Origin of the sequence: Aliiruegeria lutimaris, assembly GCF_900099935.1 — a bacterium.
Lineage (GTDB): Bacteria > Pseudomonadota > Alphaproteobacteria > Rhodobacterales > Rhodobacteraceae > Tropicimonas > Tropicimonas lutimaris.
This window is the reverse complement of record NZ_FNEK01000043.1, coordinates 1-41,652: the sequence shown is the minus strand read 5'-3', so window position 1 is coordinate 41,652 and position 41,652 is coordinate 1. Positions and strand designations below refer to the sequence as shown.

Annotated in this window: 42 protein-coding genes and 1 tRNA gene; 22 read left to right on the top strand and 21 right to left on the bottom strand. The window is 63.2% G+C overall.

The annotated features are described in order from the left end of the window. Window positions 1–279: transposase (locus BLR85_RS18105; RefSeq protein WP_170844626.1), on the top strand; the 279-nt coding region annotated here is incomplete at its 5' end. A 536-nt stretch (window positions 280–815) separates the two neighbouring features. Beyond that, window positions 816–891 (top strand) — tRNA-Val (locus tag BLR85_RS18100). Window positions 892–1,143: 252 nt separating this feature from the next. Here BLR85_RS18100 and BLR85_RS18095 read toward each other — a convergent pair. Next, window positions 1,144–1,659 carry a transglutaminase-like cysteine peptidase gene (locus BLR85_RS18095; protein WP_170844625.1) on the bottom strand — a complete coding sequence of 172 codons (516 nt, stop codon included), beginning with the start codon at window positions 1,657–1,659 and terminating at the stop codon, window positions 1,144–1,146. Window positions 1,660–1,672: 13 nt separating this feature from the next. Here BLR85_RS18095 and BLR85_RS29220 point away from each other — a divergent pair, with 13 nt between their 5' ends. From BLR85_RS29220 to BLR85_RS18060, 8 genes are all read left to right on the top strand, one after another. Beyond that, window positions 1,673–2,011 carry a hypothetical protein gene (locus BLR85_RS29220; protein WP_170844624.1) on the top strand — a complete coding sequence of 113 codons (339 nt, stop codon included), beginning with the start codon at window positions 1,673–1,675 and terminating at the stop codon, window positions 2,009–2,011. Window positions 2,012–2,249: 238 nt separating this feature from the next. Next, complete coding sequence (locus tag BLR85_RS29580; RefSeq protein ID WP_212635106.1) at window positions 2,250–3,065, top strand: hypothetical protein; 816 nt, start codon at window positions 2,250–2,252, stop codon at window positions 3,063–3,065. A gap of 1,042 nt (window positions 3,066–4,107) precedes the next feature. Then, a complete protein-coding gene (locus BLR85_RS30275) occupies window positions 4,108–4,239 on the top strand; it encodes a hypothetical protein (RefSeq protein WP_280138490.1) in 132 nt (43 codons plus the stop codon). A 494-nt stretch (window positions 4,240–4,733) separates the two neighbouring features. Next, window positions 4,734–6,287, top strand: coding sequence for an acyl-CoA carboxylase subunit beta (locus tag BLR85_RS18080; protein ID WP_093159885.1), 1,554 nt, complete (start codon window positions 4,734–4,736; stop codon window positions 6,285–6,287). A 15-nt stretch (window positions 6,288–6,302) separates the two neighbouring features. Then, window positions 6,303–6,704 (top strand): OadG family protein, encoded by a 402-nt coding sequence (locus tag BLR85_RS18075; protein WP_093159881.1) that lies wholly within the window; start codon window positions 6,303–6,305, stop codon window positions 6,702–6,704. Next, window positions 6,701–7,099: an acyl-CoA carboxylase biotin carboxyl carrier protein subunit gene (locus BLR85_RS18070; protein ID WP_093159877.1), complete on the top strand. Its 399-nt coding sequence runs from the start codon at window positions 6,701–6,703 to the stop codon at window positions 7,097–7,099. The genes BLR85_RS18075 and BLR85_RS18070 overlap by 4 nt, the downstream gene beginning before the upstream one ends. Window positions 7,100–7,114: 15 nt before the next feature. Then, window positions 7,115–8,263, top strand: a complete 1,149-nt coding sequence (locus tag BLR85_RS18065) for a sodium ion-translocating decarboxylase subunit beta (protein ID WP_093159874.1) — start codon at window positions 7,115–7,117, stop codon at window positions 8,261–8,263. Window positions 8,264–8,477: 214 nt separating this feature from the next. Further along, entirely contained in the window at window positions 8,478–8,843 is a 366-nt protein-coding gene (locus BLR85_RS18060) for a cupin domain-containing protein (protein ID WP_093159869.1), read from the top strand. Window positions 8,844–8,891: 48 nt separating this feature from the next. Here BLR85_RS18060 and BLR85_RS18055 read toward each other — a convergent pair whose 3' ends face one another. The 9 genes from BLR85_RS18055 to BLR85_RS18015 form a co-directional block, all read right to left on the bottom strand. Then, complete coding sequence (locus BLR85_RS18055) at window positions 8,892–10,253, bottom strand: ArsB/NhaD family transporter (RefSeq protein ID WP_212635105.1); 1,362 nt, start codon at window positions 10,251–10,253, stop codon at window positions 8,892–8,894. After that, entirely contained in the window at window positions 10,246–10,761 is a 516-nt protein-coding gene (locus tag BLR85_RS18050) for a CBS domain-containing protein (RefSeq protein WP_093159864.1), read from the bottom strand. Before BLR85_RS18050 ends, BLR85_RS18055 begins: the two co-directional genes overlap by 8 nt. A gap of 327 nt (window positions 10,762–11,088) precedes the next feature. Further along, a complete protein-coding gene (locus tag BLR85_RS18045) occupies window positions 11,089–11,787 on the bottom strand; it encodes a M48 family metallopeptidase (protein WP_093159859.1) in 699 nt (232 codons plus the stop codon). A gap of 41 nt (window positions 11,788–11,828) precedes the next feature. Further along, window positions 11,829–12,668: a DUF302 domain-containing protein gene (locus BLR85_RS18040; protein WP_244520776.1), complete on the bottom strand. Its 840-nt coding sequence runs from the start codon at window positions 12,666–12,668 to the stop codon at window positions 11,829–11,831. A gap of 44 nt (window positions 12,669–12,712) precedes the next feature. Beyond that, window positions 12,713–13,894: a vWA domain-containing protein gene (locus BLR85_RS18035; RefSeq protein ID WP_093159849.1), complete on the bottom strand. Its 1,182-nt coding sequence runs from the start codon at window positions 13,892–13,894 to the stop codon at window positions 12,713–12,715. 266 nt (window positions 13,895–14,160) lie between these two features. Continuing rightward, entirely contained in the window at window positions 14,161–15,123 is a 963-nt protein-coding gene (locus BLR85_RS18030) for an NAD-dependent epimerase/dehydratase family protein (protein ID WP_093159844.1), read from the bottom strand. A 177-nt stretch (window positions 15,124–15,300) separates the two neighbouring features. Then, window positions 15,301–15,465 carry an apolipoprotein acyltransferase gene (locus tag BLR85_RS18025; protein ID WP_093159838.1) on the bottom strand — a complete coding sequence of 55 codons (165 nt, stop codon included), beginning with the start codon at window positions 15,463–15,465 and terminating at the stop codon, window positions 15,301–15,303. 30 nt (window positions 15,466–15,495) lie between these two features. Then, window positions 15,496–16,863, bottom strand: coding sequence for a DUF2927 domain-containing protein (locus BLR85_RS18020; RefSeq protein WP_093159904.1), 1,368 nt, complete (start codon window positions 16,861–16,863; stop codon window positions 15,496–15,498). 2 nt (window positions 16,864–16,865) lie between these two features. After that, entirely contained in the window at window positions 16,866–17,147 is a 282-nt protein-coding gene (locus BLR85_RS18015) for a hypothetical protein (RefSeq protein WP_093159834.1), read from the bottom strand. 175 nt (window positions 17,148–17,322) lie between these two features. Here BLR85_RS18015 and BLR85_RS18010 point away from each other — a divergent pair, with 175 nt between their 5' ends. After that, on the top strand, window positions 17,323–18,234 hold the full coding sequence (locus BLR85_RS18010; protein WP_093159829.1) for a DMT family transporter: 912 nt from the start codon (window positions 17,323–17,325) through the stop codon (window positions 18,232–18,234). On the opposite strand, the gene BLR85_RS18005 is transcribed toward BLR85_RS18010, so the two are convergent. The 4 genes from BLR85_RS18005 to BLR85_RS29215 form a co-directional block, all read right to left on the bottom strand. Continuing rightward, window positions 18,210–19,652, bottom strand: coding sequence for a protein adenylyltransferase SelO (locus BLR85_RS18005; RefSeq protein WP_093159824.1), 1,443 nt, complete (start codon window positions 19,650–19,652; stop codon window positions 18,210–18,212). The two genes, BLR85_RS18010 and BLR85_RS18005, sit on opposite strands and share 25 nt — an antisense overlap. Before the next feature lie 75 nt (window positions 19,653–19,727). Beyond that, window positions 19,728–20,273, bottom strand: a complete 546-nt coding sequence (locus BLR85_RS18000; protein ID WP_093159819.1) for an RSP_2648 family PIN domain-containing protein — start codon at window positions 20,271–20,273, stop codon at window positions 19,728–19,730. Continuing rightward, window positions 20,273–21,478, bottom strand: a complete 1,206-nt coding sequence (locus tag BLR85_RS17995; protein WP_093159815.1) for an RSP_2647 family RNA methyltransferase — start codon at window positions 21,476–21,478, stop codon at window positions 20,273–20,275. The genes BLR85_RS18000 and BLR85_RS17995 overlap by 1 nt, the downstream gene beginning before the upstream one ends. Window positions 21,479–21,551: 73 nt before the next feature. Beyond that, entirely contained in the window at window positions 21,552–21,692 is a 141-nt protein-coding gene (locus BLR85_RS29215) for a hypothetical protein (RefSeq protein WP_170844623.1), read from the bottom strand. A gap of 234 nt (window positions 21,693–21,926) precedes the next feature. Here BLR85_RS29215 and edd point away from each other — a divergent pair, with 234 nt between their 5' ends. Next, the gene (gene edd / locus BLR85_RS17990; protein ID WP_093159810.1) at window positions 21,927–23,732 is read left to right on the top strand and encodes a phosphogluconate dehydratase; all 1,806 of its coding nucleotides are present in this window, start codon (window positions 21,927–21,929) and stop codon (window positions 23,730–23,732) included. Window positions 23,733–23,844: 112 nt separating this feature from the next. Then, complete coding sequence (eda, locus tag BLR85_RS17985; RefSeq protein WP_093159805.1) at window positions 23,845–24,483, top strand: bifunctional 4-hydroxy-2-oxoglutarate aldolase/2-dehydro-3-deoxy-phosphogluconate aldolase; 639 nt, start codon at window positions 23,845–23,847, stop codon at window positions 24,481–24,483. 299 nt (window positions 24,484–24,782) lie between these two features. Here the strand turns inward: eda and BLR85_RS17980 are convergent, their stop codons facing one another. Continuing rightward, on the bottom strand, window positions 24,783–25,052 hold the full coding sequence (locus BLR85_RS17980) for a hypothetical protein (RefSeq protein ID WP_093159800.1): 270 nt from the start codon (window positions 25,050–25,052) through the stop codon (window positions 24,783–24,785). Further along, window positions 25,049–27,850: a [protein-PII] uridylyltransferase family protein gene (locus tag BLR85_RS17975; protein WP_093159795.1), complete on the bottom strand. Its 2,802-nt coding sequence runs from the start codon at window positions 27,848–27,850 to the stop codon at window positions 25,049–25,051. Before BLR85_RS17975 ends, BLR85_RS17980 begins: the two co-directional genes overlap by 4 nt. A 100-nt stretch (window positions 27,851–27,950) precedes the next feature. On the opposite strand from BLR85_RS17975, the gene BLR85_RS17970 reads away from it, so the two are divergent. The 4 genes from BLR85_RS17970 (at window position 27,951) to BLR85_RS17955 (ending at window position 30,609) form a co-directional block, all read left to right on the top strand. Next, window positions 27,951–28,424, top strand: coding sequence for a YbaK/EbsC family protein (locus BLR85_RS17970; RefSeq protein WP_093159791.1), 474 nt, complete (start codon window positions 27,951–27,953; stop codon window positions 28,422–28,424). 170 nt (window positions 28,425–28,594) lie between these two features. After that, window positions 28,595–29,029, top strand: coding sequence for a DUF2852 domain-containing protein (locus tag BLR85_RS17965; RefSeq protein WP_093159786.1), 435 nt, complete (start codon window positions 28,595–28,597; stop codon window positions 29,027–29,029). Between the two features lie 97 nt (window positions 29,030–29,126). After that, the gene (locus BLR85_RS17960) at window positions 29,127–29,582 is read left to right on the top strand and encodes an RDD family protein (RefSeq protein WP_093159899.1); all 456 of its coding nucleotides are present in this window, start codon (window positions 29,127–29,129) and stop codon (window positions 29,580–29,582) included. Window positions 29,583–29,766: 184 nt separating this feature from the next. Beyond that, window positions 29,767–30,609 carry an arginyltransferase gene (locus tag BLR85_RS17955; protein WP_093159781.1) on the top strand — a complete coding sequence of 281 codons (843 nt, stop codon included), beginning with the start codon at window positions 29,767–29,769 and terminating at the stop codon, window positions 30,607–30,609. Window positions 30,610–30,737: 128 nt separating this feature from the next. On the opposite strand, the gene BLR85_RS30370 is transcribed toward BLR85_RS17955, so the two are convergent. Then, window positions 30,738–30,920 (bottom strand): hypothetical protein, encoded by a 183-nt coding sequence (locus tag BLR85_RS30370; protein WP_342028795.1) that lies wholly within the window; start codon window positions 30,918–30,920, stop codon window positions 30,738–30,740. Between the two features lie 952 nt (window positions 30,921–31,872). Here BLR85_RS30370 and BLR85_RS17940 point away from each other — a divergent pair. Continuing rightward, window positions 31,873–32,571 (top strand): DUF6639 family protein, encoded by a 699-nt coding sequence (locus tag BLR85_RS17940; RefSeq protein WP_139188442.1) that lies wholly within the window; start codon window positions 31,873–31,875, stop codon window positions 32,569–32,571. A gap of 93 nt (window positions 32,572–32,664) precedes the next feature. Here BLR85_RS17940 and BLR85_RS17935 read toward each other — a convergent pair whose 3' ends face one another. The 3 genes from BLR85_RS17935 to BLR85_RS17925 all read right to left on the bottom strand — a co-directional run bounded on the left by BLR85_RS17935 (window position 32,665) and on the right by BLR85_RS17925 (window position 37,130). Continuing rightward, window positions 32,665–35,019: a TRAP transporter large permease gene (locus tag BLR85_RS17935; RefSeq protein ID WP_093159766.1), complete on the bottom strand. Its 2,355-nt coding sequence runs from the start codon at window positions 35,017–35,019 to the stop codon at window positions 32,665–32,667. 12 nt (window positions 35,020–35,031) lie between these two features. Next, the gene (locus tag BLR85_RS17930) at window positions 35,032–35,946 is read right to left on the bottom strand and encodes a TRAP transporter small permease subunit (RefSeq protein ID WP_093159761.1); all 915 of its coding nucleotides are present in this window, start codon (window positions 35,944–35,946) and stop codon (window positions 35,032–35,034) included. A 101-nt stretch (window positions 35,947–36,047) separates the two neighbouring features. Then, the gene (locus BLR85_RS17925; protein ID WP_093159756.1) at window positions 36,048–37,130 is read right to left on the bottom strand and encodes a TRAP transporter substrate-binding protein; all 1,083 of its coding nucleotides are present in this window, start codon (window positions 37,128–37,130) and stop codon (window positions 36,048–36,050) included. A 339-nt stretch (window positions 37,131–37,469) separates the two neighbouring features. Between BLR85_RS17925 and BLR85_RS17920 the strand changes: the two genes are divergently transcribed. From BLR85_RS17920 to BLR85_RS17910, 3 genes are all read left to right on the top strand, one after another. Beyond that, the gene (locus BLR85_RS17920) at window positions 37,470–38,951 is read left to right on the top strand and encodes a cache domain-containing protein (RefSeq protein WP_093159752.1); all 1,482 of its coding nucleotides are present in this window, start codon (window positions 37,470–37,472) and stop codon (window positions 38,949–38,951) included. Then, window positions 38,948–39,589 carry a response regulator transcription factor gene (locus tag BLR85_RS17915; protein WP_093159747.1) on the top strand — a complete coding sequence of 214 codons (642 nt, stop codon included), beginning with the start codon at window positions 38,948–38,950 and terminating at the stop codon, window positions 39,587–39,589. Before BLR85_RS17920 ends, BLR85_RS17915 begins: the two co-directional genes overlap by 4 nt. Window positions 39,590–39,659: 70 nt before the next feature. After that, entirely contained in the window at window positions 39,660–40,940 is a 1,281-nt protein-coding gene (locus BLR85_RS17910) for a cache domain-containing protein (RefSeq protein WP_093159743.1), read from the top strand. Here the strand turns inward: BLR85_RS17910 and BLR85_RS17905 are convergent, their stop codons facing one another. Then, complete coding sequence (locus BLR85_RS17905; RefSeq protein WP_093159739.1) at window positions 40,941–41,147, bottom strand: hypothetical protein; 207 nt, start codon at window positions 41,145–41,147, stop codon at window positions 40,941–40,943. It lies immediately after the preceding gene. A gap of 261 nt (window positions 41,148–41,408) precedes the next feature. On the opposite strand from BLR85_RS17905, the gene BLR85_RS29575 reads away from it, so the two are divergent. Next, on the top strand, window positions 41,409–41,652 hold a 244-nt coding region (locus BLR85_RS29575; protein ID WP_212635104.1), incomplete at its 3' end, for a helix-turn-helix domain-containing protein.

Sequence of the window (41,652 nt, the reverse complement as noted above, 5' to 3'; positions counted from 1 at the left end):
GAAGGCGACGTTGTCATACTCGACAACCTGTCGAGCCACAAAGCCCCGGCCGCAGCGGCGTCCCTACGCGCGATTGGTGCATGGTTCCTGTTCCTGCCACCCTACAGCCCAGATCTGAATCCCATCGAGATGGCCTTCTCGAAACTCAAGACACTGATCAGGAAGGCCGCCGCGCGAACCTATGACCAACTCTGGGCCGCCGTCGGACAGGTCTGCAACCTCTTCTCGGACGAAGAATGCTACAACTACTTCAAAGCCGCAGGCTATGAGGCCGATTAAACGCGACACGCTCTAGAAAAAAAGGCCCCGTCACGCAGCTGCGTGACTGAAGCGCCCCCTGCCCGCTCCCTATATCGGGGTCACAGAAGCGGTGGTGGTCGCGAGAGACCGGACACAAGGGCCCACAGGAGGCAACCGACGGTGAATACACCGTAAGGAAACTGCCCGCGAAGCCCAAAGGTCCGGAACCGCTCTTCTTCTGTGTCTCGTGTCTTTACTCGTTTCACACGGGCAACGAACGTGGCCGACCAATCCTCCGGTTCGACCACCCAAATGCACCACTTACGTGCAACTTGCGTGTTGGACGCGCATGGGGCGGCAGGTTCATGGGGATGGCCTGTCGCCCAAATTTTTTATTGCAATTCAAACTGTTGGAAGTTGGCTTCGATCAGGGGGGCAGCGGGCAGTCCGATTTTCGGCGCAACGCATTCACCACAACGCGCTGCTTGTCCCCGCGCCACCGTTTTGCACTGTGTTTTCCATGGACAACCGCTCTTGCAATCGCCCACCCGAGCAGGCTATCACCGCCTAGCGGCGGGTGATTAGCTCAGTTGGTAGAGCGCTTCGTTTACACCGAAGATGTCGGGAGTTCGAGTCTCTCATCACCCACCACCTTAAGTCCTAGATTTTGACAAGCGTTTGACCTTACAGGGGAATGCGCCGCTTCAACTGGTTCGCAGGTGCGGCACACATGGGCCTGATTATGACGAAGCCAACGAAGATCGGGGACCTGTACTACTGTCGTGATGCTCCACGGTTGACACTTCGCCATTCACTGAGAGGCGGAAAAACCTTGAAACCGGACCAAACAATACATCCGACCAGTACATTCAATCTCCCTAGATTGGACAACAGCTTGAATGGTTATCCCTTGACGTTCAGACTGACCCAGCGATGCGGAGCTGAAGGATCCTGCATGCGCAGAAAGGTGTAGCCGGTCTTGTTCCACGGCTTGATCGTGTCCCTGAGATTGTCCACCACGAAGTCACCATTCTCCGTCCGGGCAACGAGAACCGCGTGGGGGCGTCCCGCCCTGTCCAGAACGGTTGTAAGGAGAAGACGGTCGGGAGCGTATCCCATGCCGATCAATTCCCGCTTCTTGAGCAGCGCGAAGTCTTCGCAGTCCCCTCCGCGACGTGATGGCAATGCCCAGTGGTCCTCTCGACGATACTGCGCGTCGTCCGATATTTCGCGCGTGGACCGATTGATCTTGCGGTTGACAGCGCTGATTTTTCCAAGCTCAGGAGATCTAGCTCTGTTCGACTTCGCACAAGCCCAGCGGTAGGTCGCGCACAGTGTCGCCGCTGCTTTCGGTGCCGCAATTCTGCCTTGATTCGGAATGAAGGCCCCTGCCTGCGACACTTCGACCGAAATGGTCATTGACATTCCCGCGATGAGCGACGTCGAAATTCTGCCAACCCATCCCGACCGGGAAATGGCTCCCGCCATGTTCGCCAGAGTTTTCATCTGGTGTGTCCGCCTGTCTCGTTTTTTTTTCTTTGCTCTTGGGGCTTTCGATACCACATCTCGAACATTTCTCGCAAACTCCCTGCCTGTGGAGTGGCAGAATCCCGCCACCATGAGTCTCGACCGCAACACCCCGAGCGCGAAACAATGGCGTTACGCAGGAGTTACTGTTTTTCTCTGGTATTACAGACTCGTGGCATTTTTTTGTTTGAAATTAAGTGGTTTCTGGACACCAAGAACCACGACCGCCAGAAAGACGGCTTGAGTTTTCCTCGAAAAAGTCTAAATATTTCCTTAATGGTTTCCGAGATGGCGTGGGGCTTATATTTTCTGACCCAGCCGCCAACATGGTGATGGCGGCCCGCGGTATATTTGTTCCCTACTGCTGCCAGCGCCCGTCTCTTTTTCGAGCAGCAAGGCGGACGGTTCCCGAGAACTCATTTTTTTAGGCGAGCGCAAGCCTGCGTTCGTTGGTTTTGGTTAATGATATGATGGACGGGAAAATGAAAAAAATTAAACGGGTGATGTATCCGATTGCCAGCGCGATAGCAGTACTTTCGATCGGATTTCCGGATGGCGCCCATGCTCAAAGGGTTCCAGACAAGTGCACAGTCGGCATTGCCAAGGCTGCGCTTTCGAGCGGTCAGGAAGACGCGCTGTGCGATTGCGCCCAGATAACGCGTGGTTTTGTCAAATACCTGCAACGCAGGCCGGATTTTGTTGACTTGCTGTCAGGCTACCAGGCCTCTTGTTCCGGACTTGCGTCGGTGTTGGGGGACGTTCCGACGGCTTCGACCAGGCCGGGAGATGATGTCGATCGCTCCGACGGTGATCACGACATCTTCAATGGCGGACGCAACAACCCAAGCAATGAAGATGGAGATGGCCAACCGGGATCTGCCCAGAACACTCCAGCCGGCACTCCCAACAACGGCGGCGGTCAGGACGACAACGGCGGCGGTCAGGACGACAACGGCGGCGGCGGTGACGGCGGCGGCGACGGCGGCGGCGGCGGTGACGGCGGCGGCGGCGGCGGCGGCGGCGGCGGCGACGGCGGCGGTGACGGCGGCGGCGGCGGTGACGGCGGCGACGGCGGCGGTGACGGCGGCGGCGGCGGCGGTGACGGCGGCGGCGGCGGCGGTGACGGCGGCGGCGGCGGTGACGGCGGCGGCGGCGGTGACGGCGGCGGCGGCGGCGGTGACGGCGGCAAGCCGAAGGACGACAACTCTGACGCCAACGGTAAGGGCGGTAACAAGCACGACCGTGACGACAAAGACAAGCCGTCTCAAGAAAATGCCGAGAACAAGAAGGGTGTCTGATCAGACCTTCTGGCAAGCTGCCTGATCTAGCCAGCGTTTTATGCACCCGGCGATCAGGAATCGCATTGCTCAAAAGGGCTGATGTAAGCCTTATCGACTGAAGACGACATATGTGAATGAGAGAGGGAACGGGTTCGTAAAAGATCCCGTTTCTTCCGTTTTTGTAACAGACCCTAGCTGCATTTCTTTGATAGATGATCTTTTGTCACTTCCCATAGGCTCTACTTCGTAGCCTGCGGCGACACCGAGTCGGTTCAGTTTTCTGTGGTCTCTCTTTTCGTGGTCGGGGAGGTCGTGGTCGCCCGGGTGACACGACACCCCGGCGCCAGCCTTCACCGATAAAGACGTGTTCAAGGATGGTCGTGCGCCTCGTCAAACAATCAATCGGAGATTACCGACGAAACACAACACTGGTACGCGAATCGAAAGGGCGCGCTCAAAAAACGGCGTAAAATCAAAGGATATCGTCGGAGAAGCGAGACTTCGAGTCTCTCATCACCCACCAATTCCAGTTAAAAAATCCGAAAACGGTTATGGCGCGCGCGCCACTCAATCGAGCGCAGATGGCCGGCATTCCTTCCCGCTGCCGGCGGCTGGCTCCATCGGCTCCCACATCGGCAACGTCGGCTGAACGGGTAAATTTCCCGCCTGCGCGAAGACATCCGGCAGGCCCCGGTCAGACAGGCCAGAGCAGCATCGGCACGACCGGCACCGATCCTTTTCCTGCGTCGCCCCCCCTTCCTCAAGCATATTCCAGGGTCCGAATTTGGTCGGAATCGACATTTCTCGCTTCGAAATGGCAAATCCGCTCGCTTTGACCGGGATTTTCGGCCCCTTGGCCTTGTCTCTGCTGCATTTCGGGATTGCGCCATTCAACGTGGCGACACGGCACCGGCTATCTTATCAAACTTCCGTGGGGGGAAGCCCCCCGAACCCTGAGGAAAAGACCATGACATATCTTCCTGGCGCCTGCCCCGACCGGGACGCCGCGCGACTTCGCGCGGTCAGATACTTCGCCGACATCTGCTCGGGACGGGCTCCAATGTCCGAAAAACAAGGCCTGATCGACAAGGTGCGTGAGCTGGAAGCCAAGTCCGACGAGGAACTGTCGTCGCTCGGCATTCTGCGGGAAGATATCGTGGATCACGTTTTCAGGGACGCTCACTTCGTGTGAGCATCAAGCGCGCGAGGCGCCGGATCGTCCCACCGATCCGGCCTTCGCGCGGTCCAGTCGTCATCGAGGGAGCGGCGTTGTGTCCGGGTTGTGCTATAACGATACACATGATGTTGTCGCGCGCGATCCGGCCCGCAGCCCAAGTGAGCCAGACGAACTCAGCCAAGGTTGTTGCCACGGAATGCAAAAAGCTTCGTTCTTCATCGTTCAAAGCAAAGACGCCGGCGCCCCACGCCGGCTTCCGTTTCCTAACGACCGGCAGATCCGCCTGGAGACAGTTCCACTTAGGAAGGGACGTGACGACGATCCCGAGACTTCCGGATGGGGCCCCTCGTGGCACTCTGTCCGTTCGGAAGCATCGGTCAATATGTCGAGAGAAATCCGGCTTTCGGCGGCCTCGCATCGCCGCCCGGTAGCCCGCGGGGGCTCCCCTCGCCTTTCGTCAAGAAACGCAACGCCCGCGATGGGCGGGGCCTTGGGAGAATAGTCCAGACATGGCAATATCCAAGAAACTAGCAGACGAGCTGGAGCAGCGGCGCGCCATAGCGCTGGCTGGCGGCGGCCAGAAAAAGGCCGACGAACGGCACGCGAAAGGGCGCCTGACTGCCCGAGAGCGCCTCGACGCGCTGTTTTCCAAGGGAACGTTCCAGGAATTCGGCCTTCATGCCAAGCACCGCACCCGGCACTTCGGAATGGACAAGAAGGACATCCCGACCGATGGCGTCGTCGTCGGCACGGGCTTCGTCGACGGCCGTCCCGTCGCCGCCTTCAGCCAGGATTTCGGCGTGGTCGGCGGCTCGCTCGGCGAAATCCACTCCAAGAAGATCTGCCACACGCTCGACCACGCGGTGAAAGCCGGCATACCGGTCATCGGCTTCAATGACTCGGGCGGGGCCCGGATCCAGGAAGGCGTGGGTTCGCTCGCCGGCTATGGCCAGGTCTTCTACCGCAACGTGCAGCTCTCGGGTGTCGTGCCCCAGATCTCCATCATCGCCGGCCCCTGCGCCGGTGGCGCGGCCTACTCCCCGGCCCTGACCGACTTCATCATCATGACCCGCGAGAACGCCCAGATGTTCATCTGCGGCCCCGAGGTGATCCGCTCGGTCACCGGCGAAGTCACGACGATGGACGAGATCGGCTCGGCCAAGGCCCATGCCTCCATCTCGGGCAATATCCACTTCATCGCCGAGAGCGACGAGCACGCAATCGCGCTGGCCCACCGGCTGCTGTCCTTCCTGCCGTCCAACAACATGCAGGACCCGCCGCACAAGGTGGAACCGGACCTCTCCGTGGTCGATATCCCGGCGCTGGACGAAATCGTGCCCGAGGATCCCAAGGCCCCCTTCGACGTGCGCGAAGTCATCAAGCTTCTCGCTGACGACGCGGACTTCCTCGAGGTTCAGGAGCTCTTCGCCCAGAATATCGTCATCGGCTTCGGCCGCATCGGCGGGATCGTGGTGGGCTTCGTCGGCAACCAGCCGACGGTCAAGGCCGGCACGCTCGATATCGACGCCTCCGACAAGGCCGCGCGCTTCGTGCGTTTCTGCAACGTCTACAACATCCCGATCGTCACCCTGGTGGACGTCCCCGGCTTCCTGCCCGGCGTCAAGCAGGAGCAGCAGGGCATCATCCGCCACGGCGCCAAGATGCTCTTTGCCTATGCTTCCGCCACGGTGCCGAAGATCACGGTCATCATGCGCAAGGCCTATGGCGGCGCGTACCTGGCCATGTGCTCCGAGGACATGGGTGCAGACCGGGTGATCGCCTGGCCGACAGCTGAAATCGCCGTGATGGGCGCGGAAGGGGCTGCCAACATCCTCTACCGCAAGGAGATCAAGGAGGCCGAAGATCCGGTCGCGAAGTCCAAGGAACTCATCGCCGAGTACCGTGAGGAATTCGCCACGCCCTATCTCGCTGCCGGTGAACTCATGGCGCATGACGTCATCCAGCCGCGCGAAACCCGCTCGGCGGTTGCGCTCTCCCTGCGCGGCCTGATGTCCAAGCGCGAAACCCGTCCGCCGAAGAAACACGGCAACATCCCACTGTAATGAAAGGTCTTCCAGATGCTTGAAGCCTTGGGAATCATCGGCACCGGCTTTGCCGTCGTGATGTCGGTTCTCGCGTCACTCTGGGGTGCCTGTGCTTTGGTCGGCTTCTTCTTCACTCGTGAGAAGAAGGAACAACAAGCGACCAAGGCTGCTCCTGTGCCGCCGCGTGCCGCCGTCGCCTCCCGCGCCGGCGTGCCGCCCCACCACCTTGCCGCGATCTCCGCGGCGGTGTCTGAAATCTTCGGGCCCGGCTACGTGGTTACCCGCGTCGCCGCTCCCTCCCACGTGGTCACCGACTGGCCCATCGAAGGTCGCAAGGACACCTTCGCCGGCCGGCGCATCCGAACAGCCTGGGGTCCCACCCGGCTCACCCTCGGTGGTGAAACCCCCAATATTCTGAGAGGACAGAACAAATGAAACGCCTTCGGATTACCGTTCAGGGCATTGCCTACGAAGTGACCGTCGAAGACCTCGATCTGGATACCCCGGCAAAGGCAGCCCCCGCCCGGGCTGCAACTCCCGCCGCTGCCCCGGCTCCTGCCGCTACCCCTGCCCCGGCTCCCGCTGCTGCTCCGGCCCCGGCCGCTGCTCCGGCAGGCGACGGCGCCGTGCCCAGCCCGCTGGCTGGCACCGTGATCAGTGTCGAAGTGTCGGTCGGTCAGAAAGTCTCGCAAGGTGACACGCTTCTGGTTCTCGAAGCCATGAAGATGAACACCAACATCGGCGCCCCCTCCGACGGCACCGTCACCGCCGTCAACGTGGCCGCCGGTGCAACCGTGACCGAGGGTCAGGTCCTCGTCACCTTGTCCTAAGGAGGCGCTCCTCCCATGGATGCCACCACAACTGAAATGTCCAAGCTCGCAGAGCTATGGTCGCTGACCGCGTTCCCGGATCTCACCATTCAGATGGTGGTGATGTGGGTGGTCATCGCCGTGCTGTTCTACCTCGCGGTCTGGAAGCAATATGAACCGCTCCTGCTCATCCCGATCGCCTTTGGCGCGTTGCTCGCGAACCTGCCCACGCAGGGTATGATCAACCTGCCGGTAGGCGATCACCCGGGCGGGCTCTACTACTACATCAAGCTCGGCATCGATTACGAGATCTTCCCACCGCTCATCTTCCTGGGCGTCGGGGCTCTGACCGACTTCGGTCCGCTCATCGCCAACCCGCGCACGCTGCTGCTCGGCGCGGCGGCCCAGTTCGGGGTCTTCGCGACCTTCCTGGGCGCCACGGCCATTGGATTCTCGCCCCAAGAGGCGGGTGCCATCGGCATCATCGGCGGCGCAGACGGTCCGACCTCGATCTTCCTGGCAAACAAGCTCGCGCCGCATCTGCTCGCGCCGATCGCGGTGGCGGCCTACAGCTACATGGCCCTTGTGCCGATGCTGCAGCCGCCGGTCATGCGGGCTCTGACGACGGAAGCAGAGCGCAAGATCCGCATGAAGTCCCTGCGCCAGGTGTCCCGCCTCGAGAAGCTCATCTTCGCCGGCATGGTCACCATCGTCGTCATCCTGCTGGTTCCGGCCGCCTCGGCCCTGATCGGCATGCTGATGCTGGGCAACTTCCTGCGCGAAAGCCTCGTGACCGAGCGCCTTGTGAAAGCCGCCCAGAACGAGCTGATCAACGTCGTGACGATCTTCCTCGGGACGTCGGTCGGCATCACCATGACCGGTGAAGCCTTCCTCAACGCCTCGACGCTGAAGATCCTGGGCCTCGGCGTGATCGCCTTCGGCATCGCGACGGCCTGCGGTGTGCTCATGGCCAAGCTGATGAACCTATTCAGCAAGAACAAGATCAACCCGTTGATCGGTTCTGCGGGTGTCTCGGCCGTGCCAATGGCGGCACGTGTGAGCCAGGTGGAAGGCCAGCGGGCAGACCCCGGCAACTTCCTGCTGATGCACGCGATGGGCCCGAACGTGGCTGGCGTGATCGGTACGGCGGTTGTCGCCGGCTACTTCATCGCCTCCTACGGCTGACCTTCAGCCCCCAAGGCAGTTGACATCGCCCCCGCCCGGGAAACCGGGCGGGGGCTTTTCTTTGGCACGGCCGGGAAGCGCGAGGGCCCGCAGTTGCACCGAGGTTGCGGAAGACAGAGGCGTCGGCACGACTGTCCGGCCCGGTTTTCTCCATGAACTGCAAGAATCGGCCTAGGATGACCGGATCGGGTCACGCAACCTATTGGAGGCTTGAATGCATTATTCCATCCTGCTCGAAGACGCCGAGGGCGTATCCTATTTCGAGGACCGTACCGTGGATGTCCCTTTCCGGGATTTCGTCCCGCCCGCGGCGCCGCTTCAGATCTCGGATGTGTATCGGGCGACGGGATTCGTCTTCCTGACGCTTCCGGTCGGCTGGAAAGGTGTGCAACACCGCTCGCCGCGCCGACAGATCGCCGCGATCCTGTCAGGTCGGTTCCGGGTCGAGGCGGGTTCGGGCGAGGTGCGGGATTTCACCGCCGGAGACCTGTTCTGGATGGAAGACACCACCGGTGCGGGTCATGTCTCCTCGGCAGAGGACGGCGTAGCTGCGACAATGGTCATTACCCAGCTCGGCTGAAGGCGCGCCCTGGCGCGCGCCCCGGCAGGTGCGTCCCGCTGCTCTCCCTCAGAAGTAGCGAAGCCAGATATACAGGTTGGCGATGATCAGCGTGAGGATCATGATCGGGAAGGCGACCTTGGTGAAGGCGATGAACCCGATCGGCTGCTTGGCCTTTTCGGCGAAAGCGGCGACGGTAAGGTTCGCCGAGGCGCCCAGAAGCGTGCCGTTGCCGCCCAGGCAGGCGCCAAGCGCCAGCGACCACCAGAGCGGCTCGATCTTGTCCGGTCCGAACGTGTGGGCGGTGGATTCGATCATCGGGATCATCGTCGCCACGAAGGGGATATTGTCGAGGATCGCCGAGAGGATGCCCGAGGCCCAGAAGATCAGGAAGGCCGTCCACATCAGGTCGCCCTCGGTGAAATCGAGCACAGCTTCGGCAAACATCTCCAGCAGGCCGACATGTTCGACCCCGGCCACGATCACGAAGAGCCCCCCGAAGAAGAAGATCGTCACCCATTCCACCTCGCCGAAGACATGGTGGAGCGTCTCGGACTGCGCGTCAGGCTTCTGGTGGCCATAGGCCAGCAGCATCAGCAGCGCCGCCCCTGCGAGCGCGGAGGTGCCCGGCTGGATGCCATAGGCGTGGCCCATGGTGAAACCGGCCAGCACCAGCGCCAGCACGAAGAGCGACTTGTACATCAGCACCCGGTCCCGGATCGCGCCGGAGGCGTCGAAGCCCATGATCCGCTCGCTGGCGGATTTCGGGATCCGGCGCAGTTCCTTGCGGTTCATCAGGTAGATGATGGAGGTCAGTACCACGAGGCAGACAGCCGCGATGGGAGCGAGGTTGGACAGGAAGTCGTTGAAGCTGAGACCGGCCGCGGAGCCGATGATGATGTTGGGCGGGTCACCGATCAGCGTCGCCGTACCACCGACATTGGAGGCCAGGATCTCGGCCACGAAGAACGGAAACACCTTGGTTTCCAGCGCTTCCGTGATCAGAAGCGTGATCGGCGCGATCAGCAGAACGGTGGTCACGTTGTCCAGCAGCGCCGAGAAGATCGCCGTGATCACCGTCAGCATGATCAGGATCCCGGTCGGGTCCGCCTTGACCGTCTTGGCCGCCTTGATTGCAACGAACTGGAACAACCCGCAACGACTGGTGATGGCGACAATGACCATCATGCCGATCAGCAGCGCAAGCGTGTTGGCATCCACCCCGGCCACGGCCTGCGCCTGGTTGATGATCCCAAAGAGGACCATCAACGAGGCGCCGAGCATGGCGAGCACCGCGCGGTTCACCTTCTCGGTAATCAGGACGGCATAGACGAGGACGAGAATGCCGGTGGCGATCCAGAGCGGCTCGACACCGAGCATGTCCGGAACGGAAATGGCGGTTGCGCCATGTGATGCGGCTTGTTCACTCACTGTTTGCGTTCTCTGTTTCTTCGGGTTGGGCCAGCACGTGGTCCAGGAGCGAGTTGGCGCTCAACGTGCCGACAAAGCGGTTCGTCTTGGGGTCCACCAGGATCACGTGGCGTTTGTATTGGTGTATCAGGAAGATGCCTTCCATGATCGGTGTCTCGGGCGCAGTCACGGGAATGTTGTCGGGATTGGACAGGTTGTCCCCGACCTTCTCGTATTTGAGCTGTTCCAGGCGCGCGTTGAAGTCCGCTTCCGAAAGGCTCATGAAGCCAAGGCTGCTCAGCGGCACGCGCGTATGCTCCAGCCCGATCAGCGCCGCCTTGGGCAGGATCAGCTTGAGCAGGGTCGGGGCCGTGAACACGCCGACATATTTGCCGTCGTGATCGACCACGGGCAGGAAACGCGCCCGGCTGCGCTTGATGATGTTGAAGGCTTTCGCAACGCTCTCCTCCGGATGGATCGTATTCTGAACCTCCGGCGAAACCATCACATCAAAGCATGTCAAACCCATATCTGACCTCGAGAATTCCACAGTGGGACCGCCTGCTTGGCATCGGAGCCAATGACCGGCGACATCGCCATTGGCCTGGTCCCGCACAGTAAACCGTCGCTACGTCACTGCAATGGCCGCTTGATTCCACTGTTTCCGGATCAATGCCAGTCTCCCTATTGCATAGCCGCTTTAACTTGGCCGCCGAAACGGGGGAAAAAAGGCAAAAAGGTACAGGATTCGGTTGAATTGCGACTTGTCGGTCAACGCGCCGCAGGAGCCGCCCGCGTGGTCAGTATGCCAGGCAGCGGCGAAGAGAAGCAGCCAACGCCGTCTCCTGATTAGCTCCTACTTGTCGATCCTGGGAGTATTCCAACGCGCTTCCCGCGCCTCGATCGCCGCGATGCGGACATCGCTCTTGGGGTGGCTCATCAACCAGGCGGGCGTTCCCGCCCCCAATCCACCCGTCAGTTTCTCCAGCTTTGCAAACAGGCTCTTCTGCGGTCCGGTCCCGATCCCCGATTTGACAAGGAGGGCGGAGGCATAGGCATCGGCCTCGAACTCGTCCTGCCGGCTCAGCCGCGCCGCCAGCAGCGAGGTCAGCGCTCCGGCGATCAGCGGGCCAATGCCCGGCAGGAAGCGGTTGATCATGCCCGCCAACGCCACGCGCATGGCATTCTGGCCAGAGAAATCGATCATCCGTCGCCGGGAATGGCCGAGCGCGACATGGCCCATCTCGTGGGCGATCACGCTGGCGATCTCCTCGTCGCTCACCTCGCCGGCCCGGTACCGTTCATAGAAGCCGCGGGTAATGAAGATCCGTCCGTCTGGCGCCGCCAACCCGTTGATCGGCGCGACCTCGTAGATGAAGACGCGGATCCGCTCCAGGTCGAGCGCAGCCGCCATCCGGTCCAGAAGCCGGCGCAGCCGCGGATCGGCCAGTTCGGAGGAGCGCGCATCGAGGTCGCGCGCCGTCTTCCAGGCCGAGAAGCGATACATCGCCAGCCCGTAGAGCAGCATCAGGAGGAGTGGTGTTAACTTTATCATCCCTCAAGATATGGGCGCGACTAGCCTGTTCGGCAAGCGGATCATTGACGGGTCAGCGCTTCGGAGAATGTCTGCGCCAGCCGCGCGTCCAGCGCCGCATGCGGTTTGTCCGAACGTCCGTAATGCAGCTCGGAAAGCGCAGCGATCCCGTTGAAGAGGACGAAGACGGAGCCGTCTTCGCGCTCGTAGACGAAGAGTTTCTGGCAAAACGCGTCGAGGCCGATCGAGAGGAACTCCGCCATAGCCACGCCACCCGGGGCGGGCCCGCCAAAGAGCAACAGGGTTGCGCCGGGAAGCGTGATGCCCCGGGCCTCGGCGCGGGCACGAAAATCATGCTCCCCGAACCAGATCGTGTCGCCTTGCGCCAGAATGGCGTCCTTCAAACGCTGAATGGACTCGGCGAGACCGTAAGGGGAGGCGAGTTCGATGATGCCATAATCCCTGGACAGAGTTCCAACCGGCGCGGTCGTTGCGCTTTCATTAACGGGGGTGAGAACGGCATCCAGCCGCGCGTCCCAACCTTCGAGCGCGTCGCTCGAAGCAAGGCCATGCCGCGCCATGAGGAAGGCGGCGTCCGTGGTCATGACAGCGAGAGCGCCCGCGCCGTCGTAGGAAAGCACGCGAAAGGGCAAGTCGAGACCAGATCGGATTTCGGCTGACAGGATCGCACTGTCCAGGTCGGGATCTGAAAAGATCTGAACACGGGAGGCAGGCATCTCAATGCCCGCCGCGCTGGCAAGCCGGGCATGGTCGATCGAGATCACCGGGTCGAGCCCGGCTTCGGCGACAGCCGTCGCAACCGCCTCGAAGGCTGCGTCCACCTGTTGCTGCATCTCCTCCGCATGAAGCGGCGCGGTCGCCAGAGCGACAGCCAGTGTCAAAGAAAATCGCCCAAACATAACGTCCTCCCTTGTTCGGGATCCTCTCAGTTCAACTCCCGCATCCCCCGATCGATCCCCTCCAGCGTCATCGGCACCATGCGGTCTTCGAAGATCTGCCGGATCATGGCGATCGACTGGGTATATTGCCAGTGCCGTTCGGGCGTCGGGTTGATCCAGAGGTTGTCCGGCCATTGTTCGCGCGCGCGGCGCAGCCAGAGCTCGCCCGATTCCGCGTTCCAATGCTCGTTCGCACCGCCGGGTTGCAGGATTTCGTAGGGGCTCATAGAGGCGTCGCCCACGAAAATGCATTTATAATCAGGCCCATAGGTGTTGAACACCTCCCAGGTCGGCGTCTGCGCGTCCCAGCGGCGCCGGTTGTCCCGCCAGACGCCTTCGTAGAGGCAATTGTGGAAGTAATAATACTCGAGATGTTTGAACTCGGCGCGGGCGGCCGAGAACAGCTCCTCCACCACCTTGATGAACGGGTCCATCGAGCCGCCAACATCGAGGAACATCACTACCTTGACCGCGTTATGCCGCTCCGGGCGCATCTTCACGTCGAGATAGCCGTGATCGGCGGTAGCGCGGATCGTCTCGTCGAGATCCAGCTCTTCATGCGCGCCGTGCCGCGCCCATTGGCGCAGCCGCTTGAGCGCGACCTTGATGTTGCGGGTGCCGAGTTCCACCGAGTCGTCGAGATTGCGAAACTCGCGCTTGTCCCAGACCTTGACCGCGCGCTTGTGGCGGCTCTCGTCCTGGCCGATGCGCACACCTTCGGTGTTGTAGCCATAGGCGCCGAAGGGCGAGGTGCCGGCGGTGCCGATCCACTTGCTGCCGCCCTGGTGGCGGCCTTGCTGCTCCTTGAGCCGCTCCTTGAGCGTCTCCATCAGCCTGTCGAAGCCGCCAAGCGCCTCGATCTCGGCCATCTCCTCGGGCGTGAGAAGTTTCTCGGCCATCTTGCGCAGCCAGTCCTCGGGCAGCTCCAACGCCTCCATGACCTGCTCGACACTGATCGCCTCGACCCCGTCGAAACTGGCGGCAAAGGCGCGGTCGAAACGGTCGAGATGCCGCTCGTCCTTCACCATGGAGGCGCGGGCGAGGTAGTAGAAGCCTTCGAGATCATAAGTCACCAGCCCCGCCGACATCCCCTCCAGGAAGGAAAGGTATTCGCGCAGGCTCACCGGCACACCGCCGTCGCGCAGGTTCTGGAAGAAGGGCAGAAACATCGGGGCTCCTCGGTTGCGTCACCAGCCACACTCCCGTGGCCGCGCGCCGAGGTCAACACCCGGCCCGCGCCCGAAAGGCGCTCAGCGACCGCCCGTCGTCGTCGCATCGCAGATGCGCGCAAGTCAAAAGGTACCGCATCGAAGATGCGCTCCTCCCGTTGGCTCGGGCGCGCCTTCAGCGCGTGAAAAACACGAGGGCCACCGTTTTTGCGAGTATCTGCGCGCCAGCCAAGGGCCTCTGCACCACGATTTCCGTTTGCACGGCCTCAGGTGAGCTTGCCGTCCGCCAGCAGCTTGCCGAAGGCGTCGAAGGTGGTGCGGATCCCCTCCTCCGGCGTGATCGACGGATAGGCGCCGAGATGTGCCCGGATCGGTGCGTCGCTGAGATCCGGCGGGATCGGCAGCGGCTTGCCCGCTGTTCGGACCGCATGGCCGGGGGCCAATCGTGACAGGATCTCCAGCCCTTCTTCTATTTCCATGCAGGTGCCGTTCAGATCGAACACTGGCGCGCCCTCCCCCTCCCGGGCAACGGCAGCGATAAAGGCTGAGGCGGCCTCGCCCGCGTAAAGCCAGCTCACCGGACCACCAAAGGAGACCTCGAAGGCCTCGCCCCGCGCGGCGTGCAGCAGCGCCACGCTGAATTCGGATGTCATGCCCAGGTCCCGCCCGACGCCATAGACCACGTTGGGACGAATGCCGACCGACGGCACCTGCCAGTCGAGCCAATAGACCTGCGCGGTATATTCGTTGGCCAGCTTGTAGGCGCCATAAAGCGTGGCGATGGTCGGCCCGCCGGGTGGCATGCCGTGGATAGCCGTGGAACTGGCATAGGCGAGGCGCTTCAACCCCTTGTTGCGTGCAAGTTCGAGCACGTTGATCGTGCCCTCGACATTCACCCGCGCCCCGGCGGCAGGATCTGCCTTGCAGAAGGGCACCATCAGCCCCGCAAGGTGGATGATGGCACGAATGCCATACTTCTCGCAGATCTCGGCGAGGCGGGCGCTGTCGGTGATGTCGCCGGTCTCCCACGGAAGGTCCGCGGCCGCGTCTCCCATCAACAATGCCGGCCGGGTCCGGTCGTCGCGCAGGTCGAAGGCGACCAGATCGACGCCCGAGCGCGCAAGGATCGAAACCACCCAGGAGCCGATACAGCCCCCCGCCCCGGTGACGAGAACGGGACCGTCAAAGCGGGACGGGTCCACAAGAAACGGGTCTGTCAGAATATCCATGCGCTCCTCCCCAGGCTGCAATTCGGGGAGTGTGGCGTGGAAAATGCTGCCGGTCGAGCTTTTACGACGGTTCTGTCGAACTCTGCCGGACTCCGCCGGGCGGAAAGATCGCGTGACGATAGTCTGAACGCCCGCAGCGCGGCGGCATCCATCCTGCTCAGGCCGAGGCTGGGCCGCCTACAGCATCCGCTCGAGAACGATCGTGATGATCAGGCCGACCAGTGCCAGCGCAATGGCATAGCCAGCCGCATACTGGGCGATATCCGCCGGCTTGCCGCCGCGCTTGCGCGCCAGGAGCCCGCCCCATATCGCCCCGCCGATCGCTGCCAGAATGACAATCATCTTCGTCCCCGCTTTTGCTCGCGCACGGGCTTACCCGCCCGCCGGAGTAGGAGCAAGACTGGCAATCTCGCTCGCGCGCTGTCGCACCAGATCGTCGGAGCCGAAGCCATACCGCGCCCAGCCAAGCGCCTGGTTGCGTTCGGCTCGCGCCTCTGCTGTCCGGCCCTGAAGTTCCAGCGCCTCGGCCCGCATCAGCATCAGGGTCGACAGCAGCGCCGCGTTCTCGGCCGCGCGCACCGCCGGAAGGCTCTCGTCCACCAGCCTCAGCGTCGCTTTCGCCTCGCCCGCGCTCAACGAGAAGGCGCCGAGCTGCATGGCGACATGGGCGGCCTGAATCTGGGTGTCGGGAAGCGTGCGATAGATGTTCGAGGCCTCGATGAAGGCGGCCAGCGCCTGGTCCGGGGCCTGATTGAGCGACAGCCGACCATAGGCATAGAGCGAGAACGCCATGCGCGTGTCGCGCCATCCGGCGGCGCGGGCAAGCTCTACCGCGCGGCGGGCCTGTTCGCGACGATGGGCCGGCGCACCACGGGGCCCGAGCGCATCCTCGATCGCCTCGATCCAGATATGCGGCGTGGGCGGCGCGGGCGGCGGTCCGCTGCGCTGCCCGGCCGGGTTGAGCCGGGCGAGGATCGAGGGCAGCGCGTCGGCCACCTGCGCACGCCCCATCCCGTTGGCCAGTGCCTTGTCATAGGTCACCCGCAGCATCAGCATGTCGAAGCCGGTCAGAACGGTGTGGAAATTATCGTCGTTGAAGACTGAATCCGGCAGCCGGTAAAGGTCGTTGAGTGGGCCGAGCGCTTGGGCGATTTCTTCGTGCAGGCAGTCGCGCGCCTCCTGCGGGCTGACATCGCCGGGCAGGAAGACGGAAGCCACCTCGCGGCTCTGAAGCGTCGTCCAGTCGACCTTGTCCGAGCGGCGCGCCTTGCGGAACTCCTCCCAGCCGCGCACGCGCGGGACGACGAAACAGGCCGCCTGGGGCACCGCGCGCTGCAATTCCCGGCTGGTCAGGACCTCGACGATGATCGCGGCTTCCTCGCCGGGACGCGCGGCGCGAACCGGCAGGCCCGCCTCGCGCTGAAGCCGTCCGATCAGCCGTTCGAGGTCGCGGCGCAGAGACGGCGCGGCATTGCCGCGAAGCTCCAGCGGTATATCACCCTCGAACCGGGTCAGCCGCGGAATCTCGCGCCCGCTCTCCAGCTCGAAAGTCAGTTCCAGGAAATCGCCTGCCAGTTCACGATTGCTCCGCACGCTGGGCGTGGCGCGCGTGGCGGCAAAACTCTGCATCGGCGGCAACGCGCTGAAATCCGTCGTCCGGCGTTGCGCAATATCGGCAGAGGGTTCCGGCGCACAGGCCGCCAGCACCAATGTGAGCGCGGCCGCCCCGAGCGCGCGCAGCCTCACGAGAGCCTCCGGTCATAGCCGATAAAAGGGGTCAGCGTTCCGACCCGGTCATAGAGCTGGCGCGCGCCGGCGTCGAACTCCTGCGTCAGCCAGCAGACCGAGGGGCAGCCTTGATGGTCCTGCGGATCCGACGACAGCAGCCGGGACAAGGGTGTTTGATAGACCTCCTCGCTGACGGAAGTCTCGTAAAAATCGAGATAGCCGGTCCACAGCCGGCACCACTCCGTTTCGTCCCCTGCCTCGATGGGACGAACCGTCAAATCTGCTCTGTCGGACATGTTTTTTTCGGTCCTTGTTATGCGGCGAGGCTACAGCGGGCCCGATTCGGCGTGAACCGTTTTGCGCCCTTGCCGCGTTAACATTCAGGGGAGCGTTGCAGGGCTGCCTCTGTTCCCGTGCGCATTGACTCTTCGGAAGGGGAGGCGCAGAGGCGGTGAAAACGCGAGGACGAGCATGCAGCGCAAGGACAGGATCGACACATTCGGCGCTCTCGCCCTCATCGGGTTTTCCGCGTTCCTCGGCTTCAACCAGGTCATCATCAAGGTGGTGAACGAGGGGCTGCAGCCGGTCTTCTGGGCCGGGCTGCGCTCGCTCGGGGCCGTTCCCTGGATCTGGCTGCTGATGCGGCTTCGCGGGCGGCGCCCCGATCTGCGCCGGGAGACATGGGGCGGCGGTCTGTTGCTCGGGCTCGCCTTCTCTTTCGAGTTCGTTTTCCTGTTCCTGGCGCTGGACCTGACCACGGTCACGCGCAGCTCGGTCATCTTCTATTCGATGCCGGTATGGTTCGCGATCATGGCGAATTTCCTGCTGCCCGGCGAAAGGCTTACCCGGAACCGCTTGGCGGGCCTCCTGCTAGCGTTTGCCGGCGTCACCTGGGCGATTGTGAACCGAGGCGGCGGCGCTGGCGAGGCAAGTCTTGCCGGCGATCTCTGCGCGCTTGGCGGGGCGATCTCCTGGGCGGCAATTGCGCTCATCGCGCGTGGCACGAAAATCGCCGGGGTCGATGCCCAGACGCAGCTTCTCTGGCAAGTGGGCATTTCCGCACCGATCCTGCTGGCGATCTCGCCGCTATTCGGGGAGTTCCTGCGCGATCCGCAGCCGATCCACTGGTGGGGCCTGGGTGTACAAATCGTGTTCGTAGTCTCGGTCGGTTTCACCGTCTGGCTCTGGCTGCTCTCGGTCTACCCACCGGCCTCGGTCGCCGCTTTCAGCTTTCTCACACCGATCTTCGGCGTGAGCATGGGCTGGCTGATCCTCGGCGAAGACATCCAGCCGGGATTGATCGGAGCGCTGGCGCTGGTGATTGGCGGGCTGGTCCTGATCAACCGGCCGCGACGGCATCAGGTGCCACAGAAGGTGCGGTGAACCCGCTCCTCTTCGAGCGGCGGGCGGGCGAGATCGGCCAGATCCTCGGGCAGATCATCAAACGGCCGGGACAGCGCCGCGACCAGTCGCGTCGTTGGCGCAAGGTCCCCTTCCAGCGCCGCCGCAATCGCCTGCTCCACCCGGTGGTTGCGGGCAATGATCGCCGGGTTGACCTGTTTCAGCCGCGCTTCAAGCGCCTCCGGTTCGGGTTCACGGGCCAGTCGCGCGCGCCAATCCGCCTCCCACTGGTCAAAGGCCGTGGGATCGGTGAACTGGTCCCGCGCCTCGCCCGTGGCAAGGGCGCGGAACGTGTTTGTGAAATCGGCCTGCCCCTCGGCCATCCGCTGCAACAAGCCGGCCACCAACGCATCGTCCTCCGGCTCCTCGGTCACAAGCCCGATCTTGGCTCGAAAGGTGGCGCTCCAGTTTTCCCGCAGCAGGTCGGGATAGCGTTCCATCGCCGCCTGCGCCGCCTCAAGCGCGGCGTCCTGATCCGCATCGACCAAGGGTAGCAGCGCGCTGGCAAGCTGGGCGAGGTTCCAGCCGAGGATCTCCGCCTGCCGGCCATAGGCATAGCGCCCACCATGGTCGATGGAGGAATAGACCGTCGCCGGGTGGAACGTATCCATCATCGCGCAAGGGCCGAAGTCGATGGTCTCGCCGCTGATCGCGGTGTTGTCCGTGTTCATCACGCCGTGGATGAAGCCGATGCCCAGCCATTGGCAGACAAGCCGCGCCTGGCTGGCGATAACGGCATCGAGGAAGGCCAGCGGTCCGTCCGCCTGTGGAAAGTGGCGCTCGATCGCGTGATCGAGAAGCGCGGCCAGCGCCTCGGTATCCCGTCGCGCGGCGAAGAACTGGAAGGTGCCGACGCGTATATGGCTGGCGGCCACGCGGGTCAGCACGCCGCCGGGCAGGTAGGCCTCGCGCCGCACATGCTCGCCGGTGGCGGTGACGGCCAGTGACCGGGTTGTCGGGATGCCCAGCGCATGCATGGCCTCTGAGAGGATGAATTCGCGTATCACGGCCCCCAGCGGCGCGCGCCCGTCACTTCCGGGGCGGGAAAACCCGGTGAGGCCAGAGCCCTTGAGTTGAATATCCCGCCGCGCGCCATTCCGGTCGATCACCTCTCCCAGAAGGATCGCCCGCCCGTCGCCCAGAACCGGCGAGAAGCCCCCGAATTGATGTCCGGCATAGGCCTGCGCCAGCGGCTCCGCGCCCTCGGGCACGCCATTGCCCGACAGGAAGGCCACGCCTTGCGCGGATTGCAGCGCCTCAGCGTCAAGCCCCAGTTCCTCGACCAACCCGAGGTTGAGCAGCAGCAATTCTGGGGCCTTCACCGGCACTGGCGCCTGCCGCATGAAAAACCGGCCGGGCAAGCGGGCATAGCTGTTGTCGAAAGGGATCTGAATGGTCATTGGCGCGCTCCTGTCCCTTGCAGATAGGCGAAGGGGCGGCATCTATCCAGCCCGAGGCCGCAATAGGCGCCCCGCTCAGTGGCCGGACAGCGCCTTTGCTAGTCGCGGCAGGCGGGCCTTTTTCAGCAATTTGCGCAGCTCATGCGGCGCATCGTCGATCTGCTCGGCGCGGGCAAGCACGCGGGCGGCGACCTTTTCCAATGCTGCCGGGTGCTCGAGCCAGAGCTGATAGAGAAACCCGTCCGGCTCGGCCCGCTCCAACCCTTCCTCGAAAAGGGTGTGGCGCGGAAAATCCTTGCGGTTCAGCGTCACGATCACGTCGGCGGAACCGGCAATTGCGGCGGCCAGAACGTGTATGTCGTTCTCATCCGGCAACCACAGGCGTTGCAAGTCACCATCTCGCGGCGCAATGCAGGCTTTCGGCCAGTTGGCCCGGGCAACCGCGATCTCGCCGCGCGCCTGCACCTCGTCGAGCGGACCACGCCGCGCCGCTGCCCGCGCCCATTCCTCCAGCAGCCGCTCAGACCAGAGCGGGGTGTACAGCCCCTGCCCGGCCGCCCCGAGCAGCATCTCCCGCATCACGGTCGGGTAGAGCACGCAGGCGTCGAGCAGCGCGCGCATCAGGGCGCGAGCCGGAAGAACAACACCTTGAGATAGCCGCTCTCGGCCAGTTGCGGCAGCATTGGATGATCGGGGCCGGCATAGCCGGTGCGCAGCAGCTGCGACCGGCGCCCGCCCCGCCCGATGCCTCGGGCCGAGGCGTTGCGGAACTTCGTCAGATCCGCTGCATGCGAACAGGAGCAAAGGCCGAGATAGCCGCCCGGCGCCACCAGCGGCGCGGCGAGTCGCGCGACACGCTCATAGGCGCGCAGTCCGGCATCGAGCGCCTGACGCGAGGGAGCAAAGGCGGGCGGATCGCAGATCACGAGGTCGAACTGCGCTCCCTCCCCGGCCAGCGCTTCCATGGTGGCAAAGGCATCGCCCTTGCGCGTGCTCAGCCTGTCGCCCATGCCCGCGGCGCGCGCCCCGGCCTCCGCCAGTTCCAACGCCGCGGACGAGCCGTCCACGCAGGTTGCCGAAACGGCGCCCGCGGCCAGCGCGGCCAGGCCAAAGCCGCCGACATGGCTGAACACGTCCAGCACCCGCGCGCCATTGGCGAGGCGGGCGGCGAAGGCATGGTTGGGCCGCTGGTCATAGAACAATCCCGTCTTCTGCCCGCCCAGAAGGTCGGCCATGTAGATCGCGCCATTCATCGGCACCTCGATCGGCGCATCGACATTGCCCATCAGAACCGCCGTCTCCTCCGGCAGCCCTTCGAGCCCACGCGCCCGGCCCGTGCCATTCTTGACGATGGTACTGCAACCGGTCACCTCGACCAGCGCCGCGGCGATCTCGTCGGTCAGACGATCCGCCCAGGCGGCATTGGGCTGCAACACGGCCGCGTCGCCAAATCGGTCGATCACCACGCCCGGAAGCCCGTCGGCCTCGGCGTGAACCAGCCGGTAATAGGGGGCATCGTACAGGCGCTCCCGCAGTTCCAGCGCGCGGGCGATCCGCCCGGCCAGCCAGGATCGGTCGATCACAGCCTCTGGGTCGCGGTCGAGCATCCGGGCGATGATACGGGAATCTGGCGTCACGGCGACGACCCCCATGGGGCGGCGCTCGGAATCTTCAAGCCGCGCGATGCTGCCCGGGGCCAGCGCCTTGGTGCGCCGGTCGGTGACAAGCTCGTCGCTATAGACCCAAGGGAATCCATGGCGCATGGCGCGCGCATCGGCCTTGGGGCGCAGGCGAATAACGGGGTGTGTGTCTGTCTGATCGGTCATACGACCGACCTAACCGTTGCGCGACAGGAGGGAAAGGGAGAAGCCGCTCAGTCGCCTTTATCCGTCGTCCGGATCAGACGGCGTGACTGGCAGCGCGTCGAAACGGACGGGCGACGAAGCGGCCGGTGGCGAGCACAAGGCGCGCAAAGACAGCGGCACGTTGCCGGGAGGCTTCGGTCTGGATCTGGTGCAGGTGCAGTTGGGTATCGTTCATTGGTCTCTCCGCGCGTTTCTGGTCGGCCATAATTCTCCTCTCCCTGAGCCGGGTGATACGTGCGGGACCAGTCTTGGGCCAGCGCGCTCTTGGAAACTCCGCCTTGCAGGCTCATCATGGCCGCGATAGCGAGACAGAAGCCAAGTGCGTGTGGCAGTATGTAAAGGTCGAGGAAGAATTGACCTGTTAGCGCTAACGTGCTAGTTCGCGACCAATCAGGAAGGAGCGAGTCCCATGAGCCTCAACCCCACCGTCGCAAAGGTGACAGACCGCATTATCGAACGGAGCCGCGGAAGCCGGGAGCAATATCTCGACCAGATGCGCGCAGCGGTGGAGAAAGGGCCGGCACGGGCGCACCTGACATGCGGAAACCAGGCGCATGCCTATGCCGCCATGGGCGTGGACAAGGAGGCGCTGGCCGCCACCCGCGCGCCCAATATCGGGATCGTGACCGCGTATAATGACATGCTGTCGGCCCATCATCCCTTCGAGCACTACCCGGAACTGATCCGCAAGGCCGCCCGCGCGGCGGGCGCGACGGCGCAGGTCGCCGGCGGCGTTCCGGCCATGTGCGACGGGGTCACCCAGGGACAGGCGGGCATGGAGCTGAGCCTGTTCTCGCGCGATGTGATCGCCATGTCGGCCAGCGTGGCGCTGAGCCATAATTGTTTCGATTCCTCGATCTATCTGGGCGTTTGCGACAAGATTGTTCCCGGCCTGGTGATGGCCGCGGCCTGTTTTTCACATCTGCCAGCCGTCTTCCTGCCCGCCGGCCCGATGCCGAGCGGCATTCCCAATGACGAGAAAGCCAAGGTGCGCCAGCAATTCGCCGCTGGAGAAGTGGGGCGCGACAAGCTGATGGAAGTCGAGATGGCCTCTTATCACGCTGCGGGCACCTGCACCTTCTACGGCACCGCCAATTCCAACCAGATGCTGATGGAATTCATGGGACTGCACCTGCCGGGCGCGAGCTTCGTGACGCCGAATACGCCCCTGCGCGATGCGCTGACCGAGGCAGGCGCGAAACGCGCGGTGGAGATCACCGCGCTTGGCAATGAATTCACCCCGGCCGGCGAGGTGCTCGACGAGCGCGCCTTCGTCAATGGCATTGTCGGACTGATGGCAACGGGCGGATCGACCAACCTGTTGCTCCACCTGCCGGCCATGGCCAGGGCGGCGGGCATCCATCTGGCCATGGACGATTTCGCCGAACTGTCGGAGGTGACTCCGCTTCTGGCCAAGGTCTACCCGAACGGATTGGCCGACGTGAACCATTTCCATGCTGCCGGCGGGCTTGGCTACATGATCGGCCAACTGCTCAAGGTGGGGCTTTTGCATGACGACACCCGTACCGTCGCGGGCGAAGGTCTGGCCCTCTACACCCGCGAGCCAAAGCTGCGCGACGGCGAACTGGTCTGGGAGGACGGCGCGGGCGAGAGCCTCAACGACAAGATCCTGCGCCCGGCCTCCGACCCGTTCCAAGCGTCCGGCGGGGTGAAGCAGCTCAAAGGTTCGCTCGGCCATGGTGTGATGAAGGTCTCGGCCGTGGCCCCGGAGCGCCGCGTGATCGAAGCCCCCGCACGCATCTTCCACGACCAGGGGTCGGTCAAGGCGGCCTTCCAGGCCGGCGAGTTCACCGAAGATACCGTGGTGGTGGTCCGTTTCCAGGGCCCGGGCGCGAATGGCATGCCCGAGTTGCACAACCTGACGCCAATTCTGGCCGTGCTGCAGGAACGCGGACTGAAAGTGGCGCTGGTCACCGATGGCCGCATGTCGGGCGCCAGCGGCAAGGTTCCGGCTGCCATCCATGTCAGCCCCGAGGCCGCAAAGGGCGGGCCGCTCGCGAAGCTGCGCGATGGCGACCGCGTGCGGGTGGATGCCAAGGCGGGAAGCCTGGACGTGCTGGAATCCGATTTCGACAGCCGCTCGCCCGTGCAGGTAGACCTGTCGGCCAATACACATGGCATTGGGCGGGAACTGTTCACCACGTTCCGCGCCAATGCCGGCCCCGCAACCGAAGGCGCCTGCTCGGTGCTGTGACGCCTGCGGCATCGAAACCGGTTGACCCCGTTCGGCCCGCACCCTCTTTGTGCACGCGCCCTGACAGAGCATATTCCCGGCCTCTCCCCTGCCGGATACGAAAGGAAATTCGATGACCCCTCAGGAAGCCTCCCTGAAGTCCGCCGAAATCTGCCAGCTCGCGCCCGTGGTGCCGGTGCTGGTGATCGATGACGCCTCCAAGGCCCGCAACCTGGCAGAAGCGCTCGTCTCGGGCGGCCTGCCCGCGCTGGAGATCACCCTGCGCACCCCCGCGGCCCTCGACGCCATCCGCGAGATGAGCAAGGTCGAAGGTGGCGTCGTGGGCGCTGGCACGCTGCTTACCCCCGAAGATGTCCTGGCCGCCAAGGAAGCCGGCGCGCTCTTTGGGGTCTCGCCGGGCGCGACCGACCGTCTGCTCGACGCCTGCGAAGATGCCGACCTGCCGCTGCTGCCCGGTGCCGCCACGGCCACCGAGGCCATGCGCCTGCTCGAACGCGGCTACACCGTGCAGAAGTTCTTTCCCGCCGAAGCAGCCGGCGGCGCGCTTGCGCTCAAGGCCATCGGCGCCCCCCTGCCCCAGATCAAGTTCTGCCCCACCGGCGGTGTCTCGCTCGCAAATGCCATGGACTACCTGAGCCTGCCCAACACGCTTTGCGTCGGCGGCAGCTGGATCGCTCCCAAAGACAAGGTCATTGCAGGCGATTGGGACGGCATCCGCGAACTTGCCAGCGCGGCGGCTGCACTGAAATAGAAGCGATATATCCGGCTGCGCCGATACCAGTGGATCGGTGCAGCACATCCGTCCAAATCGTTTGAGCCGGTGGCCGAGGCTGGACGCGGGCTTTGCCCCCAGCGCTCTTGCGAGCGCTTCCCCCAGGATATTTGATGAAAGAGGAAGTCCAAATTGGCGTCCTTTCATCTTTCCGGAAAATACCTCCGCCGGAGGCACGATCCGCAGGATCGATCTCGCGCACGGAGCGCGCGCGCCCGAAAGATCTCGAACTCCGCAAAGGTGCCCATTCGGATCTGGGAAATCTGCAGGTAGAGACTCTACTGTCCGCGCCGGCCCCGCCAGCCGCCACGTCGTGCAGCCGGGCGCCCCTGTGCCAGCCCTTCCCTCAGCACCGCGCTCATCGGATGATCCGGCGCGGGGTCGGCATGGCGCGCGACCAGTGCTGCGATAGCTTCCTGCGCGGCGACACCCTCGGGCAGGGACAAAGCCCAATCCATGAAGATCGAACGGCATTCGGGCGTGCCGATCCCCTCGATCCGATAGGCCTCTCCGATCAATGCCTTGGGATCGTACCGATCACCTTTCATGCCATTGCCTTTCCGCCGATTTCCGTGCGCTCCAGCGCCGCGTCGATGATCTCGGCAGAGACCGCCCGCCGCGCCGCGAGTTCCGCCATCAACGCGTCGAGATCCTCCAATCCGGTCTCGCGGGCAAGCACTTCCTTCGCGCCCTGTCCCAGCGTTTCCGGATCGAGCGGCCCATCTACCAGCAGGCGCCCCACGCTCTGCACCGACCGCGCCATACGGTAGGTCGCCGTCAACTGCTCCGCTTCTGCCTTGCTCAGCCACCCGTGGCGCGCCGCCGCGGCCAATTGCGGCGGGGTGCGCCGGGCATGCGCCGATGTCAGCAGCGCGCCAGCCTGCGCCAGCAATTCGATATCCTGCATCCCGCCGGGGCCGCGTTTCACGTCGAGCGGGCCTTGCTGGCCCTTGGCCTCTGACAGCCGGCGGCGCATGTCACGCACGTCCTCCAGTACCTTGGCCAAATCGCGGCGCTGCTCCAGCACGGAGAGGCGCACCGCCTCGATATCGTCCTTGAGGCCCAGTGAACCCGCGACCGGCCGCGCCCGTGTCAGCGCGAGATGTTCCCAGGTCCAGGCCTCGTTCTTCTGATAGCTCTCGAATGCGGAGAGCGAAGTCGCCACCGGCCCCTGCTTGCCCGAAGGCCGCAGGCGCATATCGACCTCGTAGAGACGCCCCTCGGATGTCGGCGCGGTGATGGCCGTGAGCACCGCCTTGGTCAGCCGTGCGTAATATTGCACCACCGGCAGCGGGCGCGGGCCATCGGACACCTCGGCATCGCCCGCATCGTAGATCATGATCAGGTCCAGATCGGAGCGGGAATTGATCCACCCCGCACCGAGCGAGCCCATCCCGACAGCGACCCCGCCCCGTCCGGGCATCCGGCCATGTTTATGGGCGAAATTCTCGACGACCGCCGGCAGCAGCGCGGTCAGAACCGCCTCGGCCAGATCGGCATACTGGCGCCCCGCTTCGGCGGAATCGACGATACCGCGCAGCAGGTGAACGCCGACCCGGAAATGCCATTCCTTGAGCCAGCGGCGGGCGACGTCGAGCTGTTCCTCGTAATCATCGGTCTCTTCAAGCAGCCTCCCGAGCGCTACGCAAAGCTGCAGCTTGCCGGGCCAGGGCGCGAAGAAACTGCCGCCGATCACCGCGTCCAGCACGCCGGAGTTGCGTGACAAGTAGCTCGCCAGCGCCGGCGCAGTGGAGGCGATATCGACGATCAACGTCCGCAGATGCGGGTTGGCCTCGAACATGGAGAAGAGTTGCACCCCCGCCGGCAGGCCCGAAAGGAACCCGTCAAAGGCCGAGAGCGCCTCGTCGGGGCGCGGAGCCGCGTTCAACCGCGCCAGCAGGTCCGGCTTCAACCGCTCGAATATCTCGCGTGCGCGTTCGGAGCGCAGCGCTGGATAGCGCCGCCAGCGCGAGACGATCTCGGGCTCCTCGGTCGGCGCCGAAGCTCCGCCTCGCTTCTTCCCGGGCGCGAAAAAGCCCTCCGCGGCCTCGCGCACCTCGACCAGCCGCTCGGCGATGCCCGCCTTGAATGCCGCCGTGTCGCCCTGCCCGCACATGCGCGCGATGCGGTCGAACCCTTCCGCGCTCGTGGGCAGGGCATGCGTGCGCGCATCGGCCACCATCTGCACCCGGTGCTCGATCTCGCGCAGGTAGCGGTAGTGGTCGGTATAACGCGCTGCCAGACGGTCCGGAATCCAGCCCGTCTCGGCCAGTCGCGCCAGCGCCGGCACCGTGCCACGCAGGCGCAAGCTCGCATCGCGCCCCCCGGCGATAATCTGGCGGGTCTGGGTGAAGAACTCGATCTCGCGAATGCCGCCCGGCCCCAATTTCAGGTTGCGCCCCTCAAGGCTCCCGGTCTCGTGCAGACCCTTGTGCTCCTTGATCTTCAGCCGCATGTCATGCGCGTCCTGGATCGCCGCGAAATCGAGATGGCGGCGCCAGATGAAGGGCCGCAGCCGCTCCAGGTAGGCCGCCCCCGCGCGGATGTCGCCAGCGCATGGCCGTGCCTTGATATGCGCCGCCCGTTCCCAGGTGCGCCCGACCGACTCGTAGTAGCGCTCCGCCGCCTCCATCGCCAGGCAGACCGGGGTCACGGACGGGTCTGGCCGCAGGCGCAGGTCCGTGCGCCAGACATATCCCTCGCCGGTGATATCGCTCAGAAGCGATGTCATCCGCCGCGTCGCCTTGATGAAGCCGGATCGGGCCTCGAGGAAATCGCCCGTCTCGTACCGGCTCTCGTCGAAGAGCATGATCAGGTCGATATCGGAGGAGTAGTTCAGCTCATGCGCGCCCATCTTGCCCATGGCCAGTGCCACCATGCCGCCCGCTTGCGGCAGGTCGTCCAGCGTCTGGCCCGGAAACTTGCCGCGTTCCAACTCGCGCTCCAACACTGCCTTCATCGCAAGGTCCACCGAGAGATCGGCGAAGTCGGTCAAACCGCCGGTCACCTGCTCCAGCGACCAGACCCCTGCCAGGTCCGCCAGCCCCGCCAGCAACGCCACGCGGCCCTTGGCCTGCCGGAGCCCTGTCTTGAGTTCGGTCTGTGACATTGGCCGCAAGCGCTCATACTCGGCCGCAAGCACCGCGCCGGGATCCTGAAAGAGCGCTTCGGCCAGCCAATCCGAGTGCCGTGCCATGAGCCCTCGCAGGTAGGAACTGCACCCCGCCGTTCCCGCGAGCACCTCGCGCATTTCCGGCGGCAGCTCCGCGAACAGGACCTGTGCATCCGAGCCGGCCTCGGCATCGAAAGGAATGGGGGAGCGGGTGATCCGGGCAATGAAACTCATGCAGGTTTGATGGACCGCAACGCCGCGCCGGTCAATGACGTGGCGCTTGCCGGGGCACGCTCTCAGGGGTTACATCGCCGCGGCAGGAAAAGAGGATGCCATGAGCAAGAGCCTGAAACGGGTCCGCGCGGCCCTGGAAGCCGCCGGAGTCGCGCATGAATTGCGCGAGATGCCCGACAGCACCCGCACCGCGCAACAGGCCGCCGACGCCGTCGGCTGCGCGCTGGACCAGATCGCGAAATCCATCATCGTCGAGGGCGAGCGGAGCGGCACGCTCTCGCTGTTCGTCACCGCGGGTGGCAACCGGGTCTGCACCGATCGGATCGCGGAGCTGCTCGGCGAACCGACCCACCCGGCCTCCGGAAACCGCATCCGGGAGGTGACCGGTTTCGCCATCGGAGGCGTCTCCCCGATTGGCCACAAAACCCCGATCCGCGCCTTTTTCGACCCGCGCCTGACCATGTTCGACACCGTCTGGGCCGCCGCCGGCACTCCGCGCCATGTCTTCGGCATCGCGCCCGAGGCATTGCGCGCGACCTGTGACGGCGAGACGGCGAGTTTCGTCGAAACCTGACGCGGGGATCGCTGACCGGTCGCACGGCAGGAGTCCCGATACCGCGCCGGATTCCTCGTCAAAGAAAAATGTAAAATCTTTTCACATTGCCTATTGAACCCGACCTGCAATGCTCCCATCTTTCGCAATGTGAAAGGCATTCACATTATTTCGAAACGAGGAGTACAAGGATGACCACCGCAACGCATTTCACCAACCCGTCCTGGTTCGCCCGGGCCGAAGGCTGGATGGACGACCGCGGCAAAGGGGCCTGGATCGCAGCGATGATCCTCGGCTTCATCTTCTTCTGGCCGCTCGGCCTCGCCCTTCTTGCTTACATGATCTGGAGCAAACGCATGTTCAACGGTTCCTGCCGCAGCGCCCGCCGGGCGCATCACCGCAACTACCACGCCGCGATGAAGACCAGCGGCAACTCCGCCTTCGACGCCTACAAGCAGGACACCCTGCGTCGGCTCGAAGAGGAACAGGAAGCGTTTGAATCCTTCCTGCAGCGTCTTCGCGACGCCAAGGACAAGGCCGAGTTCGACGCTTTCATGGAAGACCGCACCAATGCGGCCCGTTCCACCAGCGTCGATGCGCCGACCGACGAAGCTCGGCCGGCCTGACCAGACCCTCCAGTGGGCGCCCGATCACGGGCGCCCCTCCCAAGGCGGCGCATGAAATTCCTCATGCGCCGTTGCAATGCAAAAGTGGATGATACAGATGAGCGACATGATCGCGCCCTATCCCGGCCTTCCCGACCCCGACCGCAATGCAGAGTTCTATGCCGACATCCCCGTCAAGCGGGCGATCGCATGGGTCGTGGATGCGCTCATCGTCTTTCTGCTGACACTACTGGTGCTGCCCTTCACCGCCTTTACCGGACTGTTCTTCTACCCGTTTCTGTGGCTGGTCGTCAGCTTCGTCTATCGCGTCCTGACCATCTCCGGCGGCTCGGCCACGCTCGGGATGCGGCTGATGTCGGTGGAACTGCGCACCTGGCGGGGCGAACGTTTCGGGCTCGGGGACGCGTTCATGCACACCCTGCTCTATTCGCTCTGCCTGTCCTTCCTGATCCCGCAATTGATCTCGATGGGCATGATGCTCACGACCGCACGCGCCCAGGGTCTGCACGACCTCGCCCTCGGCACCGCCGCGATCAACCGTGGCCGCTGGTAAGCTTCCGGACAAACGCGCGGAACATCGCGTATCGCCTTTTACCTTCGGCGCGACGCCGGGAAACGGTGAAAGGCGATACCGCTTTTCTTGAAATGAGGCGGGAAAGAAGGCGTCAAACGGGGGTTGGCGATGCTTTCAACCCCTGTTACGGTTTCATCAACTATTCGGCCTCACATGAGCGCTCATGCGTCATACACTTCCACTTGCGCCGCAATTCTACGTGACGGCCCCACAGCCATGCCCGTACCTTGCCGGGCGGATGGAACGGAAGCTGTTCACCGCCTTGCAAGGCGAGCATGCCGAGACGCTGAACGACTCGCTGTCCAAGCAGGGATTCCGCCGTTCGCAAAACGTTCTCTACCGCCCCTCCTGCGCCGATTGCACCGCCTGCCTCTCCGCCCGCATCCGGGTGGAAGATTTCCAGCCGAGCCGCAACCAGCGCAAGACGCTGAAACGGAACGCGGCGCTCAAGCGCGAAGCAACTTCGCCCTGGGCCACGGATGAACAATATGCCCTCTTCCGGCGCTATCTCGACAGCCGCCATGCCGATGGCGGTATGGCCGACATGGATGTGTTCGAATTCGCCGCCATGATCGAGGAAACCCCGATCCGGTCCCGTATGGTCGAGTATCGCGAACCGGGGCTGGAGGAAACGGAAGGGCCGGAAAGCGATCTCGCTGCCGTCTGCCTCACCGATGTGCTCGATGACGGGCTGAGCATGGTCTACAGCTTCTATGAGCCCACGCTCACCCGCCGCTCGCTCGGCACCCATATTATCCTCGACCATGTGGAGATCGCCCGTTCCGCCGGGCTTTCTTACGTCTATCTTGGCTACTGGGTGCCCGGCAGCCGCAAGATGGGCTACAAGGCCAGCTTCGACGCGCTGGAAATCTACAAGGCCGGACAATGGCAACCGATCGGAGCGCCCACCGACCACGACTCGGAAACCCACCCGCTCTCCGTCGACCCGATCGCCGAACAGGTAGCCCGGATCACCCTGCCCGACACCCGCCCGACCGGCGGTTGAAATGTAGTTTCTTTCAGCTGTTTCGCTTGTCGCACCGGACTACGACGAAGCCCTCGCGTTTTATTGCGATGCGCTCGGCTGTGAGTTGCAGGAAGACATCCCACTGGGATCGACACTCTGGGTGACCGTCACTCCGGCAGGCGGGCAGTGTAAAATGGTTCTTGTCCGTGCAGCAAGCCAGGATTGGGAATCAGACGGGTGGCCGGGTTGGGTTCTTCCTGACAACGGATGTTTTCGCGCGCGACCACGCGGCGATCAAGGTAGCGGGCGTAACATTCCACGAAGAGCCGCAGCATGCGGCCGTATGGCATCGTCGCCGCCTGGGAAGACCCTTTCGGCAACCTGTGGGATCTGATCGAACCTTCGCGTTAACGGGCTGTGTCCTCGGTCGCCCCGAACCAGTGCTTGTGCATCCGGCGTAGGAAGTCATCCGTTAGCGGGACCCCGGCTTCTTCACCAAGGACCGCGTCCACGTCACAGTGGGGACAAAGGGCGGTCTGTCCCTGATCCACCCATTCGTTAATTGCCGCAGGTTCAAAGATCGACCCGCAATAAAAACATCCGCAACGCGTGCTGAACTGGAGTTCTGCCCGATGTCCCGCTGAATGCCGGTGAGCGATTTCGATGTCATGGATCATTGGACGGTCCCTTCTTGCAGAGTTCTTGCTCTCCAATCCGAGAACTCTTCAAGAAACCAACCTTGCGCGGCACACAACCATGGTCGCCTATCCACCTATTAACCAGACGAACAGCTTTCTGGGACGCACATCGAAGAAGGATGTCTCCCCGGCGCCACACCCTTCGCGACAGTCCCCGTACCCATCCGTCCGAACAAATGTACCTTCGGCAAGGCGCCCTGGTTTCCTCGAGAAACAAAACGGGTGCCCGCATAGCCCTGCCTGTTCCGATAGACCTGCGAACCCGATCTGTTCCAGATCAGGCTCGGCAAGATCGTCACCACCGACGAGAACAGCCAAAGTAGCCCCAGCCCCGCAACCTGGATCAGCACGAAGGGGACCACGCCGCGATAGATATGGCCCGGGCGAGCGCCTCCTCCGCAAGCCCCAAGACATCCTCCTTCCTCACATCTCCCCACCGGAGGCACGATTCAAGGGATCGTTCCCGTCATCCGGGCTGTCGATCCAGGTCGCTGCGGATCGATGCAAATATTCGACACAAACGCACCATCGGAGGAGCAATGACGCAGGTCATGGCTGACCTTACGTAAGTCGCGTAACCTCATCTCGGGAAGGAGGTGTCGCCGTGACGTCCGGGATGGGGAAGTTCTTGCTCGTGGCGCTTGTCGCGATGTCCTGCGCGTTCACCTTTCTCGCGGCGAATGGGGCGCCCCTCGCTTGCGGGACGCCGCTCGTGCGTGTGGACACCGAGGATCGCACGCTTCACGCCCGGATCTGCGAAATCGTGGCATCAGCCCTTCCAATGCTCGATGGCTGCCACCTGAAACTGACGAAGCCGGTGACAATCACCTTCTCGGACAATCTTGAGAATGCCCACGGATCCTGCTTCGGTCTCTTCCATCCGGACAGGAAACAGGTAGAACTTCTGACACCAAGAGCATTTGCGCAGGCGCATGACAAATCGGAGTCCTGGCACGCAATACCCTTGGCCGAGCATTTCGATGCCATTGCCTTGCACGAATTCGTCCATGCATTGGTCGACCAGACAGCAGTTGTTGAACGCTCTTGCACCGCAGACGAAGAGTACATTGCCTACGCAATGCAGATCGAAAGCCTTTCGGATGCGACCAGATCCAGATTGCTGAAAGCGGTCGACGCATCTCCTCCGATCGCCATGGAAGAGATCAACCCGCTCCTTCTGGGATTCGCACCGCCCTCCTTCGCGGTGAAATCATGGCTTCATTTCTCGGAGCCAGGAAACGGATGTGACTTCGTCCAGAAGCTCATGCGCGGAGACGTGACCCTGTGGCTCTATCCGGAGTAGGTCCCGAACCGCGGCGCAACAGATCTGCCCCTCAGGACGCAAGAAGCGGGGCCCCGAAGAGCCCCGCCTGTTCCGGTACGCCTGCGAACCCGATCAGTTTCCGATCAGGCTCGGAAGGATCGTGACCACCGAGGGAAACAGCCATAGCAGTCCCAATCCCGCAACCTGGATCAGCACGAAGGGGATCACGCCGCGGTAGATATGGCCCGTCGTGACCTCCTTTGGCGCCACGCCGCGCAGGTAGAACAGCGCGAAACCGAAGGGCGGTGTCAGGAACGAGGTCTGCAGGTTCACCGCGATCATGATCGTCACCCATTTCGGATCCATCGTGCCGCCATAGATGACCGGCCCGACGATCGGGATGACGATGTAGATGATCTCCAGGAAGTCGAGCACGAAGCCCAGCACGAAGAGCACAAGCATCACGATCAGGAAGACGGTGATCTCGCTGTCATAGGAGCGCAGGAATTGCTGGATATAATGCTCGCCGCCGAAGGAGATGACCACGAGGTTCAGCAACTGCGAGCCTATCAGGATGGTGAAGACCATCGAGGTCACCTTGGCGGTTTCGCGCACCACCGGCTTCAGCACCCCCTTCGCGAACAGCACGTAGCAGGCATAGAAGATGCCGAACATCGCATAGAGATAGGTCGCCTGGGCAACGAGGTAGCCAATCCAGTTCTCGACGGCCACGTGTTCCTGGTGCACCCGCAGGTCAAAATTCACGCCGACGAGGATCATGATGATGATCGCGAACGTGGCCCAGATGATGATCTTTCCCTTGCCCTCATCCTCTGCCAGACGCCGGTAGGCCGCCAGCATCAGCGCCCCGCCCGCACCAAGCGCTGCAGCCGGCGTCGGGTTGGTGATGCCGCCCAAGATCGAGCCCAGAACGGCGACGATCAGCACCAGCGGCGGAAAGACGACCCGCAGCAACTCGTTCTGCGCGAGCATCCCCGCCGCCGAACGGCAGCCATAGAGGACCATCGCGAGCGGAATGGCGAGCAGCAGGATCGTCTGCCCCGGAGTCGTGAGCGGATTGATGAAGGCAGCATCCACGAGCAGCGCCAGCACGACCCCGGCCCCGCCGATCAGCAGGTCGCGCGGGTTGCCCGAGGGCGACACGCCGCGCGCCGTGGTCAGCACCAGCGAAAGCAGAAGGAAAGCGGTCACGATGGAGCCCGACAGGATCGGCGCATTGGCGACCTTCTCGGCCCGCGCGGCGGCGATTTCCTCTGCACTGAGCTTGCGGCTCTGTTCCACGCCGCCGGCCTCGTCGATGGCGGCCTGCTGGGCAATGGCCGTGTCCCATGCCTCCTGCCCATGCAGATCGATCATCGCCGCCTGGCATTGCGGATCGACATTCGTGCGCAGGCTGGCGGTCTTCCCGGCATCCGAGAAGGTGTCCACCGTCACGTTCTGGCTGCCGATGACATTCATCGAGGAGAGGAAGATCGTGCCGCCGATCAGCAACACCGGCACGAAGAGGAACCAGGTCAGCGCCTCGCCGCGCGATCGCGGCTCGCCGCTGCCCGCGTCCATCGCAACGGGCGGCGCCTTGGAGGGGTTGAGGAGCGCATAGCCGAGCGCATAGGCGCCATAGAGCACCGCAAGCAGGATGCCCGGCACCAGCGCCGCCTGGAACAGCGTTCCAACCGAGACGACCGCCGGCTCGCCGAGATAGGTCAGCGCGTCTGAGCAGCCCAAAAGCTGCGCGCGCTCTTCCTGGGCGGCGGAATAGAGGTCGCCCGCCAGCGTGCCCAGCAGCACGATCACGATGGAAGGCGGGATGATCTGCCCCAGCGTGCCCGAAGCTGCGATCACGCCTGTCGCCAGCTCGGGCGAGTAATTGTTGCGCAGCATGGTCGGTAGGGCCAGCAGGCCCATGGTTACCACGGTCGCGCCGACGATCCCGGTGGAGGCGGCGAGGAACGCGCCCACGACCACGATGGAGACCGCCAGGCCGCCCGGAAGCGGCCCGAAGACCTTGGCCATCGTCGTCAGCAGGTCATTGGCGATCTTGGAGCGCTCCAGCGTGATGCCCATGAGCACGAACATCAGCACTGCCAGCAGCGTTTCGATCGAGGCACCGGCCAGCACGCGCTCGTTGATCCGGTTGACGATGAAACTCAGGTTGCGGTCAACCGCCTGTTCCCAGCCGCCCGGGAAAACCGACACGGCCTCGCGCGGCAGGTCTGGATATCGGAAGATCGAGATCGCGTCCGCAGCCACGCCCGTACTGACAATCGCCCTGTAGGCATCCGACGACGTGTCGATGGCCTGGTGGATCAGCAGCCCCGCCGAGTCGAGCGAAGCGATGATGCCAAAGGAGATGATGGCGGCGCCGCCGATGGCAAAGGCCACCGGGAAGCCGGAGAGAATTGCGCCAAAAAGGCACAGGAAGACGATGATCAGGCCGATTTCGACCCCGTCGAGTCCAAGAAACATCTGCCCTGCCCCTTAGTGGATTTCTGCGACCAACTCGGCGTCTCTGTCGCCCAGCTTGTCCTTGTCGAGATGCTTGTTTTCGCTTGCCGGCCCTTCCTTCCATTCAAGGTAGGAACGGTAGAAGAAGGCGATGGCCTGCAGGAAGACCAGCCCGGCAAAGGCCACGAGCAACAGCTTGAAGAGGAAATAGGCGTTGAAGCCATTGGGGGAGAAACCGATGGTCTCCACGTTCCACTTCACGATGCGGGATTTCTTGAGCATCAGCTCCAGCTTGTCGGAGGCCGAGATCTTGGGCGTGATCAAGTGGCGCCACATGAAGAACCAGCTATACATCCAGATCAGCGTCGCCATCGGCATCATGAAGATGATGGAGCCGACCATGTCGATGATCTTGCGGGTGCGGTAGCGGACGGTGGCATAGATCAGGTCCACGCGCACATGGCCGCCCTGCACGAAGGTATAGGTGGCACAGAGCGCCACGATCATGGCGTTGTAGAGCTTGAGCTCTTCCGACCACCAGGAAACGTCGAAGGTGATTGCGGTGCCGAAACCGAGGGAAATCTGGCTCGCGGCGAAAACCCGCTGCATGAAGACGATAACGATCTGCTGCAACACCATCAGCAACCCTGCCCAGGCGGCGATCCGCCCGACCGTGTTGGAGAGCGTCTCCAACCCGATCACCATGCCCCAGAGCACCTTGTTATAGACAAGGCCGATCGCGGTGATCGTCAGGAAAGCCGTGAAAACGACGAAGAAGAACTCGACCGATCCGCCGTAATAGGCGAAGCGCATGATCGCTTCCTTGTTCGACCAGTCCAGCCACAGGCCCGGATGCGTGATCGCATAGAAGAAGTTGTAATAGGATTCGATGATGTTTGCGGCGATCCATCCGATGAAGGAGCCGCTCCACGCCTCGACCAGTCCCATGGTCTGTCCCCCGAAAGGTTCCGGCGTCGCGGGTCACGCGACGCTCGGAATAGAAATGGCAGGCCCGCGATGGGCCTGCCTGTCGTGTGACGATGCCGCGATCAGCCGAGGATACGGTCGCGCTGCTTGCGGTAGGCGCCTTCGGAGGCGTCGATCCAGGAGGAGGACTCGCGCATGGACTTCTCGACGCTCGCACGGATGCGGGCAAAGATCTCGTCATCCATGTACTCGTCCAGCGTGGCCTTGGCGGCAACGCCCATTGCGTCCCAGACGGCGTCGTTGAAGTTGAGCACCTTGACGCCACCAGCCTGCAGACGCTGCAACGCCGCGCCGTTGTTGTTGAGGAACTGGGCGAGGTTCCACTGGTGCGCCTCGGCCGCGGCGATCTCGATCACCTTCTGGTGGGCGGGAGAAAGGCCGTCGAACACTTCGCGGTTCGTGGCCAGCGAGAGGCCCGCGCCCGGCTCGTGGAAGCCGGCGGTGTAGTAGATCTTGGTGATCTCGAAGAAGCCGGCCTTCTCGTCGGCCCAGGGGCCGATCCACTCGGTGCCGTCGATCGCGCCCGAGGCGAGTGCCTGGTACACTTCGGCGCCGGGGATGTTCTGCACCGAGGCACCCATCTTGCCGAGCGCCTGACCGCCCATGCCGGGCATGCGGAACTTGAGGCCCTGGAAGTCCTCGGGGCTGTTGATCTCCTTGCGGTACCAGCCACCGGCCTGCGCACCGGTATTGCCGGCGAGGAAGGACTTCAGGCCGAAGAGCTCGCCGAGCTCGTCATGCATCGCCATGCCTTCGCCATGGTAGTACCAGTTCACCAGCTCCTGTGCGGTCATGCCGAAGGGCGCGGCGGTGAAATACTGGTAGCCCGGATGCTGGCCGGTGAAATAGTAGTCGGCGGCGTGATACATGTCGGCCTGGCCGGCGGTCACGGCGTCGAAGACTTCAAAGGCCCCCACCAGCTCGCCGGCGGCCTTGATCTCGACGGTCAGGTCGCCATCGGTCATCGCGGTAATCGTCTCGGCACAGCGCTGCGCGGCGTCGAAGACGCCGGCGAGGCCGCGGCCCCAGGATGTGACCATGGTCAGGGTGCGCTTGCCTTGCGCGTAGGCCGGAGCGGCCAGAGCAGTTGCGGCGGCTGCGGAGCCGCCAAGTGCCGAAGTCTTCAGAAAAGAACGACGATCCATGAGTGTGTCCTCCCGTTGGTACTATGGAGCCCGCCTTTTGGCAGGCGGATCGTTTCCAGTGGACCGGACGTTATCGGCCTCGTCACCCGGAGCAAATACCGACAAGTGCGTAGACGGACCGGTTTTGATCAAAAAACGGCAGAATTCGCACTAACCTTGCGTGCATTGATGGCTGCACGTGCAGCATAAAATGCGCGCGGCGGCATTTGACCTTGCGTCATGTGGAGCGCGAAACCCGTTTTGGATCGAATCGCCCCCGGCAAACGCGGCACGGCCTGCGCCAACAGCTTGCATCCGCAGCCGGGCTGAGCGTAGGTTTTTCACCACCTGACAGCCGGGATGGAGAACAAACTGCCCGAAGAAACGACATTTCAGCGCCTGCGAGACCGGATCCGGCTCAGCTATGCCCAGAAGATCTTTCTTCTGGCGACTGTTCCGCTCATGCTGGCCATGGCCGCCATCTCGGTATTGGTGGCATTGCAGGCGCGTTCGCTGGCAGACCGGGAAATCGCAGAGCTGGAAAACCGGCTGATCGCGGCCAAGCGGACAGAATTGCAGAACTATCTCGCGCTTGCCCGCAACGCGATCTCCAAGGATTACGGCCGCGCGCTGCCCGATGACGAGGCCGCCAAGGAACGCGTTATCCAGACCCTTGCCGCCATGATCTATGGCCAGGACGGCTATTTCTTCGTCTTCGACTACGACGGGAACAATCTCGTCGCGCCCCGCCAGACAGAGTTGATCAATGTCAACTGGTCGGGGCTGACCGATTCTGCAGGCACGCCCATCGTCGACGAACTGATCAAGATTGCCCGGCGCGGCAGCGGCTATCACAGCTATCTCTGGCACAAGCCCTCCACCGGCGACGAGGCGCAGATGGTCTCCTACGTGGTTGGTCTTCAAGATTGGCGGTGGGGGCTCGGCACCGGTATCTTCATCGACGATATCCTTGAGACAGTCACCATTGCCAGGTCCGAAACCGAGGCCCGCGTGCGCGAAACCTTCCTCTGGATCGCCGGAATCACCATGATCGCACTGCTGCTGGTGTTCTTCACCGGGCTCTGGCTCAATATCCGCGAGCGCCGGCTGGCCGATGCCAAGCTCAAGGCCCTCACTCAGCGGATCTTCGACACGCAGGAAGAGGAACGCGGCCGCGTGGCGCGCGAATTGCACGATTCCATCAGCCAGATCCTGGTCAGCGTCCGCTACACGCTCGAACTAGCGCGCCGACGCTTGCGTACCGGCGATGAACGCGCCGAGGAAAACCTCGATGCGGGGATCGATGCACTTGGCGGAGCCATTCAGGAGGTGCGTCGGATCAGCCGTGACCTGCGCCCCGGCGTGCTGGACGACCTCGGCCTTGGCCCAGCGCTGCAATCGCTGATCGAGGAGTTTGGCAACCGCACCGGCCTCACGGTGGAGTTCGAGACCGTCGTTTTCCGCAACCGGCTTGACCAGGATGCCAAGATTTCACTCTACCGCGTGGCGCAGGAGGCGCTGATGAACATCGAACGCCATGCCGAAGCGAGCCATGTGAGCCTGCGCGTCTTTGGCCACAAGGGCGGTGCAACACTGCGCATCGCCGATAACGGCCGCGGGATCGCAGCGGCGCGGGCCGCTTCTAGACAAAGCCTCGGATTGGGATTGCGCAACATGCAGGAGCGGATCGAGCAACTCGACGGGACTTTGCGGATCATGAGCACCCGCACGGGAACCATCATTGAGGCGCAGGTGCCATTGACCCATATGCTCGCCCCCGAAAGCGGCACGGATGGCCCAAAATCCGGGAACGGCACGGCCAGGGAAAGGAAAAGCGCATGAGCGAGACCCGTGTATTGATCGTGGACGACCACCCCATGGTCGCCGAGGGGATCAAGGCCATTCTCGAAAGCTACCCCGATATCGAGGTTGTCGGCACGCTCACCAACGGCCAGGAAGCCGTGGACCAGGTGGGGGACCTCGCGCCGGACGTGGTGTTGATGGATCTCAACATGCCCAATGTGAACGGTCTGAACGCCACCGAGATGCTGCTGGAGGACAATCCGGAGCTGAAGGTGCTGATTCTGTCCATGCATGACTCCCCGGAATACATCTCCACTGCGCTCGGCCACGGCGCACGCGGCTACGTGCTCAAGGACGTGCCAACCGAGCGGATAAAGGACGCCATCGACCGGGTGATGGCCGGGGAACGCTACCTGTGCACCGGCGCATCGGACTCGCTCAAGCCCGCCACCGAGAACGGACGCGAACCTCTGACCAGTCGCGAACAGACGATCCTTCTGCAACTCGCGCAGGGCAAGTCGAACAAGGAAGTCGCTCATATCCTTGATATTTCCGTGCGCACCGTCGAAACTCACCGAAAGAATATCAAGCGCAAGCTGGGCATCTCCTCGACCGCCGGGCTGACGCGCTACGCGTTGGAACACGGAGTGCTCCAAGGGACCGGCGCGGGTTTCTGAAGCGGCTTTACCTGCTATTAGTTCCCTGAGCGTATGCAGGCAGCATCCATTCGCAAAACGGACAATCGTGATGCTGCGCGCCCGCCTTTCAAAACTCTCCACTCGTTTCTACGGAATTGTCGCTCTGGCAACCGCGTTGATGGCCATTCTGGCCTATGCCCTCCTAAACCTGGCCGTGGAAAATGCCTACGAAATGCGGAACCTGCATCTGAGAGACGTCTCCGAAACGGCCGTCAGCATGCTCGGAGACCTCGAAAAGGAGGTGACTGCCGGCAGGATGAGCCGTCAGGAAGCACAGGCCGAAGGGCAACGCCTGCTTTCCGATCTGCGGTATGGCGACTCGGGGTATTTCTTCGCTTTCGACAGCAACCACGTGATCGAGGTCTTGCCCACCAAGCCGGAATGGGTCGGCAAGGACAAGTCCGACGTCAAGGATGTCAACGGCATTCCGATCTATGTCGAGCTGGTGAAGGTTGCCCTGAAGGATGGCAAGGGGTCGCTGATCTATCACTTCACCAAGCCGGACTCGGATGTGGCCGAAGCGAAGATCGGCTATGTCGTCCATTTCGAACCTTGGGACTGGATCGTGGGAACCGGGTCGTATGTCGCCGATATCGAGGCCGACCTGGCCCTTCTGAACAAGGTGTCGTTCACTGTTCTGGGTATAAGCCTCCTGGTTCTATTGATTTGCTCCGGCGTTGATGTCCGCAGCGTCACCGCACCGCTCTCCGCGCTGATCAATCGGATGGCCGGAATGTGTGACGGCGACCATGAAACGGATGTGCCCCACACGGCTGCCCGGGGCGAGATCGGCCAGATGGCCCGGTCGATCGATGTCTTCCGACATGCACTCGTGGAACGGGCGCGCCTTGAGCACGAACAGGTCGCCAAGGATGCGGAGCTGGCCCGAGAACGTGAAGAAGCCCTTCAGCACAAACTCGACATGGAAGCGCAGCAGGCCCAGGAAGCCGAGCAACGTCGCGCGGACGAGGCGCGCCATCAGGCAGAGCGTGAAGAGCAACGCGCCATGGCAGAAGCGGAACGGGAAAGGAACCGGAAAGAGCAGGCAGGTGTCGTCGCCTTTCTTTCGCAATCGCTCAAGGGAATGTCGGACGGCGATCTGAGCATTCGCATCGAGCAGGTATTCCTCGCGCCAAGCTGCGTCTGCGACGTCATCCGCGTCACCGCCACGTATGGCGAGGGCAACAATGCCGCCAAGAATGGCCAAGGCGGAGAAACCGACAAGGATGTTGCTGATGATGGTCATGCTGCTGCCCTCACTCGGACAAATCGTTTGGATCAATGTCTTTCGCGTGCCAATTCTCGATCTCGCGGACCTCGTTCTCCCTGATCAGGTCGGAGAGGTATTCGCGGGGCAGGACTTGCCGCCGATACAGATGCTGAAAAGTGTCACATCTTCGACGCTGCGACCGGCGGGTCGGGCTTCACGCATCGCGCCCCAACTCTCCTCGTACTCGACAGGCGACCATTCCAGATCGACGCCAAATTCCGGGTCTGCGTCGTAGAAGCTGAGAATGTCGGGCGCGAAACCGGGCACGACCGATTCGCCCGACCTTCGCCTTTTTGACTCCTGAGGAACCGCAGCGACACGGCTTCTGAATGCGGGCGCTGATCTGAGCGAAATCGCGAACGCCATGGGGTGAAACATCAAGCGCGCGACGGAAGTTATTGAGCGCTACGTTTCCCTGCACCCCGACACGACGGATGCCCTAGAGCGTGTCGCGGCCTATCTGATTCAGGCTTCCCAGATTGGTTGTGATGTGATTCCCTTCTGTTGAGGCAGATATAGGGGTCTCAGATGGGCAAACCACATCCAATAGAGCTACGCGAGCGCGTCGTCGCTTTTGTCGATGAAGGTCACGGGCACCGCGAGGCGGCGCGGCACTTCCGGGTTTCGCCGAGATTTGTGAACGATCTGATTAAGCTGCGGCGGGAAACCGGATCACTGACACCACGACCGCAAGGTAACGGAGGTGGTCACCGCAAACTGGCCGGCGTGACCGGCTGGATTGAGGCGCGCATCGCCGACAAGGGAGAGATCA

What these genes read in the sequence shown, in the direction of transcription:
- BLR85_RS18010 (WP_093159829.1), top strand. Translation starts at nt 17,323, where the DNA reads ATGCAGCGCAAGGACAGGATCGACACATTCGGCGCTCTCGCCCTCATC.
- BLR85_RS18005 (WP_093159824.1), bottom strand. Translation starts at nt 19,652, where the DNA reads ATGACCATTCAGATCCCTTTCGACAACAGCTATGCCCGCTTGCCCGGC.
- BLR85_RS17920 (WP_093159752.1), top strand. Translation starts at nt 37,470, where the DNA reads ATGGAGAACAAACTGCCCGAAGAAACGACATTTCAGCGCCTGCGAGAC.
- BLR85_RS17915 (WP_093159747.1), top strand. Translation starts at nt 38,948, where the DNA reads ATGAGCGAGACCCGTGTATTGATCGTGGACGACCACCCCATGGTCGCC.
- BLR85_RS30275 (WP_280138490.1), top strand. Translation starts at nt 4,108, where the DNA reads ATGTCCGAAAAACAAGGCCTGATCGACAAGGTGCGTGAGCTGGAAGCC.
- BLR85_RS18095 (WP_170844625.1), bottom strand. Translation starts at nt 1,659, where the DNA reads ATGACCATTTCGGTCGAAGTGTCGCAGGCAGGGGCCTTCATTCCGAAT.
- BLR85_RS18030 (WP_093159844.1), bottom strand. Translation starts at nt 15,123, where the DNA reads ATGGATATTCTGACAGACCCGTTTCTTGTGGACCCGTCCCGCTTTGAC.
- BLR85_RS29580 (WP_212635106.1), top strand. Translation starts at nt 2,250, where the DNA reads ATGAAAAAAATTAAACGGGTGATGTATCCGATTGCCAGCGCGATAGCA.
- BLR85_RS17970 (WP_093159791.1), top strand. Translation starts at nt 27,951, where the DNA reads ATGAGCAAGAGCCTGAAACGGGTCCGCGCGGCCCTGGAAGCCGCCGGA.
- eda (WP_093159805.1), top strand. Translation starts at nt 23,845, where the DNA reads ATGACCCCTCAGGAAGCCTCCCTGAAGTCCGCCGAAATCTGCCAGCTC.
- BLR85_RS17935 (WP_093159766.1), bottom strand. Translation starts at nt 35,019, where the DNA reads ATGTTTCTTGGACTCGACGGGGTCGAAATCGGCCTGATCATCGTCTTC.
- BLR85_RS18075 (WP_093159881.1), top strand. Translation starts at nt 6,303, where the DNA reads ATGCTTGAAGCCTTGGGAATCATCGGCACCGGCTTTGCCGTCGTGATG.
- BLR85_RS18065 (WP_093159874.1), top strand. Translation starts at nt 7,115, where the DNA reads ATGGATGCCACCACAACTGAAATGTCCAAGCTCGCAGAGCTATGGTCG.
- BLR85_RS17965 (WP_093159786.1), top strand. Translation starts at nt 28,595, where the DNA reads ATGACCACCGCAACGCATTTCACCAACCCGTCCTGGTTCGCCCGGGCC.
- BLR85_RS17910 (WP_093159743.1), top strand. Translation starts at nt 39,660, where the DNA reads ATGCTGCGCGCCCGCCTTTCAAAACTCTCCACTCGTTTCTACGGAATT.
- BLR85_RS17975 (WP_093159795.1), bottom strand. Translation starts at nt 27,850, where the DNA reads ATGAGTTTCATTGCCCGGATCACCCGCTCCCCCATTCCTTTCGATGCC.
- BLR85_RS29215 (WP_170844623.1), bottom strand. Translation starts at nt 21,692, where the DNA reads ATGAACGATACCCAACTGCACCTGCACCAGATCCAGACCGAAGCCTCC.
- BLR85_RS17960 (WP_093159899.1), top strand. Translation starts at nt 29,127, where the DNA reads ATGAGCGACATGATCGCGCCCTATCCCGGCCTTCCCGACCCCGACCGC.
- BLR85_RS17995 (WP_093159815.1), bottom strand. Translation starts at nt 21,478, where the DNA reads ATGACCGATCAGACAGACACACACCCCGTTATTCGCCTGCGCCCCAAG.
- BLR85_RS18035 (WP_093159849.1), bottom strand. Translation starts at nt 13,894, where the DNA reads ATGTTTCTGCCCTTCTTCCAGAACCTGCGCGACGGCGGTGTGCCGGTG.
- BLR85_RS18000 (WP_093159819.1), bottom strand. Translation starts at nt 20,273, where the DNA reads ATGCGCGCGCTGCTCGACGCCTGCGTGCTCTACCCGACCGTGATGCGG.
- BLR85_RS17980 (WP_093159800.1), bottom strand. Translation starts at nt 25,052, where the DNA reads ATGAAAGGTGATCGGTACGATCCCAAGGCATTGATCGGAGAGGCCTAT.
- BLR85_RS29220 (WP_170844624.1), top strand. Translation starts at nt 1,673, where the DNA reads ATGAGCGACGTCGAAATTCTGCCAACCCATCCCGACCGGGAAATGGCT.
- BLR85_RS30370 (WP_342028795.1), bottom strand. Translation starts at nt 30,920, where the DNA reads ATGCCATACGGCCGCATGCTGCGGCTCTTCGTGGAATGTTACGCCCGC.
- BLR85_RS18025 (WP_093159838.1), bottom strand. Translation starts at nt 15,465, where the DNA reads ATGATTGTCATTCTGGCAGCGATCGGCGGGGCGATATGGGGCGGGCTC.
- BLR85_RS18070 (WP_093159877.1), top strand. Translation starts at nt 6,701, where the DNA reads ATGAAACGCCTTCGGATTACCGTTCAGGGCATTGCCTACGAAGTGACC.
- BLR85_RS18050 (WP_093159864.1), bottom strand. Translation starts at nt 10,761, where the DNA reads ATGGGTTTGACATGCTTTGATGTGATGGTTTCGCCGGAGGTTCAGAAT.
- BLR85_RS18080 (WP_093159885.1), top strand. Translation starts at nt 4,734, where the DNA reads ATGGCAATATCCAAGAAACTAGCAGACGAGCTGGAGCAGCGGCGCGCC.
- BLR85_RS17955 (WP_093159781.1), top strand. Translation starts at nt 29,767, where the DNA reads ATGCGTCATACACTTCCACTTGCGCCGCAATTCTACGTGACGGCCCCA.
- BLR85_RS17930 (WP_093159761.1), bottom strand. Translation starts at nt 35,946, where the DNA reads ATGGGACTGGTCGAGGCGTGGAGCGGCTCCTTCATCGGATGGATCGCC.
- BLR85_RS18015 (WP_093159834.1), bottom strand. Translation starts at nt 17,147, where the DNA reads ATGTCCGACAGAGCAGATTTGACGGTTCGTCCCATCGAGGCAGGGGAC.
- edd (WP_093159810.1), top strand. Translation starts at nt 21,927, where the DNA reads ATGAGCCTCAACCCCACCGTCGCAAAGGTGACAGACCGCATTATCGAA.
- BLR85_RS18060 (WP_093159869.1), top strand. Translation starts at nt 8,478, where the DNA reads ATGCATTATTCCATCCTGCTCGAAGACGCCGAGGGCGTATCCTATTTC.
- BLR85_RS18045 (WP_093159859.1), bottom strand. Translation starts at nt 11,787, where the DNA reads ATGATAAAGTTAACACCACTCCTCCTGATGCTGCTCTACGGGCTGGCG.
- BLR85_RS17925 (WP_093159756.1), bottom strand. Translation starts at nt 37,130, where the DNA reads ATGGATCGTCGTTCTTTTCTGAAGACTTCGGCACTTGGCGGCTCCGCA.